Origin of the sequence: Metabacillus herbersteinensis, assembly GCF_042433335.1 — a bacterium.
Classification (GTDB): Bacteria; Bacillota; Bacilli; order Bacillales; family Bacillaceae; genus Metabacillus; species Metabacillus herbersteinensis.
This window is the reverse complement of sequence record NZ_JBHLVO010000008.1, coordinates 115344-168101: the sequence shown is the minus strand read 5'-3', so window position 1 is coordinate 168101 and position 52758 is coordinate 115344. Positions and strand designations below refer to the sequence as shown.

General features: G+C 37.4%; 43 protein-coding genes, 17 tRNA genes, 1 rRNA gene and 1 pseudogene (1 of these 62 cut by a window edge). 52 read left to right on the top strand and 10 right to left on the bottom strand.

Annotated elements, in window-relative coordinates; translation table 11 throughout:
* Positions 1 to 219: 219 nt before the first annotated feature.
* The 18 genes from rrf to ACFFIX_RS12160 all read left to right on the top strand — a co-directional run bounded on the left by rrf (position 220) and on the right by ACFFIX_RS12160 (position 2554).
* Positions 220 to 335, top strand: a 5S ribosomal RNA gene (rrf, locus tag ACFFIX_RS12245).
* 13 nt (positions 336 to 348) lie between these two features.
* Positions 349 to 423, top strand: a tRNA-Asn gene (locus ACFFIX_RS12240).
* Positions 424 to 427: 4 nt separating this feature from the next.
* A tRNA-Ser gene (locus ACFFIX_RS12235) sits at positions 428 to 519 on the top strand.
* A gap of 26 nt (positions 520 to 545) precedes the next feature.
* Positions 546 to 620: transfer RNA gene (locus tag ACFFIX_RS12230), tRNA-Glu, on the top strand.
* 45 nt (positions 621 to 665) lie between these two features.
* A tRNA-Val gene (locus ACFFIX_RS12225) sits at positions 666 to 741 on the top strand.
* Between the two features lie 15 nt (positions 742 to 756).
* A tRNA-Met gene (locus ACFFIX_RS12220) sits at positions 757 to 833 on the top strand.
* Between the two features lie 133 nt (positions 834 to 966).
* A tRNA-Asp gene (locus ACFFIX_RS12215) sits at positions 967 to 1042 on the top strand.
* Positions 1043 to 1230: 188 nt separating this feature from the next.
* A tRNA-Phe gene (locus tag ACFFIX_RS12210) sits at positions 1231 to 1306 on the top strand.
* A gap of 14 nt (positions 1307 to 1320) precedes the next feature.
* A tRNA-Thr gene (locus ACFFIX_RS12205) sits at positions 1321 to 1393 on the top strand.
* Between the two features lie 15 nt (positions 1394 to 1408).
* Positions 1409 to 1492, top strand: a tRNA-Tyr gene (locus ACFFIX_RS12200).
* A 14-nt stretch (positions 1493 to 1506) separates the two neighbouring features.
* Positions 1507 to 1580 (top strand) — tRNA-Trp (locus ACFFIX_RS12195).
* Between the two features lie 14 nt (positions 1581 to 1594).
* A tRNA-His gene (locus tag ACFFIX_RS12190) sits at positions 1595 to 1670 on the top strand.
* A 166-nt stretch (positions 1671 to 1836) separates the two neighbouring features.
* A tRNA-Gln gene (locus tag ACFFIX_RS12185) sits at positions 1837 to 1911 on the top strand.
* A 63-nt stretch (positions 1912 to 1974) separates the two neighbouring features.
* Positions 1975 to 2049 (top strand) — tRNA-Gly (locus tag ACFFIX_RS12180).
* Between the two features lie 10 nt (positions 2050 to 2059).
* A tRNA-Cys gene (locus ACFFIX_RS12175) sits at positions 2060 to 2133 on the top strand.
* Between the two features lie 48 nt (positions 2134 to 2181).
* Positions 2182 to 2270 (top strand) — tRNA-Leu (locus tag ACFFIX_RS12170).
* A gap of 10 nt (positions 2271 to 2280) precedes the next feature.
* A tRNA-Leu gene (locus tag ACFFIX_RS12165) sits at positions 2281 to 2361 on the top strand.
* Positions 2362 to 2480: 119 nt separating this feature from the next.
* Positions 2481 to 2554, top strand: a tRNA-Gly gene (locus tag ACFFIX_RS12160).
* Between the two features lie 65 nt (positions 2555 to 2619).
* Here ACFFIX_RS12160 and ACFFIX_RS12155 read toward each other — a convergent pair.
* The gene (locus tag ACFFIX_RS12155; protein WP_378934255.1) at positions 2620 to 3285 is read right to left on the bottom strand and encodes a B3/B4 domain-containing protein; all 666 of its coding nucleotides are present in this window, start codon (positions 3283 to 3285) and stop codon (positions 2620 to 2622) included.
* Positions 3286 to 3362: 77 nt separating this feature from the next.
* On the opposite strand from ACFFIX_RS12155, the gene queG reads away from it, so the two are divergent.
* The 16 genes and pseudogenes from queG (at position 3363) to srtD (ending at position 23707) form a co-directional block, all read left to right on the top strand.
* The gene (gene queG, locus ACFFIX_RS12150; RefSeq protein WP_378934253.1) at positions 3363 to 4499 is read left to right on the top strand and encodes a tRNA epoxyqueuosine(34) reductase QueG; all 1137 of its coding nucleotides are present in this window, start codon (positions 3363 to 3365) and stop codon (positions 4497 to 4499) included.
* Positions 4500 to 4820: 321 nt separating this feature from the next.
* Positions 4821 to 5708 carry an amidase domain-containing protein gene (locus ACFFIX_RS12145; RefSeq protein ID WP_378934251.1) on the top strand — a complete coding sequence of 296 codons (888 nt, stop codon included), beginning with the start codon at positions 4821 to 4823 and terminating at the stop codon, positions 5706 to 5708.
* 44 nt (positions 5709 to 5752) lie between these two features.
* Positions 5753 to 6226 carry a tRNA (uridine(34)/cytosine(34)/5-carboxymethylaminomethyluridine(34)-2'-O)-methyltransferase TrmL gene (gene trmL, locus ACFFIX_RS12140; RefSeq protein ID WP_378934249.1) on the top strand — a complete coding sequence of 158 codons (474 nt, stop codon included), beginning with the start codon at positions 5753 to 5755 and terminating at the stop codon, positions 6224 to 6226.
* Between the two features lie 403 nt (positions 6227 to 6629).
* On the top strand, positions 6630 to 8525 hold the full coding sequence (locus tag ACFFIX_RS12135) for an ATP-dependent protease PrkA (protein WP_378934247.1): 1896 nt from the start codon (positions 6630 to 6632) through the stop codon (positions 8523 to 8525).
* 96 nt (positions 8526 to 8621) lie between these two features.
* Positions 8622 to 8786 carry a hypothetical protein gene (locus tag ACFFIX_RS12130; protein WP_378934245.1) on the top strand — a complete coding sequence of 55 codons (165 nt, stop codon included), beginning with the start codon at positions 8622 to 8624 and terminating at the stop codon, positions 8784 to 8786.
* 252 nt (positions 8787 to 9038) lie between these two features.
* The gene (yhbH, locus tag ACFFIX_RS12125; protein WP_378934243.1) at positions 9039 to 10208 is read left to right on the top strand and encodes a sporulation protein YhbH; all 1170 of its coding nucleotides are present in this window, start codon (positions 9039 to 9041) and stop codon (positions 10206 to 10208) included.
* A 171-nt stretch (positions 10209 to 10379) separates the two neighbouring features.
* Positions 10380 to 11387: a LacI family DNA-binding transcriptional regulator gene (locus ACFFIX_RS12120; RefSeq protein ID WP_378934241.1), complete on the top strand. Its 1008-nt coding sequence runs from the start codon at positions 10380 to 10382 to the stop codon at positions 11385 to 11387.
* A 131-nt stretch (positions 11388 to 11518) separates the two neighbouring features.
* Entirely contained in the window at positions 11519 to 12754 is a 1236-nt protein-coding gene (locus tag ACFFIX_RS12115; RefSeq protein ID WP_378934239.1) for an ABC transporter substrate-binding protein, read from the top strand.
* A 64-nt stretch (positions 12755 to 12818) separates the two neighbouring features.
* Positions 12819 to 13682, top strand: a complete 864-nt coding sequence (locus tag ACFFIX_RS12110; protein WP_378934237.1) for a carbohydrate ABC transporter permease — start codon at positions 12819 to 12821, stop codon at positions 13680 to 13682.
* Between the two features lie 2 nt (positions 13683 to 13684).
* Positions 13685 to 14503: a carbohydrate ABC transporter permease gene (locus ACFFIX_RS12105; protein ID WP_378934274.1), complete on the top strand. Its 819-nt coding sequence runs from the start codon at positions 13685 to 13687 to the stop codon at positions 14501 to 14503.
* Between the two features lie 26 nt (positions 14504 to 14529).
* The gene (locus tag ACFFIX_RS12100) at positions 14530 to 16218 is read left to right on the top strand and encodes a glycoside hydrolase family 13 protein (protein ID WP_378934235.1); all 1689 of its coding nucleotides are present in this window, start codon (positions 14530 to 14532) and stop codon (positions 16216 to 16218) included.
* A gap of 77 nt (positions 16219 to 16295) precedes the next feature.
* Positions 16296 to 17942 (top strand): glycoside hydrolase family 13 protein, encoded by a 1647-nt coding sequence (locus ACFFIX_RS12095; protein ID WP_378934233.1) that lies wholly within the window; start codon positions 16296 to 16298, stop codon positions 17940 to 17942.
* A gap of 161 nt (positions 17943 to 18103) precedes the next feature.
* Positions 18104 to 18682: an NAD(P)H-dependent oxidoreductase gene (locus ACFFIX_RS12090; protein WP_378934231.1), complete on the top strand. Its 579-nt coding sequence runs from the start codon at positions 18104 to 18106 to the stop codon at positions 18680 to 18682.
* Positions 18683 to 18827: 145 nt separating this feature from the next.
* A pseudogene (locus ACFFIX_RS12085) lies at positions 18828 to 18987 on the top strand (aldo/keto reductase); the annotation flags it as partial.
* Positions 18988 to 19219: 232 nt separating this feature from the next.
* Positions 19220 to 23023 carry a DUF6359 domain-containing protein gene (locus ACFFIX_RS12080; RefSeq protein ID WP_378934229.1) on the top strand — a complete coding sequence of 1268 codons (3804 nt, stop codon included), beginning with the start codon at positions 19220 to 19222 and terminating at the stop codon, positions 23021 to 23023.
* Positions 23024 to 23125: 102 nt separating this feature from the next.
* Positions 23126 to 23707 carry a class D sortase, LPxTATN-specific gene (srtD, locus tag ACFFIX_RS12075; RefSeq protein ID WP_378934227.1) on the top strand — a complete coding sequence of 194 codons (582 nt, stop codon included), beginning with the start codon at positions 23126 to 23128 and terminating at the stop codon, positions 23705 to 23707.
* A 97-nt stretch (positions 23708 to 23804) separates the two neighbouring features.
* Here srtD and ACFFIX_RS12070 read toward each other — a convergent pair whose 3' ends face one another.
* On the bottom strand, positions 23805 to 24704 hold the full coding sequence (locus ACFFIX_RS12070; RefSeq protein ID WP_378934225.1) for an RluA family pseudouridine synthase: 900 nt from the start codon (positions 24702 to 24704) through the stop codon (positions 23805 to 23807).
* Positions 24705 to 24901: 197 nt separating this feature from the next.
* Here ACFFIX_RS12070 and ACFFIX_RS12065 point away from each other — a divergent pair, with 197 nt between their 5' ends.
* Both ACFFIX_RS12065 and cobA read left to right on the top strand, forming a co-directional pair.
* Entirely contained in the window at positions 24902 to 25312 is a 411-nt protein-coding gene (locus ACFFIX_RS12065; protein ID WP_378934223.1) for a DUF5365 family protein, read from the top strand.
* A gap of 596 nt (positions 25313 to 25908) precedes the next feature.
* Positions 25909 to 27372, top strand: coding sequence for a uroporphyrinogen-III C-methyltransferase (gene cobA, locus ACFFIX_RS12060; protein ID WP_378934221.1), 1464 nt, complete (start codon positions 25909 to 25911; stop codon positions 27370 to 27372).
* 43 nt (positions 27373 to 27415) lie between these two features.
* On the opposite strand, the gene ACFFIX_RS12055 is transcribed toward cobA, so the two are convergent.
* Both ACFFIX_RS12055 and ACFFIX_RS12050 read right to left on the bottom strand, forming a co-directional pair.
* On the bottom strand, positions 27416 to 27886 hold the full coding sequence (locus ACFFIX_RS12055) for a thioredoxin family protein (protein WP_378934219.1): 471 nt from the start codon (positions 27884 to 27886) through the stop codon (positions 27416 to 27418).
* 1 nt (position 27887) lies between these two features.
* Positions 27888 to 28325, bottom strand: coding sequence for a disulfide oxidoreductase (locus ACFFIX_RS12050; RefSeq protein WP_378934217.1), 438 nt, complete (start codon positions 28323 to 28325; stop codon positions 27888 to 27890).
* Positions 28326 to 28518: 193 nt separating this feature from the next.
* Between ACFFIX_RS12050 and ACFFIX_RS12045 the strand changes: the two genes are divergently transcribed.
* The 12 genes from ACFFIX_RS12045 to ACFFIX_RS11990 all read left to right on the top strand — a co-directional run bounded on the left by ACFFIX_RS12045 (position 28519) and on the right by ACFFIX_RS11990 (position 42210).
* Entirely contained in the window at positions 28519 to 28944 is a 426-nt protein-coding gene (locus ACFFIX_RS12045; RefSeq protein ID WP_378934215.1) for a CBS domain-containing protein, read from the top strand.
* A 113-nt stretch (positions 28945 to 29057) separates the two neighbouring features.
* A complete protein-coding gene (locus ACFFIX_RS12040; RefSeq protein WP_378934213.1) occupies positions 29058 to 29717 on the top strand; it encodes an HAD family hydrolase in 660 nt (219 codons plus the stop codon).
* 100 nt (positions 29718 to 29817) lie between these two features.
* A complete protein-coding gene (locus ACFFIX_RS12035; RefSeq protein WP_378934211.1) occupies positions 29818 to 31359 on the top strand; it encodes a GNAT family N-acetyltransferase in 1542 nt (513 codons plus the stop codon).
* Positions 31360 to 31731: 372 nt separating this feature from the next.
* Positions 31732 to 32292, top strand: coding sequence for a glycerol-3-phosphate responsive antiterminator (locus ACFFIX_RS12030; protein ID WP_378934209.1), 561 nt, complete (start codon positions 31732 to 31734; stop codon positions 32290 to 32292).
* Between the two features lie 193 nt (positions 32293 to 32485).
* Positions 32486 to 33307 carry an MIP/aquaporin family protein gene (locus ACFFIX_RS12025; RefSeq protein ID WP_378934207.1) on the top strand — a complete coding sequence of 274 codons (822 nt, stop codon included), beginning with the start codon at positions 32486 to 32488 and terminating at the stop codon, positions 33305 to 33307.
* Between the two features lie 19 nt (positions 33308 to 33326).
* Complete coding sequence (gene glpK / locus ACFFIX_RS12020; RefSeq protein ID WP_378934205.1) at positions 33327 to 34817, top strand: glycerol kinase GlpK; 1491 nt, start codon at positions 33327 to 33329, stop codon at positions 34815 to 34817.
* A gap of 157 nt (positions 34818 to 34974) precedes the next feature.
* On the top strand, positions 34975 to 36639 hold the full coding sequence (locus ACFFIX_RS12015; protein WP_378934203.1) for a glycerol-3-phosphate dehydrogenase/oxidase: 1665 nt from the start codon (positions 34975 to 34977) through the stop codon (positions 36637 to 36639).
* Between the two features lie 374 nt (positions 36640 to 37013).
* A complete protein-coding gene (locus ACFFIX_RS12010) occupies positions 37014 to 38768 on the top strand; it encodes a phospho-sugar mutase (protein ID WP_378934201.1) in 1755 nt (584 codons plus the stop codon).
* Positions 38769 to 38823: 55 nt separating this feature from the next.
* Positions 38824 to 39546 carry an SDR family oxidoreductase gene (locus tag ACFFIX_RS12005; RefSeq protein ID WP_378934199.1) on the top strand — a complete coding sequence of 241 codons (723 nt, stop codon included), beginning with the start codon at positions 38824 to 38826 and terminating at the stop codon, positions 39544 to 39546.
* A 327-nt stretch (positions 39547 to 39873) separates the two neighbouring features.
* The gene (locus tag ACFFIX_RS12000; RefSeq protein WP_378934197.1) at positions 39874 to 40998 is read left to right on the top strand and encodes a GAF domain-containing sensor histidine kinase; all 1125 of its coding nucleotides are present in this window, start codon (positions 39874 to 39876) and stop codon (positions 40996 to 40998) included.
* Positions 40999 to 41012: 14 nt separating this feature from the next.
* Positions 41013 to 41654 carry a response regulator gene (locus ACFFIX_RS11995; protein ID WP_378934195.1) on the top strand — a complete coding sequence of 214 codons (642 nt, stop codon included), beginning with the start codon at positions 41013 to 41015 and terminating at the stop codon, positions 41652 to 41654.
* 25 nt (positions 41655 to 41679) lie between these two features.
* Positions 41680 to 42210, top strand: a complete 531-nt coding sequence (locus tag ACFFIX_RS11990) for an NADPH-dependent FMN reductase (protein ID WP_378934193.1) — start codon at positions 41680 to 41682, stop codon at positions 42208 to 42210.
* Positions 42211 to 42381: 171 nt separating this feature from the next.
* Here the strand turns inward: ACFFIX_RS11990 and ACFFIX_RS11985 are convergent, their stop codons facing one another.
* Complete coding sequence (locus ACFFIX_RS11985) at positions 42382 to 42624, bottom strand: YhdB family protein (protein ID WP_378934191.1); 243 nt, start codon at positions 42622 to 42624, stop codon at positions 42382 to 42384.
* Positions 42625 to 42787: 163 nt separating this feature from the next.
* Between ACFFIX_RS11985 and ACFFIX_RS11980 the strand changes: the two genes are divergently transcribed.
* Together ACFFIX_RS11980 and ACFFIX_RS11975 are read left to right on the top strand one after the other, a co-directional pair.
* Positions 42788 to 43780: a M14 family metallopeptidase gene (locus ACFFIX_RS11980; protein WP_378934188.1), complete on the top strand. Its 993-nt coding sequence runs from the start codon at positions 42788 to 42790 to the stop codon at positions 43778 to 43780.
* Positions 43781 to 43826: 46 nt separating this feature from the next.
* Positions 43827 to 44168 (top strand): DUF3889 domain-containing protein, encoded by a 342-nt coding sequence (locus ACFFIX_RS11975; protein ID WP_378934186.1) that lies wholly within the window; start codon positions 43827 to 43829, stop codon positions 44166 to 44168.
* Positions 44169 to 44243: 75 nt separating this feature from the next.
* Here ACFFIX_RS11975 and katA read toward each other — a convergent pair whose 3' ends face one another.
* Together katA and ACFFIX_RS11965 are read right to left on the bottom strand one after the other, a co-directional pair.
* Positions 44244 to 45701: a catalase KatA gene (katA, locus tag ACFFIX_RS11970; RefSeq protein WP_378934183.1), complete on the bottom strand. Its 1458-nt coding sequence runs from the start codon at positions 45699 to 45701 to the stop codon at positions 44244 to 44246.
* Positions 45702 to 45828: 127 nt separating this feature from the next.
* On the bottom strand, positions 45829 to 46272 hold the full coding sequence (locus ACFFIX_RS11965; protein ID WP_378934181.1) for an Rrf2 family transcriptional regulator: 444 nt from the start codon (positions 46270 to 46272) through the stop codon (positions 45829 to 45831).
* 186 nt (positions 46273 to 46458) lie between these two features.
* On the opposite strand from ACFFIX_RS11965, the gene hmpA reads away from it, so the two are divergent.
* Together hmpA and ACFFIX_RS11955 are read left to right on the top strand one after the other, a co-directional pair.
* On the top strand, positions 46459 to 47685 hold the full coding sequence (gene hmpA / locus ACFFIX_RS11960) for an NO-inducible flavohemoprotein (RefSeq protein ID WP_378934179.1): 1227 nt from the start codon (positions 46459 to 46461) through the stop codon (positions 47683 to 47685).
* A gap of 484 nt (positions 47686 to 48169) precedes the next feature.
* Positions 48170 to 49582 carry a SpoVR family protein gene (locus ACFFIX_RS11955; RefSeq protein WP_378934177.1) on the top strand — a complete coding sequence of 471 codons (1413 nt, stop codon included), beginning with the start codon at positions 48170 to 48172 and terminating at the stop codon, positions 49580 to 49582.
* Between the two features lie 45 nt (positions 49583 to 49627).
* Here ACFFIX_RS11955 and ACFFIX_RS11950 read toward each other — a convergent pair whose 3' ends face one another.
* The 3 genes from ACFFIX_RS11950 to ACFFIX_RS11940 all read right to left on the bottom strand — a co-directional run.
* Positions 49628 to 50488, bottom strand: a complete 861-nt coding sequence (locus tag ACFFIX_RS11950) for a fatty acid kinase binding subunit FakB (protein ID WP_378934175.1) — start codon at positions 50486 to 50488, stop codon at positions 49628 to 49630.
* Positions 50489 to 50843: 355 nt separating this feature from the next.
* On the bottom strand, positions 50844 to 51809 hold the full coding sequence (locus ACFFIX_RS11945) for a cation diffusion facilitator family transporter (protein ID WP_378934173.1): 966 nt from the start codon (positions 51807 to 51809) through the stop codon (positions 50844 to 50846).
* Between the two features lie 153 nt (positions 51810 to 51962).
* Positions 51963 to 52758, bottom strand: the 3' portion of a protein-coding gene (locus ACFFIX_RS11940) for a Cof-type HAD-IIB family hydrolase (protein WP_378934171.1). It continues 68 nt past the right edge of the window; only the last 796 of its 864 coding nucleotides appear in the window; its start codon lies off the right edge, out of view; it ends in the stop codon at positions 51963 to 51965.

The window sequence follows — 52758 nt, the reverse complement described above, 5'->3', positions numbered from 1 at the left end:
TTATTATTACGTTAATCGTGTGAATTCTGTTTAACCTGTTATCTAGTTTTGAGTGAATATACTCAAAGGAGCTTCTACTAAGTACCGTCACGTCCTGTGACAAACGTAGAAGTCAGCACATCCTGTGCAAGTCTAGTTTTGAGAGAATGTAATTTTTGGTAATTTAAAATTACACTTGAAATTTTCTCTGAAAATAGTATAATTATTTTTGTCATAATGTCTGGTGATGATGGCGAAGAGGTCACACCCGTTCCCATCCCGAACACGGAAGTTAAGCTCTTCAGCGCCGATGGTAGTTGGGGGTCTCCCCCTGTGAGAGTAGGACATTGCCGGGCAATTTTATATTATTCCGCAGTAGCTCAGTGGTAGAGCTATCGGCTGTTAACCGATCGGTCGCAGGTTCGAGTCCTGCCTGCGGAGCCATTATGGAGAGCTGTCCGAGTGGCCGAAGGAGCACGATTGGAAATCGTGTAGGCGGTTAACGCTGTCTCAAGGGTTCAAATCCCTTGCTCTCCGCCACTACTTTATTCATAGATTGATTTTATGGCCCATTGGTCAAGCGGTTAAGACACCGCCCTTTCACGGCGGTAACACGGGTTCGAATCCCGTATGGGTCACCAACTTTTATAAAGATTCAATGTATGTTAATATGAATTAAGTACTTTGGAGGATTAGCTCAGCTGGGAGAGCATCTGCCTTACAAGCAGAGGGTCGGCGGTTCGATCCCGTCATCCTCCACCATTTTAATAATATTATCGCGGGGTGGAGCAGTTCGGTAGCTCGTCGGGCTCATAACCCGAAGGTCGCAGGTTCAAATCCTGCCCCCGCAACCAATTAAAAATGAAAATTCAGGAGAAGCGAGAAGGTCGAGGAAGCAAAACGAGTGAAGACCGGAGCGTACGTTGTTTGTACGAGGATCTGAATGAGTGAAGCTGACGAAGAGATCGAAGCTTATCGTAAATTTACGGTTCCGTGGTGTAGCGGTTAACATGCCTGCTTGTCACGCAGGAGATCGCGGGTTCGATTCCCGTCGGGACCGCCATATTTTTTTATTTAGAAACTAAATTACGATTTATAAAAATGGCTCAGTAGCTCAGTCGGTAGAGCACGTTCGAGTAAGCTACAAAGCAAAGCATCAGCGCACAAATTGAGCTGCTACTTGGTTAAGCTCCCTGAAATTTGGGCGAAGGTTTCAAGTTTAAAACAAAGTATTATTCGATTTTAATAAATGGCTCAGTAGCTCAGTCGGTAGAGCAAAGGACTGAAAATCCTTGTGTCGGCGGTTCGATTCCGTCCTGAGCCACCATTTAATATTATTAAGCCGGTGTAGCTCAACTGGTAGAGCAACTGACTTGTAATCAGTAGGTTGGGGGTTCAAGTCCTCTTGCCGGCACTGTTTTATTAATATGGAGGGGTAGCGAAGTGGCTAAACGCGGCGGACTGTAAATCCGCTCCTTCGGGTTCGGCAGTTCGAATCTGCCCCCCTCCACCATCTATATATAACATAGGGGCATAGTTTAAAGGTAGAACAGAGGTCTCCAAAACCTCCAGTGTGGGTTCGATTCCTACTGCCCCTGCCAATATAAATTTCGTGGCGGTTGTGGCGAAGTGGTTAACGCACCTGATTGTGGTTCAGGCATTCGTGGGTTCGATTCCCATCAGTCGCCCCATTTTTAATTTCTAGTATTAACATCTTGATTCATTTCTGATTAAGCATGAGGGATTAAACTCAATTACTATAATGATATTAGGTTTTACTAAGATATCACGTCTACTTAGTAGTCGACGATTATTCATGAAGCATACTCAGGAAGTTTTTTCTTGAAGCTTATTCATTGGGCTATAGCCAAGCGGTAAGGCATCGCACTTTGACTGCGACATGCGTTGGTTCAAATCCAGCTAGCCCAGCCAATCTTTTTTTAGAAACAATTTTGCCTTAATAGCATAGGCTAGAGTATAATATAATTAAATGATGCGGAAGTAGTTCAGTGGTAGAACACCACCTTGCCAAGGTGGGGGTCGCGAGTTCGAACCTCGTCTTCCGCTCCATTTTCTAGTTGGCGGCATAGCCAAGTGGTAAGGCAGAGGTCTGCAAAACCTTTATCCCCGGTTCAAATCCGGGTGTCGCCTCCAATTCATTTATTGAATTGTTATCTAGAAATGCTTTTTTTATACCTCTTAGCCGGGGTGGCGGAACTGGCAGACGCACAGGACTTAAAATCCTGCGGTAGGTGACTACCGTACCGGTTCGATTCCGGTCCTCGGCACCATATGTATTAGGCCAGTGTGGCGGAATTGGCAGACGCGCACGACTCAAAATCGTGTTCCTTTGGAGTGTCGGTTCGATCCCGACCACTGGTATTAAAATGACAGGATATCCCTGTTTTTATTTTTGTTACTTGTTCGACAAATTTCGCTATTTTTTTCAAAGTATTGATTCTTAACGTAGACCTTGGTATAATACAAAACAACCAATATATGCGGGTGTAGTTTAGTGGTAAAACCTCAGCCTTCCAAGCTGATGATGAGGGTTCGATTCCCTTCACCCGCTCCATACATACTATTATCAACGCAGTGTTTCGTTTCTTAGTAAAACGGGGCATTGCGTTATTTATTTTTTTATTCGATAACTTTATATGTTGCTTCACCACCATGTATTTGAAGAAACATTTTTGTTAAGGATGCTAATAAATCCTTCGCATCTTCACTGTTCATAGAAGGTCGAAGGTATACTAGATGAAGTGCGTCCTTGGTATCGAAGTTAACGGATGTTCTCTTAGAATCAACGTATGGACTTCCGAAAGCTCCTATAGAGTCTTTTGAGAGAATCTTGTTTTCAAAATTAACTTCGCGTTCATTTACGGCCAAGTATGTATCAGATTCAGTTCCAATTGTTATTAAGATATTACCTTTGAGTAAGTTATAATCATAGATGCCTAATGGAATTTGATATTGTAGAGATAAGAAATTATTCAAGTCAACAGCTGAGTGCATACTACTAATATACTGTTGTTTTTGAACGCGGCGAAGCAATGCTTCATTGGAAGGGCGGTATCTAGCAGGATCAGCCCCAACCAGCTTAAATGAATTTCGCCATTCTTTAACACTTGGAATATCTGTAACATTTTTTTCAGCATATTCAAAAAATAAGGATTCTTGAAATAGTCTGAGGCGACCTTGTAACATTTGAGGTGAGTGAGACACTTCTATATTTTCGTATAAAATTGCACCTATTTTAAAGTTGTCAATCTTCTGTTTGAGACCTGAATCTATATTAATTTCCATAAATTTAACCCTCCAAATACTATTTTATTTATCTTACCATATATTTTAGAGGGCCTTTAAAGAAGGGGGCTTTGGGAGTGGACTATTATCAACTTAAGGAAGAGATTATTCAATATAGTAAAGAAATTGGTATTGATAAAATTGGGTTTGCAAGTGCATCTGTTTTTGATGAATTAAAACAGCGATTAACTGTACAGCAGGGACTAGGATATCAATCAGGTTTTGAAGAGTCGGATCTCGAAAAACGTTCTAATCCTGACTTGTTATTACCGAAAGCAAGGTCCATTATTTCGATTGCCTTAGCCTATCCTTCTAAAATGAAAGCTGCACCAAAAAGCACCAAAGCTGATCGTAGAGGAATATTTTGTAGAGCTTCTTGGGGACAAGATTATCATGTTGTGTTAAGAGATCGCTTGTCAAAGCTAGAATCCTATATAAAGGAAAAGGTGCCAGAAGTTAAAATTAAATCTATGGTCGATACAGGAGAGCTATCTGACCGTGCTGTTGCACAGAGAGCAGGCATAGGCTGGAGTGGTAAAAACTGTGCGATTATTACACCCGAGTTTGGTTCATATGTTTATCTGGGCGAAATCATTACGAATCTACCACTTTTACCTGACAAGCCATTGGAAGATCAATGTGGAAGCTGTAATAAATGTGTAGACGTCTGTCCAACTGGGGCTCTAGTACAAGGTGGGCAGCTTGACTCTTCTAAATGTATTGCTTTTTTGACGCAAACAAAAGGGTTTCTACCAGAACAGTATCGCGCTAAACTTGGAAACAGACTATACGGTTGTGACACTTGTCAAACTGTTTGTCCCGAAAATAAAGGGAAAGATTTTCACTTTCATGAAGAAATGGAACCCGATCCTGAGATTGCAAAGCCGAAGCTTAAACCCCTTTTAACGATGAGTAATCGAGAGTTCAAAGAGAAGTTTGGTCATGTTTCAGGCTCTTGGAGAGGAAAAAAACCGATCCAACGTAATGCAATCATTGCTCTTGCACACTTTAAAGATACAACAGCGATCCCCGATTTAATTAAACTATTGCATACAGATCCAAGACCAGTGATTAGAGGAACAGCTGGATGGGCTATCGGGAAGATTGGAGAACTAGAAGCAAGCGATGAATTACAGAAAGCTTTTGCAAACGAGTTAGATCATGATGCCAAACTAGAAATAGAAAAAGGGATAGAGCTATTAGAAAGAAGATAGTAACGCTAGGGATGATACTATAGTCATCCTTTTTTTATACTCAGAATTTATATATTTAAAGAGTAAGTGTGCGTTTTTACATCAGATTCAGCGCCTAGCCCCGACGCACAGGACGTGCTAGTGCAGTCATGGCGATTGACGTCGCGTTCCCTGCCTGCCTCGAGGTCATAAGTCAATTATAAATTGAAGGCAAAGAACACCTTCTGTTTATAATCGCCTTATGCTATGCCTAAGGCTGTTCAAGGCGCTTGCGCTTTTGTTCATATCCTCTCCATACAAACATATTGTGTACTATTAAACAATTGGTGGTGGAGGGAAATGATGAAAAAGCTGCTAACCGAATTAAATGAAGAGAAACTTCAAATGCTTATTAATAAAAAAAGGATACCGATGAGTCGAAACAACGAAGATTATCAGGCCCTTGAACGAAAGGTACACATAAATGAGGAAAGAAACATTGAGGTTGTTAAAGGAAATACTAAAATCTCAATAAAAGAAGCAAAAGAAGTCGGGAAGAAACTAACAGATGTGTTTTATACATGTCATTACAAGTGGCTAAATAAACAAAACGATATTTTTTTCATTGAAGAAAGAATTGAGAAGAGAAAAGCAAGAATCTATAAAAACAATCTTGTTGAGGATGAGGAAACAGAGAATACAAAAATGTTTAGTGATGAACAAATCTATGAGGAGAAAGAGGAAAGATCGTCTTTTTATTATGATCGACTGGCAGCTGTTCAATACGCAGAAAGATGGTGGAATAGCCATAACTCAAAGTATAAGAATTTCGGTGATAATTGCACCAACTTTATTTCACAATGTTTGCATGCAGGTAATGCTTCTATGAGGGGCTATCCGAATCGATCAAGCGGCTGGTGGATGCAGAGTAACGATTGGAGTTATAGTTGGACTGTCGCAAATTCAATGAGATTATTTCTTGGCTCTTCAAAAACCGGATTACGTGCAAAGGAAGTTTCTACTGCAGAGGAACTAATGCCAGGAGATGTAATTTGCTTAGATTTTCAAGGTGACGGCAGATACGATCACACGACGATTGTAGTGGCGAAGGATCAGAATAATATGCCACTGGTTAATGCGCAATCCTATAATAGCAGGATGCGCTATTGGTCCTACGAAGACTCGACAGCATATACACCTAATATTAAATACAAGTTTTATCACATTGTTGATGATACAACAAAGAAATAACAGTGGTATAATAGTTGCTAGTGAAAAATTACGAGGTGAGAAAAGTGGCAATACATGTTGTTTTATATCAACCACAAATTCCTTCAAATACGGGAAATATTGCACGAACTTGTGCTGCAACTAATACAACACTCCATTTAATCCGGCCTTTAGGCTTTTCTACAGATGATAAAATGTTAAAGCGTGCAGGCTTAGATTATTGGGAACATGTAAAAGTTGTATATTATGATTCAATTGATGATTTTTTTGAAAAAAACAGTGGAGCAGAGTTCTTTTACTTATCAAAATTTGGGACAAAAACCTTTACTAGTTTTGACTATAGTGAACCAGATAAGGATTATTACTTTTTATTTGGTCGTGAGACAACTGGTTTACCCAAAGACATTATTCACAACAATTCAGACAGATGCCTACGCCTACCAATGACAGAGAATGTACGTTCACTTAATTTATCAAACACAGCAGCTATTCTTATTTATGAAGCCTTGCGACAACAACAATATCCAGGCTTACAATAAAAAACGACCTCAACTTTTTAGTTGAGGTCGTTTTTTATATTATTTTTTCACACTAGGCTTGTCATCATATCCAGCAGTGAAAATGGCTGTTATAAATGCTAAAGAAACGCCTAAAATTAAAATAAACCTCATGAATAGTCCTCCTCTGCTACTTAATACTATTCTGTTAAGAATTTTTTTCTATAGTAAAGGGTTTATGTATATCATAACCCTTTTATCGCTGATTACATTATAACTCAATATAAAATAAGAGTGAATGTATATCCTCTAATTTTTAAAAATTTATCTCTTCATTTCGAGGTTTTGTCAAAAAGCTTTTACATTAAAAAAGAATGTTAGCGGACATCCATGCATAAAGTGTATTAACCATGCACAAGTATCACCAAAGATGAGGGAGGTCCTTATGGATATCTTAAAGAAAATTGAAATGTACAGAGAAGATGAACAGCGACTGAAGTGGGAGGGAACCTTCAGAGAGTATTTAGAAATTATAAAAGAAAAGCCTTGGGTTGCCCAATCAGCTCATTCACGGGTTTACAATATGATTAAAGATTCAGGAATTGAAGAAATAGAAGGAAAAAGAAAATATAAGTTCTTTGATCATCAATTATTTGGGTTAGAAGATGCGTTAGAACGATTAGTTGAAGAGTACTTCCATCCAGCTGCAAAAAGGCTTGATGTTCGCAAGCGAATTCTCCTTTTAATGGGACCTGTAAGTGGTGGTAAGTCAACGCTTGTTACAATTCTAAAACGGGGTTTAGAGAACTACACTTTATCAGAAAGAGGGGCCGTTTTTGCGATTAAAGGATGTCCTATGCATGAAGACCCATTACATTTAATTCCGATCCACCTTCGAGAGGATTTTTTCAAAGAGTACGGTATTCGTATTGAAGGAAATCTGTCACCTTTAAATTTGATGAGACTCGAGCAGGAGTATGGCGGTCGAATTGAAGATGTACTAGTGGAACGAATTTTTCTTTCTGAAGATAAGCGTGTTGGTATTGGTACATTTAGTCCCTCTGATCCAAAATCACAGGACATTGCTGATTTGACTGGTAGCATCGACTTCTCAACGATTGCAGAGTTCGGTTCTGAATCGGATCCAAGAGCGTACCGTTTTGATGGTGAGTTAAACAAAGCAAATCGTGGGATGATGGAATTTCAGGAAATGCTAAAATGCGATGAAAAGTTTTTATGGCACTTACTTTCATTAACGCAAGAAGGGAACTTCAAGGCTGGAAGATTTGCCTTGATTTCTGCAGATGAATTAATTGTTGCCCATACAAATGAAACTGAGTATCGCTCGTTTATTTCTAATAAAAAGAATGAAGCGCTTCATTCTCGTATTATTGTAATGCCTGTTCCTTACAATTTAAGAGTTACTGAGGAAGAAAGGATTTACGATAAAATGATTAATGAAAGTGATGTATCAGATGTTCATATTGCACCACATACATTAAAGGTTGCTGCAATGTTTACGATCTTAACTCGCTTAAAAGAGCCAAAACGCGGTGACATTGATCTTGTGAAAAAAATGCGTCTATATGATGGTGAAAGTGTTGAAGGGTTCAATCCAATTGATGTGAATGAATTAAGGAAGGAATACAATGATGAGGGCATGAGCGGAATTGATCCGCGTTATGTAATAAACCGAATTTCCTCAACCATCATTCGAAAAGAAATCCCATCGATTAATGCACTAGACGTTCTTAGAGCGTTAAAAGAAGGATTAAACCAACATGCATCAATTTCAAATGAAGACCGTGAGCGATATTTAAACTTCATTTCTGTAGCCAGAAAACAGTATGATGACATTGCGAAAAAAGAAGTACAGAAAGCGTTCGTTTATTCGTATGAAGAGTCTGCTAAAACGTTAATGGATAATTATTTAGATAATGTTGAAGCGTATTGCAATAAAAATAAGCTTCGTGATCTTTTAACAGGTGAAGAAATGAGTCCGGATGAAAAGCTAATGCGTTCAATTGAAGAGCAAATAGGCATCTCTGAAAATGCAAAAAAAGCTTTTCGAGAGGAAATCTTGATTCGTATTTCTGCTTATGCTCGTAAGGGAAAACGCTTCGATTATAACTCGCATGAACGCTTACGTGAAGCGATACAAAAGAAGTTGTTTGCTGACCTAAAGGATGTTGTTAAGATTACGACATCATCTAAAACCCCAGATGAACAGCATTTGAAGAAAATAAATGATGTAGTTGCACGTTTAATTGATGATCACGGATATAACTCAACATCTGCGAACGATTTGCTTCGTTATGTAGGAAGTTTATTAAATAGATAGACTTAAGTCAGAGCGTCAGACTAAACTGACGCTCTTTAGGTTTGTATGTAGATAGAAAAGGGAAATGGTAAAAAAGGGATAAGGAGATGATCTTAAGTGAAACCCGAAAAGAACCAACCAGACAATACAATGATTCGCAACATGAAGGATCTTGTTAAACACTCAAAGGTAATGGAACATATGAAGACCAATCAAGAAGTAGAGAAGAGTGGGAAAAGTCCTGACCCACAGCAACATAGCCAAGAAAAGTCTCCACGCTAAATAATGCGTAGAGGCTTTCTTTTTCAATATCTTTTGTAATATATAGTATAAATTGGGAACTTGTCTTATTTTTGTTTTAAGAGCCTAATTATCGAAATTTTTTGTCAATAAACAGAATCTATCGCATAGGATAAAGTAATCCAAAGAAATAGAAGATACAAATGTCTTAATTTTATTCATCCACGTTAGTGTATGCTTATTAGTTGTAAATTGTGAAATGTTTTTTTAAAAAAAGTTTGGAGGGGGTAGAAAATGTCTGAGGAAAATCAGCACAGCTTTGTCATTTCAAACGAAGATTGGTCCCTCCACCGCAAAGGCCATGATGATCAAGTGCGCCATCAAGAAAAGGTGCAAGAGGCGATTAGGAACAATCTTCCAGATTTAATCACAGAAGAAAGCATTATTATGTCGAATGGAAAAGATGTTGTGAAGATTCCGATTCGCTCACTAGATGAATATAAAATTCGCTATAATTATGATAAAAACAAACATGTTGGCCAAGGGGATGGAGAAAGTAGTGTAGGAGACGTTGTTGCAAGAGATGGTTCACCAGGAGAGAAAGGACCAGGCAAAGGTCAAGGTGCGGGTGATCAAGCTGGTGAGGACTATTATGAAGCCGAAGTATCCATGATGGAATTGGAAGAAGCGTTGTTCCGTGAACTGGAACTCCCAAATCTGCAGCAAAAAGAAAGAGACGAGATTGTTATTGAAGACATTGAGTTTAATGATATTAGACGAACTGGCTTAATGGGTAATATTGATAAAAAAAGAACGATGTTATCAGCGTATAAACGCAATGCAATGACAGGCGCCCCAAGTTTTCATCCGATTTATCCTGAAGATTTAAAGTTCAAAACATGGAATGAAATTGTTAAACCCGAATCTAAGGCTGTCGTCATAGCGATGATGGATACAAGTGGTTCGATGGGTATATGGGAAAAATATATGGCCAGGAGCTTTTTCTTTTGGATGACAAGATTCTTGCGAACAAAATATGAAACCGTAGAGATTGAATTTATTGCACACCATACCGAAGCAAAAATTGTTACAGAAGAAGATTTCTTTTCAAAGGGAGAAAGTGGAGGTACCATTTGCTCATCGGCATATCGAAAAGCGCTTGAAGTAATTGATGAGAAGTATCATCCCTCTAGGTTTAATATTTACCCTTTCCATTTCTCAGATGGAGATAACCTCACTTCAGACAATGCTCGCTGTGTAAAACTTGTTGGAGAGCTCATGAAGGTCTCAAATATGTTTGGTTACGGTGAAGTAAATCAGTACAATCGTCACTCAACGCTAATGTCCGCATACAAAAATATCAATGATGAAAAGTTCCGCCATTATATCCTCAAACAAAAAGTCGATGTATTCCAAGCGATGAAGAGTTTCTTTAGGCAAGAAGAGAAGCAAATGTATGCTTGAAGTTATAGTCCAGCTAATAAGCTGGGCTATATTTATGTTTAAATAAACGTTTGTTTAAGACTAAGTAAGTAAACGTTTTCGTAAATTTAAAATAAACTATTGACTAATTCATTAAACCCTAGTTATAATGAAAGCGTAAACAAAAAGTAAACGTTTACTCGAGGAGATCATATGACACCAACTATCAAAGATGTTGCAAAAAAAGCGAATGTCTCAATTGCAACCGTATCTCGAATCTTAAATAATAAACCTGGTTTTACACCTGAAACAAAGCTGAAAGTTCTCAAGGTCATTGAGGAAATTGGTTATCAGCCGAATGGTATGGCCCGAGGGTTAATCAATAAAAAAACACAAACGATTGGTGTTATTTTTCCGAACGTATCTAACATGTATTCTGCAGAGGTTTTAAGCGGGATTGAGGATGCTGCTCATGAGGATGGATCAAGTGTGATTGTTTGTAAGACTGATAGTAGTATGGAACGCACAATGAAGTATTTACGCGTTTTAGCTGAAAAAAGAGTCGATGGAATTGTGTTTGCAAGTGAAATGATTAAAGAACCATTTTATAAATTCATGCAGGATGTGAAAATTCCTGTCGTACTATTATCTTCAATTTCCTATCAATACCCAATTCCATATGTGAAAGTGGATGATCGGCATGCCGCCTATACTGCAACTATTTACTTAATAGAGCAGGGACATAAAAAGATCGCGATGATTTGTGGAGATCGTAATGATTTAATAGCAGGTATTCCAAGAGTAGAAGGTTATAAAGAGGCTCTACAGCATAGTGGAATTTCAGTTATTGAAGATTACATTATCAATGCAAATGGGTTTGCTTATCATAACGGTCAAGAGGCAATGGATGAGATTCTTGTGAAGAAATTAGATGTAACAGCGATTTTTGCGAGTAGTGATGAAATGGCACTTGGTGTGTTAACGACGGCTCACCAAAAAGGAATAAAGATTCCAGACGATTTTTCTGTAATGGGTTATGACGATTTAAAGCTTGCTCAAATGTCAATCCCGCAGCTTACAACTGTCGCTCAGCCCCTATATAATATGGGCAAGTCAGCAGCATCAATGTTATTTGAGATGATTGCAACTGGTGAGCAGGTTCAAAGTAGAATTATGCCACACAGTATTATCAAGAGGGATTCTGTTAAAGAAAGATTATAGTTTTCAATTTTTTTTAGGGTTTTACGTAAACGTTTACTAAGAGGCTTCATTCTTAAATTGAACTAGAATTTTTTTCTTCTGACAAGTAAACGCTTACTAATGTACGAAATTAAATTCAGGGGGTATTTTAAATGTTTAAAAAAGTGTCAATGGGTATTTTGAGTCTATCATTAGGTGCTTCACTTTTAGCTGGTTGTGCAGGTTCTGGTGAAGATGCGGACGGTAAGGTTACGTTAGAACTGTTCTCTAATAAAGCAGAAAGCATTGAAACATACAAAGGATTAATTAAAGAATTTGAAGAGAAAAATCCTGACATAAAAATTAAGTTAGATGCTCCACCTGAGGCAGAAACGGTTTTAAAGACGCGTTTAACGAAAAATGATTTGCCTGACTTAATGTCGATTGCAGGGAATGCAACATATGGCGAATTAGCTCGTGCTGGAGTTTTGAATGACTTCTCAGATTCAGAGTTACTTAAAACAGTCCAACCTTCATATGCAGACATGATTGGCCGATTAGTTGGCCCTGAGGAAGAAGGAACGTTTGGTCTTCCTTACGCTACAAATGCAAATACTGTGATTTACAATAAGCAGAAGTTTGAAGAGCTTGGCTTAGAAGTTCCAAAGACATGGGATGAGTTTACTGCAGTTTTGGATAAAGTGAAAGAAGCTGGAGAAATTCCGATTTACTTTACGCTTAAAGATGCTTGGACAGGAATGATTTCTTGGAATTCATTAGCTGCTAACATCGCTGGTGAAGATTTCGCAGAAAAGAAAAATGCTGGTGAAGCTACATTCGTAGACAGCTATGATGAAGTAGCTGACAAAATGCAAACTCTAGTAGAATATGGTCACAAAGATAATATGGGTGTAGCTTACGGTGATGGAAACAATAAGTTTGCTCAAGGTGAAGGGGTTATGTATATCCAGGGTAACTGGGCAATTCCTGAAATTTTAAAAGCAAATCCTGACGCAGAGCTTGGAGTATTCACTATGCCTGTTACAAATGATCCAGCACAAAACAAACTTGTATCTGGTGTAGATGTGTTGCTTACAATTAATGAGGATACTGAACATAAAGAAGAAGCTATAAAGTTTATTGAATTTATGATGAATGAAGAAACAGCAAAACGATATATCGATGAACAAAAGGCTTTTTCAGCAATTGAAGGTGTATTCCAAGAAGATCCAGTGTTTGAAGGAATTAAAGAAAACTTTGAAACAGGAACAATTACAAGCTTCCCGGATCATTACTATCCAGCAGGAATGGGCGCTGAAAATATTGTACAAGAATTCCTAAACAAAAAAGATAAAGAAGCTTTCTTAAAGAAAATGGACAATGAGTGGGAAAAAGTACAAAATCGCTAATCTATATAGAATGCGGGCATCCTAATAAGGTGCCCTATTCTTCTTAAAAGGAGAGAACCTAAAGATGAATAAGAAAAATAAAACATACTTAATCATTGCGATACCTGCTTTCATCCTTTTCTTTATTTTTCATACTTACCCTGCACTTCAAGGGATTTTTTATAGCTTTACAAATTGGAAAGGGTACGGAAATTGGGACTTGGTAGGCTTGAAAAATTATATAAATGTGTTTAAAGATGATCGTGCATTGGATGCCTATGGCTTTACATTCAAGTTTGCGATACTTTCAACAATTCTCGTGAACATTTTTAGTTTATTAGTGGCAATGGGGCTGAATTCAAAAATTAAATTTCAGAAGACACTCCGTGCAATTTACTTTTTACCTTATATTTTAAGTATTTTAATTGTCGGATTTATCTTCAATTTTATTTTCACACACTTCTTACCTGGCATTGGCGAAACCTTAGGTGTTGATGCACTGTCTAGAAATATCTTGGGTGATCCTGACCTTGCTTGGATTGGGATTGTTATTGTAGCTGTTTGGCAGGCAATCGCCTTTAATACAATCCTCTATCTAGCGGGACTAGTGACGATTTCTGAAGATTTATATGAAGCAGCAAGTATTGATGGAGCTAATCAGTGGACAAAATTCTGGAAGATTACCTTTCCATTAATTGCACCATTCTTCACAATTAACATGGTTTTAGCGATGAAGGGCTTCTTAATGGTATTTGATCAGATTGTCTCTTTAACTGGCGGAGGTCCAGGTACATCGACTGAATCAATTTCATTACTCATTTATCGTGGTGGATTTGAAGGTGGACAATTTGCTTATCAATCAGCAAATGCGGTTATTTACTTTATCGTTATCGTCGTTATTTCTATTGTGCAGCTTAGAATCCTAGAAAAAAGAGAGGTGGAAAACTAATGATTAACAAAAAAAATAATTGGTCAGTTACCACTCTTCTAATTTTAGGAACATTATTTATCTTAGTGCCAATGTATTTAACGATAACGATTGCGTTTAAAACACCTCAAGAAATGGCTGGAAATCTGCTCGCTTTGCCAAAGTCATGGTCACTTGATAACTTTACACAAGCAATTGAAATGACAAATTTCTTTAACGCCTTAGGAAATAGTGCGTTTGTTACAGTCTTCGTTGTCATCTTTACGGTTCTTACGAGTTCATTAGTTTCGTATGCAATCGCTCGGAATATGCACAAAAGGTTCTATAAATTTTTATTTTATTACTTCGTTAGTGCAATGTTTATTCCGTTTCCAATTATCATGCTCCCAATTGTAAAACAAACAAGTGCATGGGGAATGGACAACCTCGTAGGTTTAATTATTCTTTATATTGTATTTAACTTGTCATTTAACGTTTTCATTTATGTAGGTTATATACGCTCAATACCAAAAGAGCTTGAAGAAGCAGCGGTGATGGATGGGGCAAGTACATGGGGTGTTTTTTGGAAAGTAATTTTCCCTTTGCTCGCGCCAATGAATGCAACTGTTGCAATCATCACATGTTTAGGTGCTTGGAATGATTTCATGCTTCCTCTTGTTCTATTAAGTGACAGAGATATGGCTACACTACCTTTGGTACAATATATCTTCCAATCTCAGTTCAGTACGGATTATAATTTAGCCTTTGCTTCTTATTTAATGGCTCTAGCTCCAATGATCATTGTTTACATTTTTGCACAGAAATGGGTTATTAGCGGGGTTATGAAAGGTTCAATTAAGTAATAAAACTTCTATAGGAGTGAGTCAGCATGAATAAGACCTGGTGGAAAGAAAGTGTTATTTATCAAATATATCCTAGGAGCTTTAATGACAGTAATGGTGATGGAATTGGTGATTTAAAAGGAATTACCGAAAAGTTAGATTACCTAAAGGAATTAGGGATCGACGTCATTTGGCTTTCTCCAGTTTATCAATCACCTAACGATGACAATGGCTACGATATCAGCGATTATCAAAATATCATGGATGAGTTCGGAACCATGAAGGATTGGGAAGAGCTTTTAGCGGAAGTTCATGCACGTGGCATGAAGTTGATTATGGATTTAGTCGTTAATCATTCTTCAGATGAACATGCGTGGTTTGCTGAATCAAGAAAATCCAAGGACAATCCATATCGTGATTATTACGTTTGGAGACCTGGGAAAGATGGTGTTGAACCAAATAACTGGGAGTCAGCTTTTAGTGGCTCGGTGTGGGAATATGATCAAGCAACTGAAGAGTACTTTTTGCACATCTTTAGCAAAAAGCAACCAGATTTGAATTGGGAAAGCCCAGAACTTCGTAATGAAGTTTATAAAATGATGACATGGTGGCTTGATAAAGGAATAGACGGTTTCCGAATGGATGTTATTAACTTTATTTCCAAGGTTCCTGGGTTACCAGATGCTCCTAACCAAGAAGGTAAGCAGTATGTTTCAGGTGGAGAGTATTTTATGAATGGACCTCGTATTCATGAATTTCTCTATGAAATGAATCAAGAAGTGCTATCTAAATATGACATCATTACTGTAGGTGAAATGCCCGGTGCAACTGTAGATGATGCAAAACTGTATACAGGTGATGATCGGGAAGAATTGAATATGGTGTTTACTTTTGAGCATATGGACCTTGATTCTGGACTAAATGGAAAGTGGGATTTAAAACCGCTTGATTTACTCGATCTAAAGGAAAATATCACAAAATGGCAGGTTGGTCTTAACGGAGTTGGCTGGAATAGCTTGTACCTTAACAATCATGATCAGCCACGAATGGTATCACGATTTGGTAATGACAAGGAATACAGGGTAGAATCAGCTAAAATGCTTGCGACATTCCTGCATATGCTTCAAGGAACCCCTTATGTTTATCAAGGTGAAGAAATCGGGATGACGAATGTTAAATTCGATTCAATTGATGATTATCAGGATATTGAGATTCGAAATATGTACAGAGATAAGGTCATCCAAGGTAACGAAGATCATGACAAGGTAATGGAATCAATTTACGTGAAGGGTCGCGATAATGCGAGAACGCCATTTCAATGGGACGAAAGCGAAAATGCGGGCTTCACATCTGGCAAGCCATGGTTGAAAATAAACCATAATTACAAAGATATCAATGCAAAGCTAGCTGTTGCTGATTCAGATTCAATTTATCACTACTACCGTCGACTTATTGAACTTCGAAAAAAGAATTCAATCATTGTATATGGTGAATATGAATTAATTATGGCAGAGCATCAACAGATTTTCGCTTTTACGCGAACCTATGAAAATGAAAAACTTCTTGTTATTACAAACTTTAGCGGTGAAGAAGTTATGTGTGACCTACCAAATGACATAGTAGTATCAGAAGACAAGCTTATGATAAGTAATTATAAAGAAGCTACTAACTCAACAGGTGCTTCATTTACTTTACGTCCATACGAAGCGAGAGTTTATAAATTCAACAGTCTATAATTGTGAAAACACAGGTCATCAAGTTGTGACCTGTGTTTTTTAAAAGGACAAAAACTATAAAATTAAGAGGTGATACAATGAATAAAATGTGGTGGAAAGAAGCGGTTGTTTATCAAATTTATTGGCGTAGTTTTTATGATACAAATGGCGACGGTTATGGTGATCTTCAAGGTGTTATCGAAAAACTAGATTATATCAAAGAGCTCGGTATTGATGTTATTTGGTTAAATCCTTTTTATGAATCACCTGATCGTGATAATGGCTATGATATCTCCAACTACTATGAAATGATGGAGAAAGCGGGAGATATGGAAACCTTTGAAACACTTGTGAAAGAGATTCATGCTCGTGGTTTAAAAGTTATCATGGATCTAGTCGTTAATCATACATCAGATCAACATCCATGGTTTTTGGAATCGAAATCTTCAAAAGATAATCCAAAGAGAGATTGGTATATCTGGGAGGATAGCAAAGAGGGAGGAGCACCAAGTAACTGGCGGTCCTATTTTACTCCATCCACATGGAAATATGATGAAGGTACGTCTCAATATTATTTTCATTCATTTGCAGTAGAGCAGCCAGATCTGAATTGGAAAAACGCTGATCTACGTGAGGAAATCTATTCGATGATGCGATTTTGGCTTGATAAGGGCATTGATGGATTTCGAATGGATGTTATCAACCTGTTGGCTAAACAAGAAGGTTTCCCAGATGCTAAAAACCCAACAAATATTGATTATCTCGCCAACAACCCTGGTATTCATGAATACTTACAGGAAATGAATCGCGAAGTTCTCCAGCATTATGATGCTATGACGGTGGGAGAAATTCCATTCGTAACTCCTGAGGACGGTTTGCTATATGTCGGTGAAGATCGTAATGAACTAAACACTTTGTTCCATTTTCAAGTAGCAGATGAAATGCCTACTTGGGATATGTTGCGTTATAAAGAAATTCAGCGTCTTTGGTACGAAGGGTTGAAAAATAAAGGATGGAACTCTCAATTTTTAAATAATCATGATCATACACGACAGGTTACACGCTACGGAAATGACGGAGAGTACAGGGTGGAATCAGCGAAGTTGTTAGCAACAATGATTCATACCTTACCAGGAACAGCATATATTTTCCAAGGTGAAGAAATTGGAATGACAGGTGTGCGTTTGCCTTCAATTGAAGATTACGATGACATTGCAATGAAAAACAAATACAAAGAAGAAATAGCTAAGGGAAGAGATCCACAGGAAGTATTCGAGAGTCTTCTACTCCTAAGTCGTGATAATTCAAGAACACCAATGCAGTGGAACAGTCAGGAGCAAGGCGGATTTACAAAAGGATCACCTTGGATAAAAGTGAACCCTAACTATAAAGAAATAAATGTTGAGCAGGCGCTAAGCGATAAAGATTCAGTTTTTTATTACTACAAAAAACTGATTTCTCTTCGTAGGACCCATGAGGTTATGGTTTATGGTGATTATCAGGATTTATCTGAAAAAGACGAGAATCTCTATATTTATAAACGTTCATATAACGGAGTCAAATGGCTCGTTCTATTAAATCACTCAGATATAGAACAAGTAGCTTCACTGCCTGATGATTTCCAAAGTGATCGAAAGCAGTTAATCATAGGTAATTATTCAAATAAAAGATCCATTAGTTCTGAAGTGTCCATTACATTACAACCATATGAAGCAAGAATTTATGAAGTGAAAGAGAGTAGCTGAGGATTGAATAGCTCTCTCTTTTTTCATTATTATTAAACAAGAGTTTTACGATCAAAACCACTGAAATCCATGGATTTTTACTTAAACAAACGTTTGTTTAATGAATAACTTTGTTGGTATCACTTCATACTAAGTAATAAAGAGACAATTCGGAGGAAGGTATGAACACCCTAATCATCTATGCACATCCCTCAAAAGAAAGTTTTAACTCAAGTATAAAAGACCAAGTTATTAAAGAGCTTCAACGGAAAAAAAATGAGATTAAGATACGTGATTTATATCAATTAAACTTTAATCCAATATTAACTGAAGACGACTTCACGAGTTTTGCTCAGAATAAGGTTCCGAAGGATGTACAGGCAGAACAAAGTGCCATTTCATGGGCAAATCATCTAGTATTCATTTATCCAACATGGTGGATCGGAATGCCGGCGATTTTAAAAGGATATTTTGATCGAGTGTTTACAAATGGTTTTGCATTTCGACACTCAAAGGATGGTCCACAAGGATTATTAAATGGAAAAAAAGTGATCATTATTCAGACAACAGGTCAGCCCGAGCAATATCTAAAGCCTAATCAACTAATTTCTGCAATGGAAACGTCAGTCGATGTAGGGATTTTAGATTATTGCGGTCTAGAAATTCTCACACACAAGTTTCTTTATTCTGTTCCATATGTAGATAAAGAAACAAGAGAGAAGATGTTAAAGGAAGTTACAGATTTGACTGAACTACTCTAGGGCTCAAGTGCTCTAGAGGTTTTTTAAAAATAAAGTGAAGGATTTTTGAACAAGGAAAGCTATTTAGACGAATCGATACTCCGAGAAATTGCAGCCAAAATACGATAAATCGACAGCACAGGCGATTTTAAAATAGAATTAATAAAACGAGGTAGTCACAATACCGAAATCTGTCAAAGAACATCGAATCATCGAAAATGCATAGATTTATTGATTTCGAGTTAACGCAAGAAGAGATGACACAAATTCATTCATTAAACCGTGACGAAAGAATTGTAACCGATTCTGATAATTTTAATTTCTGATACAATTTACCAAAGAAGGAGCTAGGTATTTGGCTTCTTCTTTTTTATTTGGTAAATCTATAAAATATTGGGTGAACAGACAAATTGTGAGATTAATTGTTTTATATCGCCAAAATTCTTACTTTTGTTACATACTTTTACGCAATTTTACATTAATTTAATAACTGCTAAACATTCTTACGTTACCTTTAGTATTGTGTGACAAAAAGATAACAATTTTAGGAGGAGAATCATGAGGCAAGTAGCTATTAAGAAGTTTTTTGTTTTGGTTCTTATTTTTTCGTTAATTGTTCCATCGCTTTTAACTAGTTTTGCTCCACAGGCTAGTGCAGCAGGTGAATCTATTGCTGATGCAATTGCAAATAACAGTGGTAGTGGAACTGTTGAAGGGTATATTGTAGGAACTACAACTAATGGTCCTAACTATAAAACAGAAGGACCTTTTACCGTAGCTACTAATATAGCTATTGCAGACTCCGCTACAGAAAGAGATTCAGTTAAAATTCTACCTGTACAGCTTCCAACTGGAAGTATTAGAAGTGTACTAAACTTAGTTGATAATCCTCATCTATTAGGTGCGAAAGTTAAATTGACCGGATCTTTGGAAGTTTATTTTGGTGTTCCAGGATTAAAAAATTTAACTGATTTTGAAATCCTAGAGTCTCAAGACCCTATTGAAGAACCTCCTACAAACACTGAGCCCGGCACAATCGCTGAAGCTCGTTCAAAAAACGGCCAAACAGTAACGGTTGAAGGAATCGTTACAGCAGATAACTCAGCTATTGGCGGTGGAAAGCTTTCAACTTATATCCAAGACGAAACTGCAGGAATTAACGTTTTTGCATTTGATGGCTCTACTTTTCCTGATTTAAAAGAAGGACAATCTATCAAAATTACAGGTAATATTACTTCATATAAAGGGTTAACTGAGATTGTACCAAGTGCAAATGGTATTGAAGTAATTTCAGAAGGAAATGATCTTCCACAACCAAAAGAAATCACTTTGAAAGACTTAGCTGCTTCTGAAACAGCAGAACCATTAGAAGGACAACTTGTTAAGGTAGCTGGATTCGTAAGCAGCGTTCCTAGCAGTCCAGCAGGTGGCGGTTACAATGTAAGTATTATAGATCAAGATTTTAATAGTACAACAGTTCGTGTGATGACAGAAACGAATGCAATAGATGCAATTGAAGAAGGAAAATGGTATGACTTCACTTCAATCGTAAGTCAATATGATTCTTATCAAGTATTACCACGTAAGGCAACTGACATCGTTGCATTAGATCCACAACCAGAAGCTCCACAATCAGCTGGTGAATATACTTCTACAGTAAAAAGCGTAGTTGATGGGGATACAATTCATTTAGAAACTCCTGTATTAGGTACTACAAAAGTACGTTATGTGAATATGGATACACCTGAAACGTATCACACTCCTGTCACACCAGAAGACGAAAGTCAAAAGTTCCATGGTGAACAAGCAAAAGCATACTTAAATGAATTATTACAACCTGGAGACGAAGTAATTGTAAAGGTTGGCGAAGAAGCAACTGATACGTATGGACGCCTTTTAGCTCAAATTATCCGTAAAGAAGATAATGTAAACACTAATCTTGAAATGGTTAAACAAGGATATGCTTCGACTTATTTCATCTGGCCGGTTGGTGATATGGATGAATATGCACAGTACCAAGCTGCTGTAAAAGAAGCAAAAGGTAATCAACTTGGAATCTGGAATCCAGAAAATCCACTTGCTGAGCTTCCCTTTGAATTCCGAGCAAGAGAAGAAGGAAAAGGTTTATTAAGATACGTTGGTAACTCAGAAACAATGAAATATGTTTCTCCTGAAAACTTTGAAGAAGTACCAGTTGAAGCACGTGTTTTCTTTGCAAGTACAGAAGAAGCTGAAGCAAATGGATACACAGCTGTTAGTGAAAACCCAACTGAAAATTTATTACTTCAATTATTAAGCATAAACGATTTACACGGAAAAATAGATCAAAGTTATACATTAGATATTAATGGTGACAAAGTAAACGATGGCACTTACGGCCGAATGGACTATGTTGCTGCTTATCTAAATGATCGCAAGCAAGATAACCCTAATACTTTATTAGTTCACGCTGGAGACATCATTGGTGGAAGCTCACCAGTTTCTGCTCTATTACAAGATGAGCCGACCGTTGAAATCATGGAAGCAATTGGTTTTGATGTAGGTGTTGTCGGTAACCATGAATTTGACGAAGGTTTAAGTGAATTACAACGCATTATTAAAGGTGGAGACCACCCGAAAGGCACAGAAAACTATGATGGTCAAAACTTCCCATTATTATGTGCAAACTGTGAATACAAAGCAACTGGTGAAGATGTTTTAGAACCATACTTTATCAAAGAGGTTGACGGAGTAAAAGTTGGATTTGTTGGAGCAATCACACCAACAACAGCTGGTAAAGTGATTCCTGATGGCATTAAAGATATTAATTTCACAGATCCAACTGCGGGTGTTAACGAAGCAGTGGCTGAATTAAAGGAACAAGGCGTAAAATCTATCGTTGTATTAGGTCACTTAACAGCATCTCAAAATGGAGATTCAGTTACTGGTGAAGCAGCAACATTAGCAAACGGTGTAGATGATGAAGTTGATGTAATATTTGCTGGTGATAATCACCAAGTTGTAAATGGTACAGTTGATAATAAATTAATAGTTCAAGCTTGGGAATACGGGAAAGCATTAGCAGATATTGACTTAGAAATTGATCGTACAACAGGAGATATCGTTAAGAAAACAGCTGAGATCGTATATGTTGATCAAAGTAAAATCGATGCAGACCCTGTTGTTGCAGAAATTCTTTCTAAATATGAAAACCGAGTAGCGTCGATTATTAACGAAGTGGTTGGTCAAGCTGCAACTGCTATTGAAGGTGGCTACGGAGTTAAAGGCCCATTCGGTGATAACGCTCTTGGTAACTTAATTGCAGATGGAATGGCTGCAGAAATGAACAGTGATTTTGCATTAATGAACGGTGGTGGAATCCGTGATAACCTGAACGCGGGTGATATTACGTGGGGCGAGATTTTCAACATTCAACCGTTCGGAAATGTTTTAACAAAGCTTGAAATTAAAGGCGCTGACCTGTTCACGATCATGAAAGCACAGCTTTCTACTCAATATGGTCCAGACTATAGCATTAGTGGTTTTACGTATAAATATGATCCAGCTACTCTTGAAGTAAAAGACATTACATTAAAAGATGGATCAAAAATTGATCTAGAAAAAACCTATACAGTAACAGTAAATAACTTTATGGCAGCTGCAACAAGTGGCAAGTATGGTCCAATCGGATTACTTGGTAAAAATCCTGTAGTAGGTCCTGAAGATCTTGAAGCAACTGTAAATTATGTAAGAAGCTTTAACGAACCAATTTCTTATGAAGTTGAAGGTCGTATTTCAGATGACTTTGTAGCACCATCTATAAACATTACACTTTCGACACCTGACTTAGAAGATGGAACATATTCAAAAGAAGCTCTAGTAACTTTAGAAGCAACAGACGAAAGTGCTGGTGTTGCAACAGTTGAATATAAGTTAAACGATGGCGAATGGATAGCATATTCACAACCATTCACAATCAGTGAAGCTGGTGAAACGATCATTTCTTATCGCGCGAAAGATAAGGTTGGAAATGTAGAAGAAACAAAAACAGCAACAGTAATGATTAAAGTTTCAGAGCAACCAGAAGAACCAACTCAACCAGAAAACTTGGAAGATTTAAAAGAAGCTGTTAAAAGTGCAGATGTGAATAGAGGAGTAAAAACATCAATCCTTGTTCACATTGTAAGAGCAGAATTGAATTTTGAACTGAGCAAACAGGTTCGTTTCCTATCTCACTTCTTTGAACAAAGAGGATACGAGATTCTTGAGGATCTTAACAAAAAAGTGAAAAAATATCCTAAGAACGTCATGTCAAAAGAAGATAAAAAAACAATTACTGAAGGCATTCAATATGTAATTGATAACGAGACTGAAACAAATTAAATTCCAAGTATGAGAGCCTCTACATTTAGTAGAGGCCTATTTTACGAAGAAACAAGAGTGCATGGTATAATTTAACTATTAAAATAAAGTGTGGGGGATTATGTGAAAAAGCTATCATATGTGTTCATTTTATTTGGTGTGTGTTTTATAGGTTATGCTGCATGGCAGATGGTTAATAGTAATCTTCAAACATCTCAATCTCTAGAGAGCGCAAAGGCACTAGTTAATGACTCCCCTGATCAAATGCAATATTTAGACTCAGGAACGTATAAACCCCCAGTCGGCGAAGCAGTAGGGATTCTAGCCATTCCAAAACTTAATGCAGAACTCCCTATCGTCGAAGGAACAGACCCTGATGATCTTGAAAAAGGAGTCGGTCATTACAAAGGTAGCTATTACCCAAATGAAAATGGACAAATTGTCTTATCGGGTCATCGAGATACTGTATTTCGTAGAGCGGGAGAGTTAGAGATTGGTGATTCTCTTCAAATACTTCTTCCATATGGAAAATATGAGTACGAAATAACGCATACGAAGATCGTAGAAGCAGATGATACATCCATTATTACCCTTCAACAAGAAACAGAAGAATTGTTACTTACAACATGCTATCCATTTAGTTATGTAGGTAACGCACCACAACGATATATTATCTATGCGAAAAAGAAAGTGGAAAGTGAGTAAGCTTCGTTTTAAAAAAGAGACTGATCAAAAATGAATGATCAGTCTCTTTTTCATCACTCGGTTCAAAAAATACTTCTTATGAATCCATATTAAAAAACTATTCCCCCATCAACCGTACCATATCACTTGGAACAGGAGCTGAAATTTCAAGTGATTCTCTAGTAATGGGGTGTATTAAGGAGATTTTTGCTGCATGAAGGGCTTGACGATCAATCAAATTTTTACTACCACCGTACAATGTATCGCCTATAATTGGATGTCCAATGTGACTAAGGTGGACGCGAATCTGATGAGTTCTACCTGATTCTAGCTGCAATGAAAGTATTGAGATATCTTCTTTAGGAAGATAGTCTATTACAACATAGTTTGTGATGGCGGGCTGTCCATTTGGTGAAACTCTGCGACGTGTAGGGTGGTGTCGGTCGCGACCAATTGATAACTCAATCCGCTCTTTTTTACGTTTTACTTTACCGCCCACAGCTGCTAAATATGTTCTTTTCACAGTTCGATCATGCAATTCTTTGTCTAATATTGCGTGAGCTAATGGATTTTTAGCAAAGATAATCGCTCCAGAAGTATCACGATCAAGGCGGTGGATGTGACTTACTTTTATTGATAGTCCATTCATCTGAAAATGAGAGGCTAGGGCGTTTGCTAGAGTACCTATCTGACCTTGCTCATTCGGATGTGTATCAATACCAGCTTGTTTATTTAAGATAACGAGATGATCGTCCTCGAACAATACATCAATCGTTTGGTATTCTGGCGTTACCACGTACTCCTCGTCTTGAAAAATGCGTAGAAGTAAACGGTCATCTTTGCTTAAAAGATGATTTACATCTGCATGCTTATCATTTTTCCTTATCGCATTGTTCTCTTTTAGTTTTTGAATTAATGGTTTAGAAGCACCAATTTTTTCAGAAAGTACGTAATGGATCGTTTGATTCTCCCAATCCTTTACAACATTCCATTCGAACCATTCACCTTTTTTTCTCATCTATTTCACCTGTTTTATGACATTAATACACAAAGACTTTTCTGGACAATTCGGCTCATGCGTCTTTGTTTACGTAAACTAAGAGTATACCTAACCTTAGTTGGATGTACAATCTAGAAACGGAAACACTTACCTCTCCAATGTGGATAAATGTTGTGGTATGCTAGAAAAGTATTAGAAGGAAGCACGTTAAAAGGGTGATTTTTTTGAAAGTTGTAGTCGCTTCGACAGAAGAACAAGAGAGTCATATCGAAGAACTTGTTGCTCAAATGTATACAGGTATTTTTCCGATGTATTTCTCAGATGAAGAAATAGAAGAATTACATGAACAAGCTGTATTAAGACCTCGAACTGAGGATTCAGCTTATAATGGAACATTAAAAGAGGCATTTCAAATTATCTCTAGCTTACAAGCACTTATCGCGTTGTTAGAGAACTTAAATGACAGTGATCGTAAAATATACCGAAGTATGTTTGAACGAAACACACGCATTTTAAATGAGTATGGTTATTTTTTTCCATTTTCTTTTGATCAGTTTATTGCAGCAACTTATCGAGAAGGTATGTTTAGTCAATATGTAAAGCCTGCAAATCAATTTTTGATTTAGCAGGGGGCACCACATTATGTTAATGTGGTGTTTTTTTGTTGTTAAGGAAATTATAAAATTTTTGAACTGTGGATAACGTTTCTGCATCCAGCTCCAGCGCCTAGCCCCGACGCACAGGACGTGCTAGTGCAGTCAATGCGACAGGATGTCGCGTTTTTGACTGCCTCGAGGTCATAAGTCAATTCTAAATTGAAGGCAAAGAACGCCTTCTATTAAAAATCGTCTTATGCTATGTCTGAGGCTGAAACAGGCGCCCTGCGCTTTTTATGCAAAAACAAATCTAAGATATTTTTTAATTGCTTTGTTGCAATAATTTAATTTTGCTTGTTTTCGTGTATAAGTAGCTCTGTATTCAATATTGAAATAACTGGAAGCCTTTACAACTTGTTAGATTATCTGACGCATTTTCTGATATGTCAGAAAAATTTTCTTGAAATCATTTGATTTGATGTTAGAATAGTTAACATCAAGTATGGTGAATTAAAGCAACAAGTTACCGTTATTCTCAGGTGAAATCCGAGATAGGGATAAATCCAAAAGCAAGTTAGCGGGTAACCTAAATTACATGAATTCTTAAAAAGAAAGGATGACAGCCGATGGGAAATGGAAAAGTATATTTAGTTGGGGCTGGTCCTGGTGATGAGGAGTTAATCACAGTAAAGGGGTTGGCAGCGATAAAAGAAGCTGAAGTCATTTTATATGATCGACTTGTAAACCCGAGACTGTTAGAGTTTGCGTCATCTGAATGTGAACTCGTTTATTGTGGAAAGCTGCCTCATCGTCACTTTTTAAAACAGGAATTGATTAATGATCTTTTAATTGAAAAAGCATTGAAGGGGAAAAATGTTGTTCGATTAAAAGGTGGTGATCCAGGTGTTTTTGGAAGAGTTGGAGAAGAAGCATTAGCACTAGCAGATCACAATATTGAGTTTGAAATGATTCCGGGAATTACATCGGGTTTAGCGGCACCTTTATATGCCGGAATTCCAGTCACGCATCGAGATTATGGAGGTTCTTTTTCAATTGTAACAGCCCATGACAAATCTATAGATGGCAGGCCTTCGATTGATTGGGAAGGGCTAATAAGAGGGAATGAGACGATCGCCTTTTATATGGGTATTGCCAATTTGGAACATATTTGTGAAAACCTCATGAAGAATGGAAAGTCACCTGAAACACCAATTATTTTAATTCAATGGGGTACTTGGGGTAGACAAAAAACGTTGGAAGGAACGCTTGCAACAATTGTAGGTCTAGCTGAAATGCAAAGATTTCGCAATCCAGCAATTACGCTAGTTGGAGAAATCATAAAAATACGAGAAAAAATTAGCTGGTTTGAAAAGAAACCACTTTTCGGACGACAAGTCTTACTAATCCGAACGGGAACAGATGAAAGTGACCTAGCAAAAGAGTTAAGAGGGCAGGGTGCGGACGTTGTTGAATTTCCTAAATGGAGGAAAAGGTCAGTAGAAATTGATCAACTAATTCTTAAACAAATAGACACTTACGATAGAATTTTATTTACATCATCAGAAAGTGTTGAAGAATTCTTTGAGATTCTGTATAAAAATAAAATTGATATCCGAAAAATTAAGGGTGAACTATATGGAAAGTCAACTAAATCGAAAAAGGCAATAGAGAGATACGGTGTTTTTTCAAAAGTAGAAAGCGATATGGGGGATGAAGGAAAACTTCTAATCATTGGCGATCGCAACGACATGAGACCAATCGATAATCAAAAAGCTGACTTCCTCATAACAAGTATAAAAGAGACAGACGAAAATTTTATTTCAATTAGTAAACGAACATTTGAAGAAGCAACTTTTGATACGATTATTCTTCCGAGCAGCTTTTCAGTGAATACATTTCTGGGGAATCTCGAAAAAATCGAAATAGATCAAGAAGAGTTCTTAAAGAGTGTCAGGATAATTTGTATGGGTAAGAATACGTGGAAAACAGCTGAGAGTTTTGGACTTCTGCCGAATGATATGCCAGACTTTCCTTCAAATAAAGAGTTAATTAAATGTTTGATTAACAAAGAAACTTACAGTTATATATAAGAAAAAAGAGGCGAAAAGCTCACCTCTTTTTTCTTATACATTTTTATTCACTCTTCCACTCAGTTAAAAGGTTCTTAAACGTAGCTTCTTCTTGGTAACCTTCTACACGTTCTACTTCTTGTCCATCTTTAAAGTGAATAAGAGTAGGTGTTGATTGAATCCTGTAAGTATTCCAACCATCTTCGAATTCCAATAAATTAAATTGGTTAATATCTACCCCGGCCTCATCTGCTACAGGCATTAAAACTGGAGTTGTTTGTTTGCAATACTCACAAGTTGGACTGTAAAAATATACGGTGAAGTCCTCTTTGTCTTCCCCTTTTTTCTCTAGATCTTCAGGAAGTATTAAATTCTGATAGTTCGGATCATCAAGTTGATCGATTGTTGCTGGCTTTAAGTCATCTTTGCCGTAAGGATTACCTTCCGCTTGTTCTTTTTGCTGATAGGTTGTTACGAATGCTAGTCCACCGAATAATACGACGATAATTGCTCCGAATATGAGAAGTTTTTTCATATTAACGACCCTCTTTCCCTTTTTTAAAAATCAATAGGCTCATGATAAAAATAATTGTAAAACCTGTTAATGCTAAAAGTGGTATTGTGATGAATCCGAGATAATTAATATATTCTCCAGTACACGGTACAGCTCCACAAGAAATTGAATTTTCACTTAAAAATGGAACCTTTTGAATGGCATAATGATAGATCGAAATACTACCGCCAATTGCGGATAAAATAAGAGAATATAGTGCGATTGAATAATCCTTTTTAATAATTGCAATCCCTAAAAGTATAACTAAAGGATACATAAAAATACGTTGATACCAGCAAAGCTGACAAGGAATATATTTCATAATTTCTGAAAAATACAAACTACCTAACGTGCTAATGAGAGAAGCAGCCCAGGCTATAAACAAATAATTTTCAAGCTTTTTTTTAGTCGAATCCTTCATTGTATCACCTCGCACTCCAAAGATAGGTTCACTTAAAATTATAGTATTGGTTTTGTGTATTGTAAATTAAATCGGCCATATAACCGTTTGCAATTGTGTACATTCGGTAAACTCTCTTTTAATACGAGAAAGATTTAACAGTTATACCTTAGAGGTTAGTGTCCATACTAATCTTGAAAGGAGATGATTTGTGATGAATTCCATTCAAGACTATATGACCAAAAATATTGCTACGATCTCGTCAAATCAAACGATTCAAGAGGCAGCTTCGTTAATGAATCAGTATGATGTAGGGTCAATTCCTGTCGTTGACAATGGACAGTTAAAAGGTATTTTAACAGACCGAGACATCACACTTCGCTCAACTGCTGAAGGTCTTGCAAGTGACACAACAGTTTCTCAAGTTATGTCAACGAATTTAATTTCAGGTACTTCATCAATGAGTTCCGCTGAGGCTGCAGAGCTTATGTCAGCTAACCAAATTCGACGCCTACCGATAGTTGAGAACAACCAACTTGTTGGAATGGTTGCTCTTGGAGATTTAGCAACCAATCAAATGTCGGATGAAGCAGCAGGACATGCTTTAACAAATATCTCTTCTTCTTCAAAATTGCAATAACTTAGGAAAGCAGCCGAGAGGCTGCTTTTTAAGTTATGCAAACATCTTATGTGCTAGTCATCCCGCACCTAATATATAATAGAAAGAGAAATATCCTGAAAGGAAGATGCTACTTGATAAAAGCAATTATCTTTGATTTTGATGGTTTAATTTTAGATACAGAAACACATGAATATGAAGTTCTTCAAGAAATTTTCGGTGAGCATCAGTGTGATTTGCCTTTAAGTGTTTGGGGCAAGGTGATTGGTACTCATTCAGATTTTAATCCTTTTACATACTTAGAAGAGCAATCGAAGAAAACGGTTAATTACGAAGAATTAAGTGTAATTCAGAAAGAGCGTTTTCAGAAGCGAATTCTCGGGGAACAAGCAAGACCAGGTGTTACAGACTATTTGGAAGCAGCGAAAGAGCTTGGTTTAAAAGTAGGGTTGGCATCCAGCTCACATTTTGATTGGGTGTCTTCACATTTGAAAAACTTAAATCTTCTTGAGCACTTCGAATGTATTAAAACAGCGGATGATGTTGAAAGTGTAAAGCCTGATCCTGCATTGTATCTAGAGGCTGCAAAGGCATTGGGTGTTAAACCTGAAGAATGTCTAGCTTTTGAAGATTCCGCAAATGGTGCCTTAGCTGCAAAGCGAGCGGGAATGTATTGTGTGATCGTTCCGAATAAGGTGACGAAGGATTTGGTTTTTGGTGATATTGATCACAGACTTGAATCTATGGCTGAGGTTGAGCTAAAGCAGTTAGTTGACTTGCTTAAGAATAAATAGGCTTGTTTAAAATAGGTGATAATAGGGGAAATACCAAAGATGTACCTATTTAGATAAGTATATAGCCATAGACGCTTGAATCAACCAAAGGAGATTTTTTATGTCAGAAAAATTAGATTTAAGTAAATTCGAGAAAAAAATGTTTATACGTAATATTGAACATAGTGACATAGATGAAATTATTGAACTTCAATCGAGCTGTTTTCCTGGAATGACTCCATGGAAACGAAAGCATTTGGAAAGTCACCTAGACCATTTTCATGAAGGACAATTTTGTGCTGAGTTAGAAGGGAAAATCATTGGATCATGTTCTAGCTTGTTAGTCAATTTTGATGAATATGATGATCGTCACACATGGGATGACATTACAGATAACGGGTTTATTACAAATCATAACCCTGATGGATATAATATGTACGGAATTGAAGTGATGGTACATCCTGAATACCGACGAATGAAAATAGGACACAGATTATATGAAGCGAGAAAGGATCTAGCTCGGAGACTTAATCTAAAAAGTATTATTATTGGTGGACGAATTCCTTTCTATCACAAGTATGCAAATGAATTGCTGCCGCGTGAATATGTACAGCAAGTAACACTTCATAGTATCTATGATCCAGTTCTATCATTCCAACTTTTAAATGGATTTACGCTGATGCGTATTAATCCTAACTACTTACAAGATGATCTTGCATCCAATAAATATGCTACATTAATGGAATGGAACAATGTCGATTATCAACCTAACACAAAACGCTATTATAAAACGGCTTTCCCTGTGCGAATTTGTGTTGTTCAATACATGATGAAGCAGATTGACTCTTTTGATGAGTTTGCCACACAGGTTGAGTATTACACAGACGTAGCGTCAGATGCTAAGGCTGACTTTGCTGTTTTCCCAGAAATTTTCACGACGCAGTTAATGTCATTTTTAGATGAAAAAGTGCCAAGTAAAGCGATTCAACGTTTAACTGAGTATACGGAAGACTATATTGAGCTTTTTACTGAGCTAGCCGTTAAATACAACGTCAATATTATTGGAGGATCTCACTTTGTCGAAGAAGGTGGTCGAACTTATAATATTGCGTACCTATTTAGACGTGACGGAACCATTGAAAAACAATATAAACTTCATATCACGCCTAATGAACGAAAATGGTGGGGGATAAGTAGAGGTGATACTGTCAAAGTGTTTAACACTGACTGTGGAAAAATTGCCATTCAAATCTGCTATGATATTGAGTTTCCTGAGCTTGCAAGAATAGCGACAGAACAGGGTGCTAATATTATTTTCACTCCATTTTGTACAGAAGATCGTCAAGGATATTTACGCGTACGTTACTGTGCACAAGCTCGAGCAGTCGAAAATCAAATCTATACAGTGATTGCAGGTACGGTTGGAAATCTACCTCAAACTGAGAATATGGACATTCAATATGCTCAATCCGCCATCTTTGCTCCTTCCGATTTTGAATTTGCTCGTGATGGAATCGTTGGAGAATGCAATCCAAACATTGAAATGGTTATCATTGGAGACGTTGACCTTGAAATTCTTAGAAGGCAGCGCCAGTCAGGAACAGTAAGGCAATTAAAAGATAGGAGAAAAGATATTTATTCGATTCATTATAAAAAGGAATAAGTATCCAAGGCAAAGAATTAATTCTTTGTCTTCTTCTTAGTTAACCATACTGAAGAGAAATGCTTGTCTTTTTTTTAAACATATAAGAAAGTATAAAATTTGATACTTAGTCTGCGTTTCGCAAGTCCAGCTCCAGCGCCTAGCCCCGACGCACAGGACGTGCTAGTGCAGTCAATGCGACAGGACGTCGCGTTCTTGACTGCCTCGAGGTCATAAGTCAATTCTAAATTGAAGGCAAAGAACGCCTCTTATTTAGAATCGCCTTATGCTTGTCGGGGCTGATCAAGGCGATTGCGCTTTTTTAATTGTGTTGTAGTAAATTCAAAATAGTTATAAAATGGAAGTTAGCTTAATTAGAGGAGTGAGCCTGCGATGGGTTTTGAAGATCAACAATTATTGCCCGCTATTCGAAATATGAAGCAATTTGATATATTCCTAGGTAGCTCATTTCAATATGGTGTTTTACTAGACTCACATCTTGGACAAGTTAATAATATAGTAAAGGCTGCAAATTTGAATGATAAGAAATTATTAGTTCATGTCGATCTAATTCAGGGTCTAAAACACGATGAATACGCAGCAGAGTTTATTTGTCAGGAGATAAAACCAGCAGGATTAATTTCTACTCGGTCAACTGTTATAACAAAAGCAAAACAAAAAGGAATTATTGCGATCCAGAGACTGTTTTTACTAGACTCCAGTGCACTGAAGAAAAGCTTGGAAATCATCGCAAAACATCAACCAGATTATATTGAAGTGTTGCCGGGCTTAGTTCCAAGCTTAATTTCAGAGGTTAAATCAAAAACAAATGTCCCAATATTGGCTGGTGGTTTTGTTAAATCTATTGATGACGTATACAGTGCATTAAATGCAGGGGCTACCGCTGTTACTACATCTGAGCATCGTTTGTGGAAAGAATACACAAAATATTAAAATCAGGATGTTGACAACGCTTTCAAAAAGGTTTAACATCGGAATTAAGTTAATAAACAGTGATGGAGACACGGAGATCCACAACAATGCTTTACGTAACGTTTATTCGTTAAGTAAAGGCTATTGTTGTGGATTTTTTTTGTGCCCTTTACTAAGCAAGCAGCAAGACTATTTCAAATAAGGGGGAAATGGTATGACGGCTTTTTGGGGTGAAGTAATTGGTACGATGATTCTAATTGTGTTTGGGGCAGGAGTTTGTGCAGGGGTTAATTTAAAAAGCACCTATGCACAAAATTCAGGTTGGATTGTCATCACAATGGGCTGGGGCCTCGGAGTAGCAATGGCCGCTTATGCAGTAGGAGGAGTTAGTGGTGCCCACTTAAATCCAGCTTTAACGCTAGGTTTAGCATTTTCAGGAGACTTTCCATGGGATCAAGTACCAAGTTATATTGTTGCACAAATGCTAGGAGCATTTATAGGAGCGGTACTTATTTATTTACACTACTTACCACATTGGAAGGAAACATCTGATCCAGGAACTAAGCTAGGTGTTTTTGCAACTGGTCCTGCGATACAGAATACATTTGCGAACTTCTTAAGTGAGGTAATTGGTACATTTATTTTGGTGTTAGGTATACTTGCAATTGGAGCGAATGAATTTACAGAAGGGTTAAATCCTTTAATCGTTGGATTCTTAATTGTAGCAATAGGTCTTTCACTAGGTGGTACGACAGGATATGCAATCAATCCAGCTAGAGACTTAGGTCCAAGAATTGCTCACTTTGTTTTACCGATACCAGGTAAGGGCGATTCAAATTGGAAATATGCATGGATCCCTGTTTTGGCACCGGCAATTGGAGGTTCCTTTGGAGGCTTATTTTACAAGTTTGCATTTGAAGGAGTAATATCCTCTAGTTTTTATGGGGTTACTTTTGCTTTAATTCTTTTACTAGCAGTTATCTATTTCTTTACGAAAAAAGAAACTTTAAACCAAACAAAATCGGTATCTATTTAAATTAAAGGAGGACGAAACAATGGAAACTTACATTCTATCACTTGATCAAGGAACAACCAGTTCTAGAGCGATACTTTTTAATAAAAATGGTGAAATAATTCATGTGGCTCAAAAAGAATTCACTCAACACTTTCCAAAACCAGGTTGGGTAGAGCATAATGCTAATGAGATTTGGGGATCTATTCTTTCAGTAATTGCCTCATGCTTGTCAGAATCAGGTGTAAAACCAAATCAAATTGCTGGAATTGGCATTACAAATCAACGAGAAACAGCAGTTGTTTGGGATAAGGAATCCGGTCAACCGGTATATAACGCAATTGTTTGGCAGTCACGTCAAACAGCAGGCATTTGTGAAGAGTTAAAACAAAAAGGATATAATGATATTTTTAGAGAGAAAACTGGACTATTAATTGATGCTTACTTCTCAGGCACAAAAGTAAAGTGGATTTTAGATAATGTGGAAGGTGCAAGAGAGAAAGCAGACAATGGGCAATTATTGTTTGGCACAATTGATACATGGCTTATATGGAAGCTCTCAGGCGGAAAGGCACATGTGACAGACTATACGAATGCCTCACGTACACTTATGTATAACATCCATGAACTAAAATGGGATGAAGAATTACTAAACTACTTAACTGTTCCTAAATCAATGCTTCCTGAAGTGAAACCATCTTCAGAAGTCTATGCGAATACCGTTGATTATCATTTCTTTGGTCAAGAGATTCCGATTGCAGGAGCCGCTGGAGATCAGCAAGCAGCATTATTCGGTCAAGCGTGTTATGAAGAAGGAATGGCTAAAAATACGTATGGAACAGGATGTTTCATGCTAATGAACACAGGTGAAAAAGCAATTCGATCTGAAAATGGGCTTTTGACAACAATTGCTTGGGGTATTGATGGTAAAGTCGAATACGCACTTGAAGGAAGTATTTTTGTTGCAGGATCTGCTGTCCAGTGGTTGCGTGATGGTTTAAGAATGTTTCAAGATGCTAAAGAAAGTGAAACATATGCTTCTCGAGTGGAGTCAACAGATGGTGTGTATGTTGTGCCTGCATTTGTTGGATTAGGAACACCTTATTGGGATAGTGATGTTCGCGGAGCTGTGTTTGGGTTGACTAGAGGTACATCAAAAGAGCATTTTGTTCGTGCTACACTCGAATCACTCGCATACCAAACAAAAGATGTATTAGCAGCAATGGAAGCAGATTCAGGAATATCTCTTAAAACGCTACGTGTAGATGGTGGAGCTGTTAAAAATAACTTTTTAATGGAATTCCAAAGTAATATTTTAGGAGTGCCAGTTGAGCGGCCTGAAGTTAATGAGACGACAGCACTTGGTGCAGCCTACCTTGCAGGTCTCGCAGTAGGCTATTGGAAGGATCGTTCAGAAATCTCGACACAATGGAAATTAGAAAAACGATTTGAACCCAGCATGGAAGAAGCACAAAGAGATGAATTATATACTGGTTGGAAAAAAGCAGTTAAAGCAGCTATGGCTTTTAAATAAAACTCAGATATGATATAATAAAACTAAGTTAATAGAATCGGTTGGAGATTTGGAGAGACCACAGCACTAAAGTGAGCAGCACTTACTTTAGATTGTTGTGGTCTCTTTTTTTTTCATAATCTTCTCCAACAAATTCATGAAATAGGGGGAGTTTTGAATGAGTCAGTATTTTTCTAGCCAGAGTAGAGGGGAACTTTTAACTAAAATGGAACAAGAGCAATACGACGTATTTGTTATTGGGGGTGGGATAACAGGTGCGGGTATTGCCCTAGATGCAGCATCTCGTGGCATGAAAATTGGCTTAGTGGAAATGCAGGATTTTGCTGCGGGGACATCCAGTCGTTCAACTAAGCTCGTCCATGGTGGCTTAAGATATTTAAAGCAATTTGAAGTAAAAATGGTTGCTGAAGTTGGTCGTGAACGAGCAGTTGTTTATGAAAATGGCCCACATGTCACCACACCAGAATGGATGTTACTCCCAATTCATAAAGGTGGAACGTTCGGGAAATTTTCAACTTCAGTTGGACTAAGAGCATATGATTTTCTTGCCAATGTTAAAGGAAGCGAAAGAAGGAAGATGTTCTCGGCAAAAGATACATTAGCCAAGGTACCACTGCTAAAACAAGAAGGTTTACTGGGTGGAGGCTACTATGTCGAATATCGTACAGATGATGCCAGACTCACAATTGAAGTGATGAAGGAATCTGTAAAGTTCGGTGCGGATGTGTTGAACTACGCAAAAGTAGATGGATTTATTTATGAAAAGGGAAAAATAATTGGAGTAAAACTTACAGATTGTTTAACAAACAAGGTCTACTCAATTTTTGCCAAGAAAATAGTCAATGCTACAGGTCCATGGGTCGATGAATTACGTGAGCAAGACAATTCTAAAAAAGGCAAGTCGCTACATCTGACAAAAGGGATTCATCTTGTGTTTGATCAATCTAAATTCCCTTTGAAACAGGCAATATACTTTGACACACCTGATGAACGAATGGTTTTTGCTATACCACGTGATGGTAAAGCTTATGTTGGAACTACTGATACCGTTTATAAACAAGACATTAAAAATCCCCGCATGACAGTAGAAGACAGAGATTATGTATTAAAATCTATTTCTTATATGTTCCCGAATTTAGAGATAGCTGTTGAGGACGTTGAATCTAGCTGGTCTGGGCTCAGACCGCTCATCCATGAAGATGGAAAAGGTCCGTCAGAAATATCTCGAAAAGATGAAATCTGGACTTCAGATTCAGGTCTTATTACAATTGCAGGGGGAAAACTAACAGGCTACCGTAAAATGGCAGAACAAATTGTAAATACGGTTACGAAAAGGCTTCATGAGGAAGAAAACAAGAGCTATGGTCCCTGCGTAACAAAGAACATGCCGATCTCTGGAGGTCATGTTGGAGGGGCAAGTAAGTTTCCAGTCTTTGTTAAACAGAAAACAGAAGAAGGCAAACAAATCGGGCTAACAAGTGAGCAAGCACATGATCTTGCGAGTAGGTATGGTTCAAACGTTGATAAAATCTTTGACATTGTTGTGCATTTAAATGACTTAGCCCGGGATATAAAAGTTCCTGTAACACTTTTAGCCGAAGTGCAGTATAGCATCACAGAAGAAATGGCCACAACACCATCTGATTTTTTTGTAAGACGTACTGGTGCTGTGTATTTCAATATAAATTGGGCAAAGCAATGGAAGGATTCTGTAACAGATTTTATGTCTTCAGAACTAAATTGGACGGTAGATCAGAAAAAACGCTACCTAATGGAGCTTGAGCAACATATTCATGCTGCAGAAGTACCGATGGAAGTTTGAAACAAGAATGACTCAATGACTATCCAACTTTAAGAAGGGGCAGTCAAGAGTCATTTTTTTTATTAGATAAGAAAGTATAAATTTTTTACATGGAATGCGTTTCTGAATCCAGCTCCAGCGCCTAGCCCCTCGAGGTCATAAGTCACTCTGAAATTGAAGGCAAAGAGCGCCTTCTATTTCAGAGCGCCTTATGCTTGTCGGGGCTGAACAAGGCGCTTGCGCTTTTTTTAAAAGGCAACCTAAAACGGGACAAACACAACCTCCATTATATGTTAAAATAAGTCCATAGTACCGTTTATAAAATTTAGCAGGAAACTAAGCGAACAATGTAGAATTAGTAACATGTCATTATTTACGTATTCTAGGAGGATAAGATGAGCTGGGAATTAGGCTATCAACGTTGGAAAGATAACAAAAATCTTGATCGAGAATTAGTGGATTTACTAAGCAATATTGAAAAAAATGAAAAAGAGCTTGAAGACTGTTTTTATAAAAACTTAGAATTTGGTACTGGCGGTATGCGCGGTGAAATAGGTCCCGGAACTAATCGAATGAACCTTTACACGGTGCGAAAAGCATCTGAAGGCTTAGCAACTTACATAGAAACATTTGGCGAAGAAGCAAAAAAACGAGGAGTAGCTATTGCTTACGACTCGCGCCACAAATCACCTGAATTTGCAATGGAATCAGCGAAAACACTTGCTTCACATGGTATTCAAACCTATGTGTTTGAAGAGCTGCGTCCAACTCCAGAGCTTTCGTTTGCAGTTCGGACTCTAAACGCATTTTCAGGGATTGTCATTACAGCAAGTCACAACCCACCAGAATACAATGGCTACAAAGTATATGGTGAGGATGGCGGACAGCTCCCACTTGCAGCAGCCGATGAAGTTATTTCCCATGTAGATTCAGTCGAGGACGAGCTTCTGATTTCTGTTGAAGATGAAAATGTGTTGAAAGAAAAAGGATTAATTAAAATAATTGGTGAGGAAATTGACCAATCTTATACAGAGAACTTAGTCTCAATTTCGGTAAATCCTGATTTGGCAGACCAAGTTGATGTAAACGTGGTTTTCACTCCACTTCATGGCACAGCTAACAAGCCCGTTCGAAGAGGATTAGAAGCGCTAGGATATAAGAACATTCACGTCGTAGCAGAGCAAGAGCTTCCAGATCCAAACTTCTCAACCGTTGCTTCTCCAAATCCAGAAGAACATGCGGCATTTGAGCTGGCGATTCGAGATGGTGAAAAAACCGATGCAGATATTTTAATTGCAACAGATCCAGATGCAGACCGTCTTGGTGTAGCTGTGAAAAATGATGAAGGTAAATATGTGGTTCTAACAGGTAACCAAACTGGTGCAATTTTACTCCATTATTTGTTATCACAGAAAAAAGAACAAGGTATACTTCCAGAAAACGGTGTTGTCTTGAAAACAATCGTAACGTCTGAAATTGGACGAGACATTGCAAAATCATTTGGTTTAGACACAATTGACACGTTAACAGGCTTTAAATTTATCGGTGAAAAAATAAAAGAGTATGAAACAACTGGACAATACACGTTTCAATTCGGTTATGAAGAAAGCTATGGCTATTTAATCGGGGACTTTGCACGAGATAAAGATGCGATTCAAGCGGCAATATTAGCAGTTGAAGTATGTGCTTTCTATAAAAAACAGGGCATGAGCATGTACGAAGGATTGATTCAAATCTTTAAAGAGTATGGCTACTACAAAGAAGGTCTAAAATCTTTAACTCTTAAAGGGAAAGAAGGCGCTGAGCAAATTAAAAACCTGCTTGAATCCTTTAGAACAAATCCTCCGAAAGAAATTTCAGGAAAAAAGATTGTGGTAATAGAAGATTATAAAACGAAGCAACGTAAGGACATCAACAAGGGGAGTCTAGAAACAATTGATCTCCCTAGCTCAAATGTCTTGAAATATTTCCTTGAAGACAATTCATGGTTCTGTTTAAGACCATCTGGTACCGAGCCAAAAGTAAAGTTCTATTTCGGAGTAATTGGTGAAACTCTTGCGTCAAGTGAAAAAACGTTAAACGACGTAGAAACAGGCTTAATGAATTTAATAGATGAAATGATTGCATCAAATACAGCAGAAAAAGCATAATGCTTTTTCTGCTCGTTTTTATGAAAAGTGTTTAAAATCCAGGAGGAATTAGCAAATGCTTAAAACCCAAACAGCGATTGTAACCGGTGCTTCTAGAGGAATTGGAAAAAGCATTGCCTTTAAGCTTGCTGAACAAGGTATGAAACTTGCGATTATCGGTCATTCAGATGAAATTCATCGCACAGCAGAAGAGTTGAGAAATAAAGGCTATGATCATGTGATTGCTTTTCAGCTTGACATTGCAGAAGAAAATCAAGTAAATGCAATGATTCAAGACACGATTCAAGCGTACAGCACAATTGATCTTCTTGTGAACAATGCGGGTGTTGGCTTTTTTAAGAAAGTGGAAGAAACGTCTCTAGAGGAATGGAAGCAAGTTTTCGATGTAAATGTTCAAGGAGTTTTTGTCGCAAGTAAAGCTGTGGTACCTCATATGAAAAACCGTAACTCAGGCACAATTATTACGATTTCTTCTGATGTAGGTCGTTATACAATTCCTAACGGTGCAGCTTACACGGCAACGAAATATGCTGTTCAAGGCTTTTCTGGTTCTCTCGCTCAAGAAGTAAGAGAGCACGGAATCCGTGTTGGTACGATTAATCCGGGCATGGTGGATACATATTTCAATAATAGTGAACAAGGAACAGCTGATAAAGAGGAGTGGCTAAAAGTTGATGATATTGCAAACGCTGTTGTTTACATGGCAAGTGCGCCAAAGCATATGTTAATTGACGAAATCGTCATCCATCCACTCGTTCAAAATTACCCAATTTCCTAACCCGCCACTTGGTGGGTTTTTTTATATAGAGAATATGTGCGATGCTTGTGCCCGACTGAGGTCTAGGTGTCCAACTTTTAGGCCCAACCGCCCAACTTTTAAGCCCAACCGCCCAACTTTCGAGCGAAACCGCCAAACTATTGCGCTAAGGTGCCCAACTTTTCCATGGAAGAGGAAGTCACTAATTTTTGATCCAATCCTTCAAACTTGCACATTTCCAAAAAATTCATCCAAAAGTCGTAGAAAAGTTACGACCAATTAACAAGGTAGAAAATTCACTTGCTTGATATAATAAATAACAAGAAGAGGTTCGGGGAGTTGCTATGAATGAATCAAGGAGAGAAAAGAATACAAGCATTAAATACACTAAAAACCATTGCGGAAAAGCTAAACGAAGCAAATGATTTAGAAGTCATGCTAATTGACGTATTAAAAGAACTTTTACACGTGACAAATCTGCAAAGTGGGTGGATTTTCTTGGTAAGAGATGAAAATCACTATGATCTCGTCGCAGATTTCTCTTTACCACCTGCTTTAACAATACAAAATAAAAAACCAATGTGTGAGGGTGATTGTTGGTGTATCGACAAGTTCAGGGATGGCCGGTTGAAAAAAGCGGCTAATATTATCAACTGCAAACGGATTGAAGATGCAATTGAGCAAAAATGGGGTGACACCAATGAAATCACTCATCATGCCACTGTTCCATTGCAAGCAGGTGATGAGAAGTTTGGTCTCTTAAATATTGCAGCACCGAATAAAACTCATTTTGCAGACGAGGAGCTTGCTTTGCTTGAATCGGTTGCTTTACAAATAGGAACAGCAATTAAACGAATAAAGCTTGCCCAGAACGAACAAAAGCATGCGCTAATTGCTGAAAGAAATCGTCTTGCACAAGACCTACATGACTCTGTTAACCAATTGTTATTTTCCTTAATGTTGACTGCACGCGGGACAAAAGAAATGACAGAAGACGAGAAAGTAAAGGAAATGCTCACCTATATGCAGACTCTTTCACAGGAAGCACTGTCAGAAATGAAAACTCTAATTTGGCAGTTACGACCACAAGGTTTAGAGAACGGTATTGTCACAGCGTTATTAAATTACGGGAACGTTTTAAATCTTGACGTAGCACTCGATGTAAAAGGAGTAAATACGCTTCTTTGTCAAATGGAAGAAACGCTGTGGCGAATTGGTCAGGAAGCACTAAATAATTGCAAAAAACATGCTGGAACATCGAAAGTTCAAATCACATTAACTAAACAAAACCATGTCGTTTCAATGGTCATCGAGGATAAGGGCATAGGATTTACCTATGATGAAAATGCCAAGATTCCTTCATTGGGATTACAAGGTATGAGGGAGAGAACCAGTCGTTTAAATGGTAATTTTCAATTAACGAGCTCTGTAGGAAATGGAACAAAAGTAGAGATTACCATTCCTATTAACTAAAGGGGGCAAAACAAATGAATATTAAGGTTTTAATCGCAGACGACCACCATGTTGTAAGAAGAGGTTTATTATTTTTTCTAAAAACGCAGCAAGATATTGAGGTTGTTGGTGAAGCGGTAAACGGGGAAGAAGCCGTAGAGCTCGTGAAACTGCTTCAGCCAGATGTCGTATTAATGGACTTATCAATGCCGGTGATGAATGGTGTTGAAGCGACAAAAGCAATTCGAAAGGTTAATTCCGATGTAAAAATCATTATTCTAACAAGTTTTTCTGATCAGGATCATGTAATTCCAGCGATTCGAGCAGGTGCTTCTGGATATCAATTAAAGGACATCGAGCCAGATGAATTGGTTAGTACGATACGCGATTGTATAAAAGGGGAGAGCAAGCTGCACCCAAAGGTGACAACGCATGTAATGACACATTTAACGAACAACACAACTAATTCACTATCACGAATAAACGACTTAACCAAACGTGAAAAAGATGTATTAAAAGAGCTTACAAAAGGGAAAAGCAATAAAGAAATTGCGGCAGATTTGTTTATTACAGAAAAAACAGTAAAAACACATGTATCCAATATTCTTTCAAAATTACAGCTTGCTGATCGAACACAAGCAGCCTTATTTGCAGTCAAGAAAGGATTTGAAGACTAATTGATCTACGAAAGGATGAACTTAAATGAAATTGGTTGTCATAAACGGAAGTCCACGAAAAAAAGGAAGATCACGAATCGCTGCAATTTACTTAGCGGACACATACAAAGCTGAACTTATTGATCTTAGTGAATATCAGCTTCCTTTGTTTAACGGTGCAGAAGAACAAAGCGAATTACAAGCGGTTCAAAAGGTCAAGCAAATTGTCAAAGAAGCAGATGCAATTGTCTTAGTTTCACCTGAGTATCATAGTGGTATGAGTGGAGCACTAAAGAATTTTCTTGATTTGCTAAGTAATGAACAGTTCGCCAACAAGCCTGTAGGTTTAATTGCTGTAGCAGGTGGGGGAAAAGGTGGAATTAACGCTTTAACGAATATGCGGACAGTTATGAGAGGGTTGTATGCAAACGCAATTCCTAAACAGTTAGTTCTTGATCCAATTTGTTTTGACTACGTAAACACGACGGTAAAAGAAGAACCAGCACTGTTAATGAAACATCTAATGGATGAGTTGCAAGTGTACGCAGGTCTTTATATTGATGTTCTACGTAAATAAGGAAGCTGACAGAGTCAGCTTCCTTTAAATTCGCGTTTCAAAACCCAGCACCCATCGACTTTCTGCTCCTATAACGATAAGTCAACATCGAATCTCCTGTGCTCTCGTGTTTCCTTTATCACATACGAAGCCGTCTTAGTCCATACGTCGCCAAACGGCGCTTAAGCTTTTTTAGTTATATGCATATTCCTCTTCTTCTAGAGGGAATTCTGCAGCATGGTCAATATATCTGAGCAACGCATATAATTGTTTTTCAACTTCTCCATAATTTTGTTCGAAGTTATAGGCGTGCAAGAAGTGTTCGATTTTTTTTGAGAGAAAATCATCTCTTGTTCGAACCATAAGGATTAATAAGTTATCCCATTGTGAACGATGTGTGTAGTAAAGCGCTTTGTCATAATCAACTGTGTTCAAGCAAATTCCTCCCTCTTAAGGAGATATGCTTAGTTTGCATGTTCTGTTCCTTTTTCGTCTGTACAAAAGTTGGGTTCCGCGGTCTATCAATGTGGAAGTCATTCCCCGTAATAATTCTTCCTATTTACGGAAAGATAAAATCAAAAAAAGGTTTGAGAATTAGATGTTAAAATTGATCATTTTATTATGTGTATTTCTCCTCTTTCCCGTCCATATAAAAGCTGACCGACAAGTTAACCCTAACCAAACGTATTCCTATATTCAAATGAAACATGATTTAGTGAAGTTAGCAAAAACGTATAATCTGCCTCTTATCAAAATAGGTGAATCTGAATTCGGCAGAGACCTTCTAGCAGTAAAAGTGGGAGAGGGTCAGCATAGCATTTTACTGAACGGAAGCCATCACGGTAGAGAATGGCTTACCACAAATGTCTTAATGAATATGGTAGAAGAATATGCGGCCGCGTATCAACAAGGAAATTCTATTGGTGGATATTCCACAGGTATATTAGATACAGTATCCATCTGGTTTGTTCCGATGGTCAATCCAGATGGTGTTATGATTCAGCAAAAAGGAATCGAACAGCTACCTTTTCTCATGCAAGAAGTTTATATCGATATGAATCAAGGTGAAAGCGATTTTAAAAGATGGAAAGCAAATGGTTTAGGAATTGATCTGAATCGTCAGTATCCTGCAGGTTGGGAGTCAATTAAAGGTGATCAACCGTCAGCGGCATACTCCCATTACAAAGGCCAGGAACCACTTCAAGCAAAGGAAGCACGTGCACTTGCACGATTTACAAAAAAGAAAAATCCTTTAATTACAGCGTCCTATCATACATCTGGACACGAGCTTTACTGGTATTATTACAACAAATTATTAAATTTACACCGAGACTTTCGACTAGTAAACCATATTTCAAAAGTAACAGGCTATAAAGTTTCCTACCCCTCATTCAATGCAGTTGGTGGAGGCTATTCCGATTGGTTTATTCAAGAATTCCAACGCCCTGCTATCACCCTAGAGCTTAGTTATTTAGTTAAAGAAACAAGTCCGCCATTATCAGCGTTTCAAGAAGAATGGAAAAGAAACCGAGCAATTGGACTGTTGATTGCAGACGAAGCAATTAAATTCTTCATAAATTCGGAGAAATAAGGGAACCTAAAATTGAGCGAAAGAAAATTAAGTAGGAGGCCTATTCATGAAACATGAAAACTCATCATCAAAATTAATCGTATTTCTTTTTTCTGCGTTACTCATTCTATCAGTAAGTACCAATGTTTATGGTGAAATGCACCAAGATCCTAACTATGAAAAATGGAGCAAAATAGCCTTGAGTGCGTTGAAAAAAGAATACAAAGATGCAGAATTCACCGACTACAAATATGTAGGACGACAAGAAGTTTCAGAAGAAGAAGCGAAGGACGTCTTTAGAGTACGTGTTAACCAAAATGGGGAAAGCTTTACAGCACAAGTCGATATTGTGCTTAATCCAAAGAAAAATGAGTTGATAACCGTTAAAATTGTGAAAATGCAGGAATAGAATAGTCATTTAAAATATGAAAAAGAGTGGAAAATCACAATGATTTTCCACTCTTTTCGTTTCAATGTGAACTAATTAAGCTTTTTGAGGAACAGGTAGACCCAGTCCTTCAGCTACACGTTGTCCAAACTCTGGATCTGCTTGGAACAAGTGTCCGATTTGTCGGATCTTAATTTCATCTTTTGTGACAGGTTTCATTGAGTCTACAAAGTTTTGAACGAGGCGAGTACGTTCCTCTGCGCTTAACAAGCGATAAAGGTCACCAGGTTGCGTATAGTGATCGTTATGATCATAGCCTACACTATCGGCTACACCAGATACTGGGTATGCAGCTTGTTTATTTTCTGATGATTCTGTCGGACCACCTAAGCTATTTGGTTCATAGTAAGTCGAACCTCCACCGTTGTTATCAAAACGCATCTGACCATCGCGTTGATTGTTGTTCACTTCATTTCGTGGACGGTTAATTGGTAGTGCTTGATGGTTCGCACCTACACGGTAACGAGCTGCATCACTGTATGCAAATAAGCGGCCTTGCAACATTTTATCAGGAGAAACATCAATACCAGGTACTAACGTTCCAGGAGAGAATGTAGCTTGCTCTACTTCTGCAAAATAGTTCTCTGGGTTGCGATCTAATACCATACGGCCCACTTCAATCAGTGGGTAGTCTTTTTGAGACCATACTTTTGTTACATCAAACGGGTCAAAACGATACGTATCAGCATCTTCTAAAGGCATGATTTGAACAGATACCTTCCATGCTGGGAAATCACCTTTTTCAATTGCATTAAATAGCTCTTCTGTATGGTAATCAGGATTTTCACCCGCGAGTTGTGCAGCGACTTCAGGAGCTAAGTTCTTAACACCTTGCTCTGTTTTAAAATGATACTTAATCCAAACACCTTCGCCTTCAGCATTTGTCCATTTGAATGTATGACTTCCAAAACCATGCATGTGACGGAAAGTTGCAGGGATACCACGATCAGACATCAAAATTGTTACTTGATGTAAGGACTCGGGTGATAGTGACCAAAAATCCCAAACAGCATCAGGATTTTTTAAATGTGTTTGTGGATGACGTTTTTGTGTATGAATAAAATCAGGGAACTTAATAGCGTCACGAATAAAGAAAACAGGTGTGTTGTTTCCAACTAAATCGTAGTTTCCTTCTTCGGTATAAAATTTGACCGCAAATCCACGAGGATCACGGACAGTATCTGAAGATCCATTTTCTCCAGCTACAGTGGAAAAACGAACGAATAATGGTGTGCGTTTTCCAACCTCTGATAAGAAGTTTGCTTTGGTATAGTTCTTTACATCGTTTGTAACTTCAAAATAACCATGTGCTCCAGCACCTTTTGCATGAACAACGCGTTCAGGTACACGTTCTCTATTAAAATGTGCTAACTTTTCTAGAAGGTGAACATCTTGGATTAAGGTTGGACCACGGGAACCTGCAGTCATTGAGTTCTGGTTGTCACCAACTGGTGCACCCCAACTCGTTGTAAGATTCTTATTCTCTTTACTCATACTAGAATCACCTCTTAATAATTTTTAATATAACTTATGATAACACTTCTCAATATAAAATCAATACTTTTTTATAATTATTATAATTAAATATTAAATATAAAAAAGAAGAAGCACTATGCTTCTTCTAATTTCTATTCATTGAGAAGTAATCTAATAACTCGTTTTTATTTTTTACTAGATCTTCTAATGTGTAACTATCAAGAACTTCTAGATAAGCATGTAGTGCTTTATTTAAAACATGCTTTAAACCACAGACTGGTGAAATGATACAGAGATCTCGATCAGCATCAAAACATTCTACTATTTGAAAGTCTTCCTCACTTTTACGAACAACCGCGCCTATATTTATTTCGGAAGGGGGTAGTGCTAGACGAATACCTCCATTTCGGCCGCGGATCGTTTCTATCACTTTCAGTTTTCCAAGCTCATAAGTGACCTTCATTAAGTGATTTTTTGAAATTCCATAAACTTCCGCTACTTCTTTAATAGTAGAAAGCTCAGTTGAATTCTTTGTTGCTAAATATATAAGAACACGTAAGGAATAGTCCGTATAATTTGTTAATCTCATTTGGGAACCTCGCTAAATAAATTCAGTACTAATATTTTATCACACCAAGGTGGTAACTCAAACGGAGTTGCTTAAAATGTGACAGATTTATTAAAGATGCATTTTAGATATTGCTTTTAAAACGAAAGAAACTTACTATAAAGATGTATTTAAAATACTACTTTAAAACAAAGGAGATTGATCCTGATGTTATCTACAAAAACCATTGAAATTGTTAAATCAACTGCTCCGGTATTAGCTGAAAAAGGGCTTGAAATCACAAGTCACTTTTATAAAAGATTGTTTGAAAATCATCCAGAATTGTTAAATATATTTAATCACGCTAATCAAAAGCAGGGTCGGCAACAAACAGCACTAGCCAATACAATTTACGCAGCAGCTACATATATTGATCAGCTCGAGGTTTTATTACCAGCAGTTAAACAAATTGCCTATAAGCACCGAAGCTTAGGCGTAAAACCAGAGCATTATCCAATAGTCGGCGAACATTTATTATTGGCTATTAAAGAAGTGTTAGGAGAAGTAGCAAGTGATGAGATTATCCAGGCTTGGGGAGCGGCGTATGGTGTAATTTCTCAAGTATTTATTGATGTTGAGAATGAAATGTATGCTGAAGCGAAAAATCAACCTTATGGCTGGGAGGGTTTTAAGAAGTTTGTCGTTGTGAAAAAGCAACAAGAAAATAACCTCATTACATCTCTCTATTTAGAGCCTATGGATAAAACGGCTGTACCAAGCTTCCAACCTGGTCAGTATATTACGATTCGTTTAAACATTCCAGGAGAGACCTATTTAGTAAATCGACAATATAGCTTATCTAATGCACCGGGAGAAAAATACTACAGAATATCAGTTAAACGAGAAGCGAACAACAGCACACCAAATGGAAAAGTATCAAACTATTTACATGACTTACTTGTTATGGGTAATGAGCTTGATGTGTCAGCACCATCTGGTGACTTTTACTTAAATGAAGAAAGCAGTGCACCAATTTATTTAATAAGTGGTGGAATTGGCGTTACCCCGATGATGAGCATGCTTAACTATTTAAAAGAAAAACAACCATCGAGGGAGATTACATTTATTCATGCTGCTCAAAATGGGGATGTTCACGCGTTTAAGGAAGAAAAGGCGAAATTGTTTAGCGAATTAGAAAATGCCCATCAATCTCTATTTTACAATCAACCAACTGAAGAGGATAAAAAACACGATGGCTTTATTGAAGGCAGAATACAAATGGACTGGATAAAAACAAACATCAGGAACAAAAATGCTCACTTCTATATTTGTGGACCGATTCCATTTATGAGAGCGATGATCGATTCATTAGAAAGAATTGGAGTATATGATGAGAATATTCACTATGAATTTTTTGGACCTTCGATAAATTTGAAAGAGTATCAAAACGTCTAAACCATTTCAGTTAGGTACTTGGGAAACCAGGTGCCTTTTTTTGTTGCAAATTTTGCTAAACTAGAAATAAATTAAAACCTTTTTGATTGGTGAATGCTCTAATCAATAACGAAGGGACCTAACAATGAATGTTCGCAAGCTCGGGGAAGATAAAGGAGAATGGTCGTTAAATCTTCCAGTGGAAAAAATCTCTGAAGGCAAAATGTACTAATGAAAATGGTGAGCACTATTTAGATGCCATAAAACGTCCAGAACGAATTAGTGATGACGAGTATCTTTATCAGCAACACTTTGAAGATTTTTCTCGTGCTGAAGATATAAAAGCATGGACAGCAGAGTTAGATTTACCAACTGTTATCGGGGAGGTAAAGCTACCAATTGAACGTACTACTCCTTAGAAAACAAGTAACTAAATGGTTGTCTTTTTCATCTTTTCCTCCTTCTTATCATACATTGTCTTGAGAGAGTATTAGGGGGGAGACAAATGAGTGGAGCGAATCATAAAGCCCTTGAGTATGCAATCGATGAAATTACCGAGGTAGCGAAGGGCTTTGGATTGGATTATTATCCGATGAGATATGAAATTTGTCCTGCAGATATAATCTATACCTTTGGTGCATATGGAATGCCAACACGATTTTCACATTGGAGCTTTGGAAAGCAATTTCATCGCATGAAGCTTCAGTATGATCTAGGATTAAGCAAGATTTATGAGCTTGTGATTAATTCAGATCCCTGTTATGCCTTTTTATTAGATACCAATTCTCTTATTCAAAATAAATTAATTGTTGCTCATGTTTTGGCACATTGCGATTTCTTTAAGAATAATTGTCGCTTTGCTAACACTAAACGTGAAATGGTTGAAAGCATGGCGGCAACAGCTGAACGTGTAAAGCAGTATGAAATTCTCTACGGTAGATCAGAAGTTGAGACATTTTTAGATGCGGTTTTATCGATTCAAGAACATATTGATCCCTCCCTCGTCCGGTCAAAACTCGCTTGGACGATTGATGATTTAGAAGAGGAAGAAGAAGTGAAAAAAACTTCTCCATATGATGATTTGTGGCACATGGATGACAAAGATAAACCTGAAGAGGTACTTAAAAAGAGGAAGAAGAAATTTCCACCATCACCAGAAAAGGATATTCTCCTTTTTATCGAAGAATACAGCAGAGAGCTAGAGGACTGGCAACGAGACATTTTAACAATGATGAGAGAAGAGATGCTCTATTTTTGGCCACAGCTCGAAACGAAAATCATGAACGAAGGCTGGGCTTCCTACTGGCATCAACGAATTCTCAGGGAGATCGATTTAACATCAGACGAGGCCATTGAATTCGCTAAGCTGAATGCAGGTGTTGTACAGCCATCAAAAACAAGTATTAACCCATATTATTTAGGATTAAAAATCTTTGAAGACATCGAAGATCGCTACAACAATCCGACGGATGAAATGAAGCGACTAGGTGTTACAGAAGGCTCAGGTAGAGAAAAAATGTTCGAGGTTCGTGAAGTTGAATCTGACATTTCTTTTATCCGTAACTACTTAACAAAGGACCTTGTGATGAGAGAGGATATGTATCTTTTCCAAAAACAAGGTCGTGATTATAAAATTGTCGACAAAAAGTGGGAAGGCGTTCGAGACCAACTTGTCAACATGCGGGTAAATGGAGGGTTTCCTTATATTACAGTTAATGATGGAGACTATCAAAAAAACAACGAATTGTATTTAATGCATTGGTACGAAGGAATTGAACTTGACTTAAAATATCTCGAAAAAGTCCTGCCTTATGTACATCAGCTGTGGGGGCGAACTGTTCATATGGAAAGTATTTTAGAGGGTAAAGCTGTGTTGTTTACGTATGATGGAAAGAGTTTGCATCGGAGGTATTTATGAAAGGAAGAAGCTACTCAAAAATGAGTAGCTTCTTTTTAAATCAACTTATTTCTCTTCCTCATTCTCCCAAAGAAGCCCCACAGTTCCTTCTCCAGCATGAACCGCAATCGTTGAACTTATTTCTCCCATAACAATCTCTAGTTGGGGGTATTTGGACTTTAATTCATGTTCAAAACTAATTGCTTTATCAAAAACATTGCCATGCATAATTTGAACTTCATTAATAGTGTATCTATCGTAGAATTCATCGAATATTTCTAGAATTCTTTTGCTCGCTTTTTTTTCGGAACGAACCTTTTCAAAGAGTTCAAATTCACCTTGCTTATTGATTTTGATAATCGGTTTTATTTGAAGAATATTTCCTAATAAGTAGGAAGTACCTGACATTCTTCCCCCTTTATAAAACTGATCAAGATTGCCTAATAGCATGTATCGTTCTGAATTTTCGGTTCTTGCACGTAGCTTTGTGGCAATTGTTTGGTAGTCTAATCCTTTACTTGCAAAATCGATTCCTTGATTAATCAAAGTTGTAATACTGTATGACAAGGATTTGGAATCAACCGTTTCAACAGGAAAACCAGCAAGTTCACTACCTGCTTGGCAGCTTGCTAAGGTACCACTTAGTTTCCCTGAGACATGAATCGCAATTGCGTGGTCATATTTATTTTTAAGTTTTTCAAAAAGCTCAGCAAACTTTCCATTAGAAGGCTGAGATGTTTTTGGTATCTGCTTATATTCTTTAATACGTCGATATAACTCATCCGTTGTTAAATTAATTCCATCTTCAAGCTCTTCTTCCCCAAAGATTATCACCATTGGGACGACATATACGTCGGGATGGTTACTTAGTTCTTTCGTTAAATAAACAGTGCTATCTGTAATCCAAGCAATCTTTTTTTTAGTCATAGTGGAATTTCCTTTTAGTTTATTTTAAAGAATTATCGTGTCATATGTAGCTGTCTTGAATTATACCTTTATCTAAGGAATCAAGCGAGACAATTAGAAAACGGTTTCAACTCAATAATGTACTTACACCCTATCATTATTTTCTAAAACGACATGGCTTATTTACAAATGTCACAGGTAGAACTTGGCTGTCAAGGAATTAATAAAATTTTACCCGTGCTCTTACGGCTCTCTAGAAATCTGTGAGCTTCTTGTCCATCATTAAATAGAGTTGCTTTATGAATGCAAGTATAAGGGGCAGTGCCCATAATTAAAGAAGAGCTCCTCTTTCCTAACGAGAGTGGCTCTTCTTTACTTAACTATCACTATTCATTTGATAACTTTGAATATCGTCTGCTTCCAAAATACCTATTGTAATGTCTCCGATATCGGGGTCCTTAAAAAGGAGGTCCTTTACTCTGTATTTTATGTCATCTGCTATAGCTAGTGTTAAACCCTTTTTTAATTCGATATATGCTTCAATATGATATTTTCGACCTTCTTGGATAATCCTCATCTTCTTAATATCAACAACATCAGGGTCTGAAAAAATGATAGTCGCCACGCGATCTTCTACAATCTTTGGAGCGGCAACTCCGATCAATCCTAGTGTATTTTCGTAACCAATTTTAATTGCTATTCCTGTGAGTAAAAGACCAATTAAGATCGTGCCAATTCCGTCAAGAACAGCTAAACCAGTAAAATGAGCAATCACAATTGAAAATAATGCGAGCAATGCACCGAAAGTAGCAATGATATCTTCGTAAAACACCAATCTTGTTGGCGGAGAAGCGAGATTTACATTTTTAAAAGAATTAGCGATCACATTAACACCTTTGTCGCCACTTCGACTTTCATGTGCAATTTCTTTCATTGCTTTTACTAAAATTGCCCCGTCAATTAAGACGGCTATAACCAAAATGGAAATGCTTAGTAAGATATTTGAAGATTCTTTAGGGTGCTGAATCAATTCCCAACCTTTGTGAATCGTTTCATATGCCATGATTGAAATGACAATTACTGCAATTAACACAAATAAATTAACAACTCGACCAAATCCTGTCGGAAACCGTTTAGTAGGTGCCTTTTCAGCAAGGGCACTACCAAAAAAGACGAATCCTTGGTTTAGTGCATCTGCTGCAGAATGAAGAGTGGTGGCAAACATTGTACCACTCCCACTAATAACTGCTGCAATACCTTTAATAATCGTCAATACTGTATTTCCTAGTGCGGCAATGCCTGACGACTTATTCCCTTGTTTTAATAAGCTTATAAAGGACATAGTTTCACCCCTAATTTTAGTTGAAGTGACAGTCAAAAAAGGAACAGTAATTTAAGGTTGAATAAATGATCATTTTGTTTATGCATATTTATGTACGTATTTGATCTTACTTACCACAATGAGTTGTAAATGAACCTCTAAATCTAAAAAAGACTATGAATTTAGTACAAATTTCTCAATAGCATGTGCAACTCCATGCTCATCATTTGTTAGTGTCACAACGTCACTCAATTCTTTTACTGTTGGATCGGCATTTCCCATTGCTACTGACAATCCCGCAATCTCAAGCATAGGTACATCGTTAAAGTTATCGCCAATTGCGACAGTGCTTTCAATTGGAATATTATAATACTCGGCCATCGTTTTTAAACCATTTCCTTTATGGCCATTGATTGCCATAATTTCAATGTTGTGTGGACCAGATGTCGTGATTGAAATACCTTCGTATTTTTTTAAAGAGGCAATCAAATCATCTTTCTTTTCTATTTCAATCGTTGGGACAAAGAACTTTTGAATGGTCAAGTCATCAACTTTTAAAACTTCTTCGAGCTGATTGAAGATTTTAATTGAGTCTGTTTCAGCTGGTTGTTCAGTCATGCGTTTGTATTCTTCTGGCGACAAAGAATCTGCTAACGCCTGATTTTGTTCGAATGTCTGGGTTAGGCGCGCTGACCAGGTAGTAGGGACAAATATACCGTGGCTTGTGTAGAGTTTGAATGGGTACTTTTTTTCATCTAAGGTATTTGCAACGCTTGCAACATCTTGTTTATTCAAAGAAATTTCACTTAAAGTTTTTCCATCTGCTACAACGACTGTCCCATTACTTCCAGCTACAGGGCACTCTAGGCTCGTATTCTCTATTACGCCACGAATATCCTCTGGTGCTCGACCAGAACAAATCATCACAACATGCCCCTGATTTTGCGCAGTTTGAATAGCTTTAATATTT

Bases quoted from the DNA above. Each gene is read 5' to 3' on its own strand.
- hmpA (WP_378934179.1), top strand. From the start codon at position 46,459: ATGTTATCTACAAAAACCATTGAAATTGTTAAATCAACTGCTCCGGTA.
- ACFFIX_RS12135 (WP_378934247.1), top strand. From the start codon at position 6,630: ATGGATATCTTAAAGAAAATTGAAATGTACAGAGAAGATGAACAGCGA.
- ACFFIX_RS11995 (WP_378934195.1), top strand. From the start codon at position 41,013: ATGAATATTAAGGTTTTAATCGCAGACGACCACCATGTTGTAAGAAGA.
- ACFFIX_RS12030 (WP_378934209.1), top strand. From the start codon at position 31,732: ATGGGTTTTGAAGATCAACAATTATTGCCCGCTATTCGAAATATGAAG.
- ACFFIX_RS11990 (WP_378934193.1), top strand. From the start codon at position 41,680: ATGAAATTGGTTGTCATAAACGGAAGTCCACGAAAAAAAGGAAGATCA.
- ACFFIX_RS12110 (WP_378934237.1), top strand. From the start codon at position 12,819: ATGAATAAGAAAAATAAAACATACTTAATCATTGCGATACCTGCTTTC.
- ACFFIX_RS12035 (WP_378934211.1), top strand. From the start codon at position 29,818: ATGTCAGAAAAATTAGATTTAAGTAAATTCGAGAAAAAAATGTTTATA.
- ACFFIX_RS12120 (WP_378934241.1), top strand. From the start codon at position 10,380: ATGACACCAACTATCAAAGATGTTGCAAAAAAAGCGAATGTCTCAATT.
- ACFFIX_RS12025 (WP_378934207.1), top strand. From the start codon at position 32,486: ATGACGGCTTTTTGGGGTGAAGTAATTGGTACGATGATTCTAATTGTG.
- ACFFIX_RS12055 (WP_378934219.1), bottom strand. From the start codon at position 27,886: ATGAAAAAACTTCTCATATTCGGAGCAATTATCGTCGTATTATTCGGT.
- yhbH (WP_378934243.1), top strand. From the start codon at position 9,039: ATGTCTGAGGAAAATCAGCACAGCTTTGTCATTTCAAACGAAGATTGG.
- cobA (WP_378934221.1), top strand. From the start codon at position 25,909: ATGGGAAATGGAAAAGTATATTTAGTTGGGGCTGGTCCTGGTGATGAG.
- ACFFIX_RS12145 (WP_378934251.1), top strand. From the start codon at position 4,821: ATGAAAAAGCTGCTAACCGAATTAAATGAAGAGAAACTTCAAATGCTT.
- ACFFIX_RS12115 (WP_378934239.1), top strand. From the start codon at position 11,519: ATGTTTAAAAAAGTGTCAATGGGTATTTTGAGTCTATCATTAGGTGCT.
- ACFFIX_RS11965 (WP_378934181.1), bottom strand. From the start codon at position 46,272: ATGAGATTAACAAATTATACGGACTATTCCTTACGTGTTCTTATATAT.
- ACFFIX_RS12070 (WP_378934225.1), bottom strand. From the start codon at position 24,704: ATGAGAAAAAAAGGTGAATGGTTCGAATGGAATGTTGTAAAGGATTGG.
- ACFFIX_RS12010 (WP_378934201.1), top strand. From the start codon at position 37,014: ATGAGCTGGGAATTAGGCTATCAACGTTGGAAAGATAACAAAAATCTT.
- ACFFIX_RS12095 (WP_378934233.1), top strand. From the start codon at position 16,296: ATGAATAAAATGTGGTGGAAAGAAGCGGTTGTTTATCAAATTTATTGG.
- ACFFIX_RS12155 (WP_378934255.1), bottom strand. From the start codon at position 3,285: ATGGAAATTAATATAGATTCAGGTCTCAAACAGAAGATTGACAACTTT.
- ACFFIX_RS12090 (WP_378934231.1), top strand. From the start codon at position 18,104: ATGAACACCCTAATCATCTATGCACATCCCTCAAAAGAAAGTTTTAAC.
- ACFFIX_RS12005 (WP_378934199.1), top strand. From the start codon at position 38,824: ATGCTTAAAACCCAAACAGCGATTGTAACCGGTGCTTCTAGAGGAATT.
- glpK (WP_378934205.1), top strand. From the start codon at position 33,327: ATGGAAACTTACATTCTATCACTTGATCAAGGAACAACCAGTTCTAGA.
- ACFFIX_RS11980 (WP_378934188.1), top strand. From the start codon at position 42,788: ATGTTAAAATTGATCATTTTATTATGTGTATTTCTCCTCTTTCCCGTC.
- ACFFIX_RS11955 (WP_378934177.1), top strand. From the start codon at position 48,170: ATGAGTGGAGCGAATCATAAAGCCCTTGAGTATGCAATCGATGAAATT.
- ACFFIX_RS11975 (WP_378934186.1), top strand. From the start codon at position 43,827: ATGAAACATGAAAACTCATCATCAAAATTAATCGTATTTCTTTTTTCT.
- ACFFIX_RS12080 (WP_378934229.1), top strand. From the start codon at position 19,220: ATGAGGCAAGTAGCTATTAAGAAGTTTTTTGTTTTGGTTCTTATTTTT.
- katA (WP_378934183.1), bottom strand. From the start codon at position 45,701: ATGAGTAAAGAGAATAAGAATCTTACAACGAGTTGGGGTGCACCAGTT.
- ACFFIX_RS12045 (WP_378934215.1), top strand. From the start codon at position 28,519: ATGAATTCCATTCAAGACTATATGACCAAAAATATTGCTACGATCTCG.
- ACFFIX_RS12100 (WP_378934235.1), top strand. From the start codon at position 14,530: ATGAATAAGACCTGGTGGAAAGAAAGTGTTATTTATCAAATATATCCT.
- ACFFIX_RS12050 (WP_378934217.1), bottom strand. From the start codon at position 28,325: ATGAAGGATTCGACTAAAAAAAAGCTTGAAAATTATTTGTTTATAGCC.
- ACFFIX_RS11950 (WP_378934175.1), bottom strand. From the start codon at position 50,488: ATGACTAAAAAAAAGATTGCTTGGATTACAGATAGCACTGTTTATTTA.
- ACFFIX_RS12015 (WP_378934203.1), top strand. From the start codon at position 34,975: ATGAGTCAGTATTTTTCTAGCCAGAGTAGAGGGGAACTTTTAACTAAA.
- ACFFIX_RS12000 (WP_378934197.1), top strand. From the start codon at position 39,874: ATGAATCAAGGAGAGAAAAGAATACAAGCATTAAATACACTAAAAACC.
- ACFFIX_RS11945 (WP_378934173.1), bottom strand. From the start codon at position 51,809: ATGTCCTTTATAAGCTTATTAAAACAAGGGAATAAGTCGTCAGGCATT.